Origin of the sequence: Amycolatopsis azurea DSM 43854, assembly GCF_001995215.1 — a bacterium.
Classification (GTDB): domain Bacteria; phylum Actinomycetota; class Actinomycetes; order Mycobacteriales; family Pseudonocardiaceae; genus Amycolatopsis; species Amycolatopsis azurea.
The window spans coordinates 57391-113273 of sequence record NZ_MUXN01000022.1; the positions used below are offsets into that span (position 1 = coordinate 57391).

Genomic DNA, 55883 nt, shown 5'->3' on the forward strand with positions numbered 1-55883 from the left:
CGGCCCGCGCGGCCATCGGCGCCACCACCAGGCTGATCGGGACGGCGATGAGCGAGATCAGCCCGAGCAGCAGCCCGGAGTCACCCTTGCTCACCCCCGCGTCGATCATCACCTCCGGCAGCCAGCCCATCACGACGTAGGCCAAAAAGGCCTGAGTGCCGAAGAAAAGCGTGACCATCCACGCAAGGGGGCTACGCAGGAGCGATCGCCCGCTACCCTGCTTGCCTGCCTCCGCGACGGGCGCACGCCCCGCACCGCGGGCTGCGAGAATCCAGACGAGGAGTGCGAGCACCGCCAGTACCGACCAGGCGCCGAGACTTTGGCGCCAGCCGCCGAACGCGTTCTCCAAGGGAGGGGTGAGCGCGGATCCCAGGGCGCCTCCGCCCTGCAAGGCGGCGGTGTACACGCCGGTCATCATGCCGACACGCGCCGGGAAGGAGTCCTTGATGACGACCGGGATCAGTACGTTCGCCAGGGCGATGCCCGCCGTGGCCACCAGGGTTCCCCCGAGCACGACGTACGGTCCGTCGATCACCCGCAGCACCAGGCCGACGGCCAGTACCGACAGCGCGGACGCGATCGCCGCGCCGACGCCGAACCGGCGGGCCAGCAGCGGGGCGGCGAGTCCGGCGGCGGCGAAACAGAGACCGGGGAGCGTGGTGAGCACGCCCGCCCAGGTCGCCGTGGCGCCGAGGTCGTCACGCATCTCGCCGAGCATCGGGCCGACGCTGGTGATCGCCGGCCGCAGGTTGAGGGCCACCAGGACCACCGCGACGCCGAGCAGGACGCCGCCGGTGATCACCCCCGGCCGCCATTCCGTTTCGATCGAGCCTTCGAGTTCAAGACGGTCATCGAACGGGGAAACGGGTTCTCGGGAGTCGACACGCACGTCGGCTAGTATCACATACATAGGATGATTGGATGAAGGGACAACGCTGTGCCATTGGCCACCACGCGCCGTGCCGGCCTGGTCGATCAGGTCATCGAGCAGCTGCGTGACGCCGTCACGCAGGGAGAATGGCCCATCGGTCAGCGGATTCCGACCGAACCGGAGCTGGCAGGGCAGCTCGGCGTCGGGCGCAACACCGTCCGCGAGGCCGTTCGCGCCCTCGCGCACACGGGGCTGCTCGAGGTCCGTCAGGGCGACGGGACCTACGTGCGGGCGACTAGCGAGGTCTCGGGCGCCATCCGGCGGTTGTGCGGTTCGGAGCTGCGCGAGGTGCTGCAGGTGCGGCGCATCCTCGAGGTCGAAGGCGCCCGGCTCGCGGCGGCGTCGCGGACCGAGGAGGAAGTGACCGAGCTCCGCTCGCTGCTCGAACGGCGGAACGCCGAACTGCGGGAGGGCCATTGGGAGGACTTCGCCCGGCTCGACGCGGAATTCCATTTCGCCGTCGTCCAAAGTGGACATAACACCCTGTTGACCGAGATGTACCGCGGGCTCACCGAGGTGATCACGGCCAGCGTGGCCGCGACGTCGAACGTGACGCCGGGGCACGAGTACCTGCCGGAGATAGGGCACGAGGGGCTCGCCGAGGCCATCGCCGACGGCGACGCCGACCGGGCCGCCAGCGAGGCGTGCGGTTTCCTGGACGAACTCCTGGCTCGCGTCGAACAAGACGAGAGCTGAAGGGGACTTTCCCCGCATAGGACGCAGCAAAGGGGCCCTTCACCGCATCGCATGCGGTGAAGGGCCCCTTCAGCCCACCTACGGCAGGGTGAGGATTTCCGCGCCGGTCTCGGTCACCACGAGGGTGTGCTCGAACTGGGCCGTCCACTTCTTGTCCTTGGTGGTGACGGTCCAGTCGTCGGCCCAGATGTCGTAGTCGATGGTGCCGAGGGTGATCATCGGCTCGATCGTGAAGGTCATGCCCTGCTCGATGACCGTGTCGACCGACGGCTCCTCGTAGTGCAGGACGGTCGGCGCGGTGTGGAACGCCGGGCCGACGCCGTGACCGGTGAAGTCGCGCACGACGCCGTAGTCGAACCGCTTCGCGTACGCCTCGATGACGCGGCCGATCACGTTGAGCTGCCTGCCGGGGCGGACGGCCTTGATCGCGCGCAGGGTCGCCTCGCGCGTGCGCTCGACCAGCAGCCGCGCCTCCTCGGAGACGTCACCCGCGAGGAACGTCGCGTTGGTGTCGCCGTGGACGCCGCCGATGAACGCGGTGACGTCGATGTTGCAGATGTCGCCGTCCTCGATCACCGTCGAGTCCGGGATGCCGTGGCAGATCACCTCGTTGAGCGAGGTGCAGCACGACTTCGGGAACGCGCGGTAGCCGAGGGTGGACGGGTACGCGTGGTTGTCCAGCAGGAACTCGTGGATCACCTTGTCGATGTCGTCGGTGGTCGCGCCGGGTTTGACGGCCTTGCCGCCCTCCTCGAGCGCCTGTGCCGCGATCCGGCCCGCGACCCGCATCGCCTCGATCACCTCGGGCGTGCGGACCCCGTTGCCCGTGTCGCGTTTCGGCGCCGGGCGGTCGACGTACTCGGGGCGGGCGATGCTGGCGGGGACGACTCGCCTGGGCGTCTGGACGCCGGGCTTCAAGGGGGAACGAACGGACATGAGTCCAGCCTACGACCTGGCGGCTAACCGAGCCCCGCCAGGAAGCGCTGGGCGGCCTCGACCGCCGGTCGGGACGTCCCCGCGTCGGTGGTCAGCACCGCGAAGGCGAGGTCTCCGGTGTAGCCGGCGAACCAGCCGTGCGAATGCGTGCCGTCGCCGAACTGGGCCGTCCCGGTCTTGCCCCGAACGTCGGGCAGGGGTTCGAGCAGGGTCGCCGTGCCGTCGGTGACGACCTCGCGCATCATCCCGCGGAGCGCGTCGAGCACCTCGGGCCGGATCGGTTTCCCGAGCCCGGACGACTTCGCGGCCATCCCCCGCACCAGCGTCGGCACCGGGATCTTCCCCGACTGGACGGTGGCGGTGGCGACCGCCAGCCCGAACGGGCTCGTCACGACGGTCCCCTGGCCGAATCCGTTCTCCGCCCGCTGCGCGACGGTGTTCGCCGGCGGCACCGAGCCGGTGATCGTGGTCAGGCCGGGGATCACGAAGTCGGCGCCGACGCCGAGGTCGCGCGCGGCGTCGGTCAGCGCTGCGGGCGGCAGATCGGTCGAGAGCTTCGCGAAGGTCGTGTTGCAGGACTTGGCGAACGCCGTCGACAACGGGACGACACCGAGCGCGAACTTGCCCTCGTTCGGCACCGTCCGGTTCTCGAAGGTGGCCGTACCGGGGCAGTCGACGGGGCTGTCCGCCCGCACCGATCCCGCGGACAACGCGGCGACGGCGGTGGCGATCTTCATCGTGGAGCCCGGCGGGAACCGGCCGGTGAGCGCGATCGCGCCCTGGGCGTCGGCCGGGGCGTTCTGCGCCACGGCCAGGATCTCGCCCGTCGACGGCTGGATCGCGACCAGCGCGGCGGCCGTCGGGACCGGGGCGAGCGCCCGCTCCGCCGAACCCTGCGCCTTCACACTGAGCGTGCTGACGACCGCGGGGGCCGGTTTGGGGTGCTCGTTGTGCAGGTCGACGATCTCGCCGCCCGCCGTGTCGAGCGTGACGACGCGCCAGCCCGCCGAGCCCTCCACCTGGTCCTCGACGAGCGTGCGGACGGACGGCACCACCTGCTTGCCGAAGTTCTTGTCGTCGGGGAGCAGCCTGTCCTGCTGACTGAACCGGACGCCGGGCAGGTCGTAGATCTCGGGTTTCACCTCTTGGTAGCTGCTCGCCCGCAGGCTCACCACCGGATAGCCGTTCCCGGGCTTGACCGCCTTCACACCGTCGCGGATCGACTGGCCGGTCACCGACGGCTCGAACCGGTTGAGGGCCGCGCCGAGTTTGTCGGACACCGCGACCAGATCGCCCGCCTTGGCCGGGTCGAGCACCACGCTGACGACGTTCTGCGGGCGCAGCAACGGCATCCCGTCGCGGTCCAGCACCGGCGCGAGGTCCGGTGGCTCGGATTTCAGCGCGATGCTCTGCTGCGCGGCCAGTTGCGGGTGGAGCGCGGTCGGCAGCCAGCGCACCTTCCAGCCGTCCTGAGTGGAATAGACCTGCGCGTCGGCCTTGTAGGTCCACACGCGGCCGCGCGGGAGGTTCCAGGTGAGCTCGTAGGTCGCCGTCCCGTTGTCCGAGCCCGAAGGGCGCTGGACCTTTTGGGCGGCGACCTTGATCGACTCGGGGGAAAGCGCCTTCCGCGCCATCTCCAGGGAAGAGCGCGCGGCGTCCGGGGAGTCGGTGAAGAAGGCCGCGGCGGCGACGTCACCGGAAGAGAGTCCGTCGAGGAAACCCGTGATCGCGTCTTCAGGACCGGAATCGGCGAAGAGACCGCATCCGGCGGCCGAGAGGCCCACCACCCCCGCGAGCACGACGACGGCGAAACGACGACCTGCTGGCATACCCGGGATCCTGCCAGGCCGGACACTTTCCGACCGGATGCAACGCCGTCCGCTAAAAGAGAACCGTCGCGTACTGCCCGACCTGCTGGAAGCCGATCTTGCGATAGGCGGCGAGCGCCGGGCTGTTGTAGGCGTTGACGTACAGGCTCGCGGTGCGGCCCATCCCGCGGACGAGCCTGGTCACCACGGACGCCGTCCCGGCGGTGCCGAGGCCGCCGCCGCGGCGTTCCGGATGCACCCAGACCCCCTGGATCTGGCCGACCGTGGAGGACATCGCGCCGATCTCGGCCTTGAAGACGACCTCGCCGTCCTCGAACCGCGCGAACGCCCGGCCGCCGGCGATCAGCTCCGCGACGCGGGCGCGGTACCCGGCGCCGCCGTCGCCGTTGCGGGGATCGACGCCGACCTCTTCGATGAACATCGCTATCGCGGCCGGGAGGTACCTGTCGAGTTCTTCCGGGCGCACCGCGCGGACCGCCGGATCGGCGGCGACGGACGGGATCCCGTCGAGCGCCATCAACGGCTGGTCGTGCCGGACTTCGCGGGCCGGGCCCCATTCCGACTCGAGTTCGTCCCACAGGCCCAGTACCTGCTCGGCCGGGCCGACCAGGGACGAGCAGCTCCGCTGACGGCGCAGGGCGCGATCGGCGAAGGAGCGCAAAGCGGAGGCGTTGCCGCGCAACGGGATCAGATTCGGCCCGGAGAAGCACAGCCCCTGGAGCCTGCCCGCGCGCACCGGGCGGGAATCGGCGGCCCAGAGCTCACCACCGAGCCGCCAGGGGTCGAGACCCGCGGTCTCCACCCTGGCACTGACCATGCAGCTGCCGACCGGGTCTGTGGCGAGCGCGGCACGGACCGCGGGATAGTCCCGATCATCGAGCAGCCGTGCACCTGCAAGCCGCAACACCACTCCAGGGTGCCAGATGAGCGGCGTAAACGGAACGCAAGCTTGACGACACGCTGAGAGAACCTCAGCAGGTCGGGCCCCTCAAGCGCGGGAAAGGCCCCTTCATCGCGGATTTGCGACGAAGGGGCCTTTCCCGGCACAGGTCTCGACCACTCAGCCGACGGTGACGGTGGGCTCCCCTTCACCGATCGTCTGACCGGATTCCTCGGCGATCCGCATGGCCTCTTCGATCAGCGTCTCGACGATCGCGTGCTCGGGCACGGTCTTGATGACCTCGCCCTTGACGAAGATCTGGCCCTTGCCGTTGCCGGACGCGACGCCGAGGTCGGCCTCGCGCGCCTCACCCGGGCCGTTGACGACGCAGCCCATGACCGCGACGCGCAGCGGGACCTCCATGCCCTCGAGCCCGGCGGTGACCTGCTCGGCGAGCGTGTAGACGTCCACCTGCGCACGGCCGCACGAGGGGCAGGAGACGATCTCGAGCTTGCGCTCCTTGAGGTTCAGGGACTGCAGGATCTGGATCCCGACCTTGACCTCTTCCACCGGCGGCGCCGACAGCGACACGCGGATGGTGTCGCCGATGCCCTGGCGCAGTAGCGCGCCGAAGGCCACGGCCGACTTGATGGTGCCCTGGAACGCCGGGCCCGCCTCGGTGACACCGAGGTGTAGTGGGTAGTCGCACTGCTCGGCGAGGATCTCGTACGCGCGCACCATGACCACCGGGTCGTTGTGCTTCACGGAGATCTTGACGTCGTAGAAGTCGTGCTCGGCGAAAAGCGAGGCCTCCCACAGCGCGGACTCGGCCAGCGCCTCCGGGGTCGCCTTGCCGTACTTGTCCATGATCCGCTTGTCCAGCGAACCCGCGTTGACGCCGATCCGGATCGGGGTGCCGTGGTCCTTCGCGGCCTTCGCGATCTCCTTGACCTGGTCGTCGAACTTGCGGATGTTGCCCGGGTTCACCCGGACCGCCGCGCAGCCCGCCTCGATCGCGGCGAAGACGTACTTCGGCTGGAAGTGGATGTCGGCGATCACCGGGATCTGCGACTTCCTCGCGATCGCGGGCAGCGCCTCGGCGTCGTCCGCCGACGGGCACGCGACGCGCACGATGTCACAGCCCGCAGCGGTCAGCTCGGCGATCTGCTGCAAGGTCGCGTTGACGTCGGAGGTGAGCGTGGTGGTCATCGACTGCACCGAGATCGGGTGCTCGCTGCCGACGCCGACCGGCCCGACCTGCAGCTGTCGGGTCTTGCGACGCTCGGAGAGGACGGGAGGAGGAAGCGCTGGCATACCTAGAGCGACAGTCACGCCGTCAAGCGTACCTACCCCGATCGGCGGACATCCACGACGTCAGCCGTCACGGTGAGCAGCATTACCTGGGCAGCCCAACGGCGCTGACAGCGCGCTCCGTAACCGCGCTTCCCCGTCACTGGAACAGCTTGACCGGATTCACGATGTCGGCGGTGACGGTGAGGAGAGTGACCGCGCCACCGATGAAGACGAGCACCATGGTCACCGCGGACAGCTTCGTGTAGTCGACCGGACCGCCCGCCGCCTTGCCGCGCAGTTTCCGGACCCAGTCCCGGACCCGCTCGTACCAGACGACCGCGATGTGCCCGCCGTCGAGCGGGAGCAGCGGCAGCAGGTTGAACACGCCGATGAAGAAGTTCAGGCTCGCCAGCAGGAGGACGAAGATCTCCCAGAGCCCGCGCTCGGCGGCCTCGCCACCGATCCGGCTGGCGCCGACGACGCTGACCGGGGTATTCGGGTCACGCTCGCCGCCGAAGATGGAATCCACCACCGCGGGGATCCGCGACGGGAACTCGATCAGCCGCTTGGCGGTCTCGGAGAACATCGTGCCGGTGAAGGAGACCGTCGCCCCGACCGCGTCGACCGGACCGTAGGTCGTCACCAGCGACTTGGGCACCGGCGAGGCGCCGATCATGCCGACGTCCTTGACCGTGGTCTTCTTGTCACCGTCGGCGACCAGCCGCTGCACGCGCGGCACGTCGACGGTCAGGTTGAGCCGCTGTCCGTTGCGCTCGACCACGAACGGCGTCGGGCCGCTGGCGACCTGGACGGCGGCGAGCATGTCGGTCCAGGCCGGCGTCGGCTTGCCGGCGACCGACAGGATCCTGTCGCCCGCCTGGATACCGGCGGTCTTCGCCGGCGTCGGGGCGCCCGGCGGGCAGGCGGTGTCGTTGAGCTGCTCCACGGTGGTGGCCGCGCGGGCGCACGACGTGGCACTGATCACGGGCTCGGTGGGGGCGGCCTGCGCCGCCGGGTTCGGCAGGCCCATGGTGACGGCCATCACGTAGAGGATGACGAAACCGAGGATGAAGTGCGTCACCGAGCCCGCCGACATGACGACGGTGCGCTTCCAGGTCTTGAAGCGCCACATCGCGCGCTTCGACTCCTCCGGGGTGACCTCGTCGAGCGCCGTCATGCCCGCGATGTCGCAGAACCCGCCGAGCGGGATCCACTTGACGCCGTACTCGGTCTCACCGCGGCGGAAGGAGAAGATCGTCGGCCCGTAGCCGATGAAGTAGCGCCGGACCTTCATGCCGAAGGCCTTCGCCGTCCACATGTGGCCGGCTTCGTGCAGTGCGACGGACAGACAGATGCCCAGCGCGAACAGCACGATCCCGAGAATGAAGACCACGCGCTACTTCCCCTTACCGATCAGCGCACCGGCACGCGCGCGAGCCCAGCGCTCGGCAGCCAGTACGTCATCCACGTCGCGAGGTTCACGACGCCATTCGTCGGCGGCTTCCACCACCTGGGCAATAGTGTCCACAATCGAGGTGAAGCCGGTGTTCTGTGCCAGGAAGGCGGCCACCAGCTCCTCGTTCGCGGCGTTGTAGACCGCCGGGATGCAGCCGCCGACGGTCCCGGCGTGCCTCGCCAGCTCGACGGCGGGGAACGCCTCGTTGTCCAGCGGCTCGAAAGTCCAGCTCGCGGGCTTGTCCCAGACGCACGCGGCCGCGGCGCCGGGCACGCGGTCCGGCCAGTGCAGGGCCAGCGCGATCGGCAGCCGCATGTCGGGCGGGCTGGCCTGGGCGATCGTCGAGCCGTCCACAAAGGTCACCATCGAGTGAATGATCGACTGCGGGTGGACGACCACGTCGATGCGATCGGTCTCGATGTCGAACAGGAGCTTCGCCTCGATCAGCTCCAGCCCCTTGTTGACCAGGGTGGACGAGTTGATCGTGATGAGCGGCCCCATCGACCAGGTCGGATGCGCCATCGCCTGCTCGACGGTGACGTCCGCCAGTTCTTCGCGTTTGCGGCCGCGGAACGGGCCGCCCGAAGCGGTGAGCACGAGCCTGGCGACCTCGGCTTCGCGTCCGGCGCGCAGGGCCTGGGCGATCGCGGAGTGCTCGGAGTCGACCGGGACCAGCTGGCCGGGTTTGGCCGCGGCCAGCACGAGCGGTCCGCCCGCGATCAGCGACTCCTTGTTGGCCAGCGCGAGCGTGGCGCCGGTGGCGAGCGCGCGCAGGGTCGGCGGGAGGCCCTGGGAGCCGGGGAGCGCGTTGAGCACGACGTCGACCGGGGTGGCGTCGATCATCTCGACGACCGCGTCGGCCCCGGCGAAGATGCGCGGGAGCTTGAAGTCGCCGCTGGAGTAGCCGCGCTTCTGCGCCTCGGCGTACAGCGCGAGCTGCAGGTCTTCCACGGCCGTCGGCCTGCTGATGGCGACGACGTCGACCTGGTGCGCCAGGGCCTGCGCGGCCAGCGCGGCGGGGTCGGAGCCGCCCGCGGCGATCCCGGCGACCCGGAACAGGTCCGGGTTGCGGGCCGCGACGTCGAGGGCCTGGGCGCCGACCGAACCGGTCGAACCGAGCACGAGCACACTTCGCGAGGTAGTCATCGGGTGTCATTGTCGCGCGGGGCCCGTCGGGCGCGTGCAGCCAGGTGTGGGATCATTCGCGGGCAAGCGGACCATCGGGTTTTGAGGAGTTGATCGTGGCGAGCAAAGCGGTCGAAAAGCGCGGCCGGGTGGGCGTCGACACCGTCGACCCCCGCGACGAGCCGTCGGCCGAGTGGGGCTGGCACGGTTCCTTCCCGAAGGCGACGCGGATCGCGGGCTGGCTCTGCGCGATCATCCTGCTGGTGATGCTGTACGGCAACCACCACGGCTGGACCGAGAACCTGTGGCTGATCGGGCTGTCCCTGCTGATGATGTTCGGGCTGGTGCTCGACATGCGCAAGCAGCGCACGGCCTGGCGCAAGTAGTCCCGTCACGGCTCAATGGCCCCTGTCCACTCCGGTGGGCAGGGGCCATTCGCCGTTCTGGGCCCAGAGTTCGCCGACGATCTTGACCGCGTCGTCCGCCTCGACCCCGTAGCGGTGCCGGTACTTGGCCGCCGGCCGCTGGATCGCCGCGGCGACGTCCCCGATGGCGACGTCGTTCCACGCGTTGTCGGGAAAGAACTGCCGCATCACGGCGAGGAACCGGGCGGTCGCCCAGACCGGGTCGGTCCGCTGCTCGAAACTCCCCCAGCTCGCGCGCTGCTGGAAGAGCCCGACCGAGTCGCCGAGGCCGCCGTCGAGGTTGGCGATACTCGACTCGACGATCACCGTCGCGATCGCGATCGCCGCCGCGCGCTCGTTGAACCCCGATCTCCGGACGGTCTCGACGACCGCTCTGGCGCAGGACGTGTTGTACGAGTTCATGTAGCCGCGCATCTTGGTGGCGAGTTGCTGGTTGAGGCTTTGGGCGACGTCGGTGTCGTCGGCGGAGGCACCCGCCTGGGCGCAGGGCAGGGCGATGTGTTCGACCTGGTCAGGCCGGATCTCGGTCGGCGGGATCTCCGTGGGCGGCAGGACGAGCGAGACGGCGAGGAAGGCTGCGGTGAGTGAGCTCAGCATGTGCGGTGACCGTTCGGTGCGGGTGGTCGTGAGTGGCGATTCGTGTTCTAACCCGAATCGCCACTCACGACCACCTGGACCGACGTCTCACCGCCGCCCTCACCCACCTGAAGTACATGAAGGCCCCCTTCCTTGCGCCTGGCGTAGGGAAGGGGGCCTTCGTGTACTTGGGTCGCCGCGAAGGGCGAGTTTCCTCGGCTGAGCCGAGGGAAGGGGTCCTTCACGCGCCGCGGCCGTGACTGCTGATGCACCTGGGGTGGGTGTGGCGATCGCCGAGTCCGTGAAGCGCTACCCGACGACCACCCTTTTGGGTTAGGTTCCCCCTCATGAAGCTGCGCTGGGGTGTCACCGCCGTCGTCTCCGCTCTCGCCGCCGTCCTGCTGCCCGGGGTGGCCTCGGCCGCGCCCGCCGCCTCCGCGGGTTCACTTCCGATCGTGCGCTGCGAGTTCACGCCGACCCCGGAGAACCCGGCGGCCCGGCCGGTCCTGCGGCCACTGCCCTTCGCGCTGACCCGCGGCACGATCGACGTCACGTTCCGCTTCAACTACGGCCCGGTGACCGTGCGCCTGAACCGCGCGGGCGCCGCCCCGTGCGCCGCGCACAACCTGGCGAGCCTCGCTCTCCAGCGCTTCTACGACCACAGCCAGTGCTGGCGCCTGACGAACTCCTCACGCCTCGGCGTCCTCCAGTGCGGCGACATCTACGAGGCCGAGAAGGGCGGGCCGGGCTACAAGTTCCCGGACGAGGTCGACGGCACCGAGACCTACGAACGCGGCACCATCGCCATGGGCAACCAGGGCCCCGGCACCAACGGCAGCGAGTTCTTCATCGTGCACTCGTTCGCGAACATCCCGAAGAACTACTCGGTGATGGGCAAGGTCGTGCGGGGCATGGACGTGCTGGACCGGATCGTGGCCGCCGGGATCATCCCGACGGACCCGAACGGGCCGCAGGACGGGCTGCCCGCGAAGCCGGTGAAGATCCAGAAGGCGTCCTTGGGTTTCTGATTCCGATCGCGAATCAGGGCTCCTTCCTGTGCCCGCGCGCGATATCCGAAGGCCACGCACACCTCGGTAACCGCGGACACAGTTTCGACCCCTCGCAAGAAAACGAATAACCGGCAATGGCGACCATTCGTTGCCAGTTGACGGAACACGTCGTAGGCATCCTCGCTACACACAGAAAACACACAGCCCCCTCACAGGAACCGGCGTTTCACCCTTTAGAGTGACGCATCCTCATCGGCTTGGCTTCCGGTGACGCTCCCGGGGGTTCCAAAGCATGATGACGCACGAGCAGTACCTGTCCACGAAGAGATTCCCGGCCCTAGACGGGCTGCGCGCGATCGCCGCGCTCCTCGTGGTGGTGTTCCACTACGGAGGACCGTCGTGGGCCATGGCCAACGGGTGGATCGGCGTCCACCTGTTCTTCGTTCTTTCCGGATTCCTGATCACCACACTGGCCCTGCGCGAAGAGGACCGGAACGGCCGGATCTCCCTCGCCAATTTCTACATCCGTCGAGCGTTCCGCATTCTCCCGGTGTATTTCGCGGTATTGGGCATCGTCGTGGTGTTCACGTATCTGCGTGGCGAGTACACCTCCAGCGGGCTGTCCGGAGCGATGCCGTACTTCCTGACCTTCACCAACGAGTTCGCCCACAACGGACCCTTCGGCCAGTCGTGGACCCTGGGTGTCGAGCAGAAGTTCTATCTCGTCTGGCCCTTCCTGGCCTTCGGCATCGCGGCGCTGAGCTTCCCCAAGCGACTGGGCCTGGCGATCGGCCTGATCGCGCTCATGATCGCCCTGATCCCGGTGATGCCGTACGCCGGCGCCTACTCGCCCATCATCATCGGCTGCGCGCTCGCGATCGGCCTCCACTACCGCAAGGGCTTCGCGATCCTCCGCGTCTTCACCCATCCCGCGGCCAGCATCGTCCTGCTCGTGGCTCTCGTGGTCCTCCAGACCCACGTGACCGACATCGAAGCCTTCTTCCAGGACGGCGGCACTGTCGGCGGCACCACCTATGCCGTGCTGGTCGCGCTGTTCATCACCTCGCTGATCCCGCGCGGTCCGATCGCCTGGCTCTTCTCCACCGCGCCGATGCGGTTCATCGGCGAGCGGTCGTACTCGGTGTACCTCCTGCAAGGCGTGGCGGCGACCGTGGTCGCCCTGTCGATTCCCCAGCTGGGTGCACATCGGACGCTGACCGCTCTCGCCGTGACCGTCGTCGCCCTCCTCATTTCCGACGTCCTCTACCGCTGGGTCGAGGTGCCGATGATCGACGTCGGCCGCAAAGTGGTCGCCCGGCGCAGGCCCGCACCGCCGCGTCCCACGATCCGGGAAGCCGAACCCGCGCTGGCCAGCGGCTGAGCACTTCGGACCGAACGCCCTTGTGCCGGTCCGGTAGTCTGGTCGCCAAGGTCGAGAGGCGCTGCAACGGACCATGGGGTCCGCCACGCTCGGCCCGGACTTCACCGCAAGGGCGCCTCCCACGACATGGGAGGAGCGCTGGATGGAAACGACCGCCCTGCGAAAGCTGCTGGATGAGCGCATAGTCGTGCTCGACGGCGCCTGGGGGTCGATGCTCCAGAACGCCGGCCTCAAACCCGAGGACTACCGCACCGAGCGGTTCCAGGATCACCCCCGTGACATCACCGGCGACCCCGACCTGCTGAACATCACCAGACCGGACGTCGTCCTCGACATCCATCGCCAGTATCTGGACGCCGGCGCGGACATCACGACGACGAACACGTTCACCGCCACCACCATCGGCCAGGCGGATTACGGGCTCGAGCATCTCGCGTACGAGATGAACCTCCGCGGCGCCCAGATCGCGCGCGAGGCGGCGGACGCGGCCGGCGGGAAGTTCGTCGCCGGGTCGGTCGGGCCGCTGAACGTCACGTTGTCGCTGTCGCCCAAGGTCGAGGACCCGGCGTTCCGCGCGGTGACCTTCGACGAGGTGTACGCGTCGTACGCCGACCAGATCAAGGCACTCGCCGAAGGCGGCGTGGACCTGCTGCTGATCGAGACGATCTTCGACACCCTCAACTGCAAGGCCGCGATCTCCGCCGCCCGCGACGTCGCGCCGCATCTGCCGTTGTGGATCTCGGTGACGATCGTCGACCTGAGCGGCCGGACGCTGTCCGGACAGACCGTCGAGGCGTTCTGGAGCTCCATCGAGCACGCCGATCCCCTGCTCGTCGGCGTCAACTGCTCGCTGGGCGCCGAGGAGATGCGACCGCATATCGCCGAACTGTCCCACCTTGCGGGCACTTACACGGCCTGCCACCCCAACGCCGGTCTGCCGAACGCGTTCGGCGGGTACGACCAGACGCCCGACGAGACCGGCGCGCTGCTCGGCGACTTCGCCACGGCCGGGATGGTCAACGTCGTCGGCGGCTGCTGCGGCACGACCCCCGCGCACATCAAGGGCATCGCCGACGCCGTCCGCGGGATGGCGCCGCGCGTCCTCCCGAAGGCCGAGCCGCACACCCGGTTCAGCGGGCTCGAGCCGTTCGAGATCGGCAAGGACACCGGGTTCGTCATGATCGGCGAGCGGACCAACGTCACCGGGTCCGCCAAGTTCCGCAAGCTGATCGAGGCCGACGACCACCAGGCAGCCGTCGATGTCGCGCTGGAGCAGGTCCGCGGCGGGGCGAACCTGCTGGACGTCAACATGGACGCCGACCTGCTCGACAGCGAAAAAGCGATGACCACGTTCCTCAACCTCATCGCCACCGAACCCGAGGTCGCCCGGCTGCCGATCATGATCGACAGCTCGCGCTGGACGGTCCTCGAAGCCGGACTGAAATGCGTGCAGGGCAAGGGAGTCGTCAACTCCATCAGCCTCAAGGAGGGCGAGGAGCAGTTCCTCCAGCAGGCCCGGCGCATCCGCGACTACGGCGCGGGCGTGGTCGTGATGGCCTTCGACGAGCAGGGCCAGGCCGACACCGCCGACCGGAAGGTCGAGATCTGCGGCCGTGCCTACGATCTCCTTACCCAGCAGGCAGGTTTCGTCGCCGAGGACATCATCTTCGACCCGAACGTGCTCGCGGTCGCGACCGGCATCTCCGAGCACAACGGGTACGCCAAGGCGTTCATCGACGCGCTGCCTCGGATCAAGGAACGCTGTCCGGGCGTGCACATCAGCGGCGGTATCTCGAACCTGTCGTTCTCCTTCCGCGGCAACAACGTCGTGCGCGAGGCGATGCACTCCGCCTTCCTGCTGCACGCGGTGCGCGCGGGGCTGGACATGGGCATCGTCAACGCCGGGCAGCTCGCGGTCTACGAGGACATCCCCAAGGATCTGCTGGAACTGGTCGAGGACGTGCTCTTCGACCGCCGCGAGGACGCCACCGACAGGCTGGTCACGTTCGCGGAAACGGTCAGCGGCAAGGGAACCAAGCGCACCGTCGACCTCTCCTGGCGGGAGAACCCGGTCGAGGCGCGCCTCAGCCACGCGCTGGTGCACGGCATCGTCGACTACATCGAAGAGGACACCGAGGAAGCGCGGCAGAAGCTGCCGAGGCCGCTCGAGGTCATCGAAGGTCCGCTGATGGACGGCATGAAGATCGTCGGCGACCTGTTCGGGTCCGGCAAGATGTTCCTGCCGCAGGTCGTCAAGAGCGCGCGCGTGATGAAACGGTCCGTGGCCTACCTCGAACCGTTCATGGAGGCCGAAAAGGAGAAGGCCCGCCTCGAAGGCCGCGTCGAAACCCGCCAGGGCAACGGGAAGATCGTCCTGGCGACGGTCAAGGGCGACGTGCACGACATCGGCAAGAACATCGTCGGAGTCGTCCTCGGCTGCAACAACTACGAGGTGATCGACCTCGGCGTGATGGTCCCGGCTTCGGTCATCCTGGACACCGCGGTCTCCGAGGGTGCCGACGCCATCGGGCTTTCCGGCCTGATCACACCGTCGCTCGACGAAATGGTCAACGTCGCCGGCGAAATGGAGCGGCGCGGGCTGAAACTGCCGCTGCTGATCGGCGGCGCGACCACGTCACGCCAGCACACCGCGGTCCGCATCGCGCCCGCGTACGAGAACACGACCGTCCACGTCCTCGACGCCTCCCGCGTCGTCGGCGTCGTCGGCGACCTGCTCGACCCGGACCGCGCCGAGATCCTCGACAAGAAGAACCGCGAGGACCAGGAAGAGCTGCGCGTCCAGCACGCGAACAAGCAGCGGACCCCGTTGCTGACGGTCGAGCAGGCCAGGGCCAACCCGGAGAAGGTCTCCTTCGACGAGGTCCCGACGCCCGCGTTCACGGGTGTCCGGTACGTCTCGCCGTCGCTCACCGAGCTGCGCGAGATGGTCGACTGGACCTTCCTGTTCCTGGCGTGGGAGTTGAAGGGCAAGTACCCGGCGATCCTGGACAACCCCGTCGCGCGGGAGCTGTTCGACGACGCGAACACCCTGATGGACCAGATCATCGCCGAGGAGCGGTTCCAGGCGAAGGGCGCGTACGCGTTCTGGCCGGCGCACTCCGAGGGTGACGACATCATCCTGGAATCGGGCGTCAAGTTCCCGATGCTGCGCCAGCAGACCAAGAAGCCGCTGGACCGGCCGAACCGGTGCCTGTCCGACTACATCGCCCCGGCGGGCGCGGGCGATCACCTCGGCGGGTTCGCGGTCACCATCCTCGGCGCCGAGGATTTCGCCGCCGAGTTCGAGGCGAAGCAGGACGACTACCGCGCCATCATGGTCAAGGCGCTCGCGGACCGGCTCGCCGAGGCATTCGCCGAGTACATCCACCTCAAGGCACGGCGGGAATGGTTCGAGCCGGACGCCGATCCGAAGCTGGAAGACCTGCACGCCGAGAGGTTCCGCGGGATCCGTCCCGCGCTCGGCTACCCGGCCAGCCCGGACCACAGCGAGAAGCAGGAGCTGTTCGACCTGCTCGACTCCGACAAGCTCGGGATGACGCTGACGGAGTCGTTCGCGATGAGCCCGGCGGCGAGCGTCAGCGGGCTGATCTTCGCCCACCCCGCGTCGCGGTACTTCACCGTCGGACGGCTGGGCAAGGACCAGGTCGAGGACTACGCTGCCCGCCGCGGCCTCGAACTGTCCACTATGGAGCAGTGGCTGCGGCCGAACCTCGCCTACGAACCCGAATGACACAATGATCGGGTGACTGCCGAGGGCTCGGACTTCCTGCAGCTGGACATCGGGGACGCACCGCCGGGGCGCCGGTCGGACTGGCTGGCGTCGCGGTTGCGGCACGCCATCTCCGACGGCCGCCTGCCGGTCGGCAGCAGGCTGCCCGCGACCAGGGCGCTGGCCGCGGACCTGCGGGTTTCCCGCGGCGTCGTCACCGAGGCCTACCAGCGGCTGGTCGAGGACGGCCACGTCGCCGGACGGGGCCGTGCGGGCACGGTGGTCGTCGCGGCGCCCGCGAGGACGAAGGAACAAACGACGTCCGGTCCCCCGTCTGCGGGCACGATCTTCCAGCCCGCCCCGGGGATCGGCGTCTTCGACTCACTGCGGTCGACCCCGGCGCGGATCGACCTGTCCCCCGGCGTCCCGGATCTGACCGCTTTCCCGAGGACGGCCTGGCTCCGCGCCGAACGCACCGTGCTCAACGACCTTTCGGCGGCGTCCTTCGGTTACGGCGACCCGCGGGGCGCGCCCGCGTTGCGGCTGGCCATCGCGCACTGGATCGCCCGCACCCGCGGCATCACCGCCGACGCCGACGACGTCCTGATCGTCGCCGGTGTCGCGCAGGGCCTCGGGTTGCTGGCCCAGGTGCTGTGCGACAACGGGATCTCGGAGATCGCCGTCGAGGACCCGAGTTCGCTGGGCGCGCGGCAGCATCTGCACGACCGGCGGCTGGCGACGCCGCCGATCCGCGTCGACGAGGACGGGATCGACGTCGCCGAACTCGTCCGCAGCGGTGCGCCCGCCGTGCTGCTCACGCCCGCGCACCAGTTCCCGACCGGTGTCGTGCTCGGCGGGGAACGCCGCCGCGAGCTCATGCGCTGGGCCGCGGACGGCGGGCTGATCATCGAGGACGACTACGACGCCGAACACCGCTACGACCGTCCACCGGTCCCCGCGTTGCGCTCGATGCTCGCCGAACAGGTGTGTTACGCGGGCAGCGTGTCGAAGTGGCTCGCGCCCGCGCTCCGGGTGGGCTGGATGCTGGTGCCGACGCGCTACCGGGACGAGGTGGTAGCGGCCAAACGGTTCGCCGACCTGGGCAACGCCGTCCTCCCGCAGCTGGTGCTCGCGCATCTCATGGAGTCCGGCGAGATGGAGCGGCAGCTGCGGTTCGTGCGCAAACGCCATCGCCGCCGGCGGGACGCGATGATCGACGCGCTCCGGACGCATCTCCCGGACGCCGTCGTGCACGGCGCGGCGGCCGGGCTGCACCTGACGATCACCTTCGACGCCGAGTTCTCCGACCTCGACTTCGCCGCGGCCGCGCTCGAACAGGGCGTGAAGGTCCAGCCGCTGTCGTGGCACTGTCAGCGGCCGATGAGTCCGGGCCTCGTCCTCGGCTACGGGTCCAGCCCGGCGAGCGACATCGCCGAGGGCATCGCCACTCTCGGCCGCCTCCGGCGCTAGCCCGCGAACTGCGCGAGAAAGGCCAGGAGTACCGCCGGGTCTTCGACGTGGGCGTTGTGCCCCAGCCCGGGGAGTTCGGCCGAAGCGGGGCTGAGGGCGCGAAGCTGGTCGATGCGGCTCATGGGGTCGTGCTCACCGGCGGCGAGGGCGACGGGGCAGCGCGCGGCGCCGAGCAGGCCGGACATGTCGGGCGCGCCGACGGCGAACGCGCGGGGGTCCAGCGCCAGCCGCCAGCCGCCCTCGGTTTCGACGACGCCGTCGGGGTCCGCTTCGGACAGCCCGGTCAGGCCGGCGATCTTGAGGAACGCCCGTTCGGCGTCCTCCCTGGTCAGGAACACCCTGGGCGGTTTCGCCGCCATGTCGGCGGCCTTGGCCAGGTCGGACTCGCTCCATTCGACCTTGACGCCGACCGCGAGCAGCCCATCGACGTGAAGCCCGAACCACCCGCTGGCCAGGGCCAGTCCGACCACCCCGCCGAGGGAGTGGCCGATCACCAGCAGCGGACCGCGTTCCGGGAGGGCGTCGGCGACCGCCCCGGCGAGGCTTCCGAAGGAGTAGTGCGCCAGGTGCGGCGACGCCCCGTGCCCGGGGAGGTCGGGGGCCAGCCAGCGGTAGCCGGGCTGCAGCATCAGGCCGTCCCACACCGCGCCCGTCGCGCCGAGGCCGTGCAGCAGGAGCACGGCGGGTCCGTCGGTTCCGGCGGTGCGCATCTTCAGTGGTTCCACCGGACGGATCTTTCCGCAGTCCCCCGTCGCCGGGCTAGTCTTCGAAGCCGTGATCACCGATCCGGACACCTACACCCGCGGTGTGCCGTACGAGCACCTCGCGGCGCTGCGCCGGGAGTCGCCGGTCGTGCGGGTGGACGATTTCTGGGCCGTGCTGCGGCATTCGGACGTCAAGCACGTGCTGAAGAACCCGCGGCTGTTCTCGTCGAGCCTGGGCGGGACGCAGATCCGGGACCCGGCGACCGAACAGGACCTCGGGTACGTCCGGCGGATGATGCTCAACATGGATCCGCCCGAGCACGCCCGGCTGCGTGGCCTGCTCACCAAGGCGTTCACGCCGCGCGCGGTCGGCAGGCTGACCGAACGGATCCACGGCTGGGCGAGAGAGCTGATCACCTCCGTCGCGGCGGACGGCCACTGCGATTTCGCCGCCGTCGCCGCCGATCTCCCGCTGCTGACGCTGGCCGAGGTGTTCGGGATCCCCGAACAGGACCGGCGGCTGATGTACGACTGGAGCAATCGCGTGATCGGCTACCAGGACGCCGACTACGCGGTGAGCGCGACCGTCGAGGCGGGCGAGGTCACCGATCTCGCGCGGGCGGCGCTGGCCGTGCGGCCGGTTCCTGGACCGGACGGCGCGATGCCCGATCCGCGCACCCGCGCCGGGATGCCGGATCTCTACGCGTACGCCACCGCGCTCGGCGAGCACAAACGCCGGAACCCGGGCGATGACGTGATGAGCAACCTGATGAGTCACGTCGAAGACGGCGGGCGGGTGTCGATCGCGGAGTTCGAGAACCTGTTCTGGCTGTTTTCCGTGGCGGGCAACGAAACGCTGCGTAACGGCATCCCCGGCGGGATGCTGGCGCTGCTGTCACATCCGGATCAGTACCGGCGGCTCCTGGCCGACCGTTCACTGCTTCCCGATGCGGTGGAAGAGATGTTGCGCTGGTGGTGTCCGGTCATGCACTTCCGCCGGACCGCGACCGAGGACATCGTTCTGTCCGATGTGGACATCCGGGCGGGCGACAAGGTCGTCGTCTGGTTCTCCGCCGCGAATCGCGACGAGTCGGTCTTCGAGGACCCGGACCGCTTCGACATCGGCCGCGCTCCCAACGATCACCTGACCTTCGGGCACGGTCCGCATTTCTGTCTCGGCGCCCAGCTCGCCAGGGTGCAGCTGCGCGCGATGTTCGAAGCGGTACTGGACCTGCTCGGCGAGGCCGAACTCGCCGGTGACCCGGTGCGGTTGCGGTCGAACTTCCAGAACGGGCTGAAGTCCCTGCCGATCCGCTGGTAGCCGAAAGGGCCCTTCCCGCCCCCGAGCGCGGGAAGGGCCCTTTCACCCCCTTGTCAGTGCGGCCACTGTCATTCGGCCGCGGCGAACTCCGGTTCGGCGACGGGCGTGCGGGCTTCGGCCCTGCGCAGGCCGACGACCCCGGACAGCGCCACCAGGACACTGATCACGGCGATGCCGGTGACGACGGTCAGCGCGGGCGCCAGGCCGTTCAGCAGCGCGGCCGGGCCGGTGGCGCCTCCCGCGTTGCCGGTCAGGACCGCGGTCACCAGGGCGAGACCGATCGCGCCGCCGACCTGGATCGAGGTGTTCAGCAGACCGCCGGCGAGTCCCTGCTCGTCGTCGGAGATCCCGTTGGTCGCCTGGATGTTCAGCGAGGAGAACGCCAGCATGAAGCCGATGCCCAGCAGGATCATGCTCGGCAGCACCGAACCGGCGTAGCTGGAACTCTCGTCGATCCGCAGGAACAGCGCGTACCCGATGACGTGGGCGACGACGCCCGCGAGGATCGTGCGCGGGGTGCCGAGCCGGTCGATCAGCGGCTCGATCCTGGGCGAACCGAAGGCCACGATCAGCGCGGCGGGCAGGAACCCGAGCGCGGTCTGCAGCGCGGACCAGCCCAGCACGGTCTGCAGGTACAGCATCACGACGAACTGGAAACCGATGTAGGCGCCGAAGAACGTCGCGCCGCCGAGGTTGGCGCGGGCCAGCGGGCCGGAGCGCAGGATGCCGAGCCGGAGCAGCGGGTGCTTGCTGCGCTTCTCGATGAACACGAAGGTGACGAGCAGGGCGAGCGCGAGGGCGAACGAGATCAGCGTCCGCGGTGCGGCCCAGCCGATCTCCGGCGCCTCGACCACGGCGAAGACCAGCAGGAGCGAACCGGCGGCACCGGTGATCGCGCCCGGGAAGTCATAGCCGCCACCCGTCTGCGGCTGGTAGGAGGGGATCAGCTTGACGGCGGCGGCCAGCGCGGCGAGCGCGATCGGCACCGGCAGCAGGAACGTCCAGCGCCAGCCCACCTCGGTCAGCAGGCCGGAGAAGACGAGGCCCGCGGAGTAACCGCTGGCACCGAAGACGGCGAAGATGCTGATCGCCCGGTTGCGGGCGGGACCTTCGTGGAAGGTCGTGGTGATGATGGACAACGCGGCCGGCGCGGTGAACGCGGCGGCGAGTCCCTTGATGAAGCGGGTGGCGATCAGCAGCGCGCCGTCGTCGACGAGGCCGCCGAGCAGGGAAGCGAGCGCGAAGACCGCGACGGCGACGAGGAAGACCCGGCGCCTGCCGAGCAGGTCGGCGGTGCGACCGCCGAGGAGCAGCAGGCCGCCGTAGCCGAGCACGTAGGCGCTGATGATCCATTGCAGGGCACCGGTGGAGAGGCCGAGTTCGGCCTGGATGGACGGGAGGGCGACGGCGACCATCGACACGTCGAGCGCGTCGAGGCCCACGACGACGGACACAGTGAGCAGGACACCCCAGAGGCGCGCGTCCCACCTTGTCGAGCTGGTGGACAGCTGCACGGAAGAACTCATGATCGGTACATTACATGCACACGCATCTAATGCAAGTGCATTTAATGACTTTGCATAAAATTCACGTGCATGCTATCTTGGGCCGCGTGAGCGACGTCGCCGAACAAGACCTGCTGCGGGAATGGCATGACCTGTCCGCCCGGCACGCGGCGGTCTTCGGCCGCCTCGAGTGCCGGCTGCAGGAGCGTCACGGCCTGGGTGTCACCGAGTTCGAGGCCCTCGAACGCCTGGTCACCTGCGTCGTGGGCAAGTGCCGCGCGGCCGATCTGACCGAGGTCGTCCACCTGAGCCAGAGCGCCACCTCACGACTCGTCGCCCGCCTGGAGCGCGAGGGGCTCGTCCAGCGCGCGCTCTGCGAATCGGACCGGCGCGGGATCTTCGTCGTCGTGACCGATGAGGGCCGCCGTCGCTACGAAGAGGCGAAGCCGACGCACCGGGCGGCCCTCGAAGAGACCCTCACCGTCGAGGCTTGAACCCGGCTCCGAAGTACATGGAGGCCATCGCCCGGACCGCCTCGACGTCCTGCCGAGGATCACGCCCAGTGCCGCATAGGCATCCAGCCGGTCGGCGAGGTACGGCCGTCCAAGTCAAGGATCTTTGACACCGAGTCTGGAATTCTTTACTTTGGATGCCGTGGCTTTGGAAGAGAAGAGAGCGTGGATCACGGCGGTGATCACGGTTTGCGCCTACGTGGCCTACCTGATCGTCATCCTCGGCCGGGCGGTCCCCGGCAGGTTCGCCGAAGTCCCTTACGTGGCGGCACTGCTGTGGACGATCGGGGCGGCCATCGTGGCCTCGATCGTGCTGCACATCGCGGTGTCGCTCGCCTCTCCGCGGGACGACGGCCGCAAAGACCAGCGAGACCGCGAGATCGGCCGGTTCGGTGAGCACATCGGGCAGTCGTTCGTCGTGATCGGCGGGGTCGCCGCGCTCGTCATGGCGATGGCGGAAGTGGACCACTTCTGGATCGCGAACACCGTGTACCTCGCCTTCGTCCTGTCCTCCCTGCTCGAATCGATCGCGAAGATCGCCGCCTACCGCCGGGGATTCCAGGCATGGTGAAACCGACCAAGGTCACGAACTCCATCCGCGCCCTGCGGTTCGCCGAGGGCGAGATGACCCAAGCGGAACTCGCGGACCGGGTCGGCGTCACGCGCCAGACGGTCATCGCGATCGAGCAGGGCCGCTATTCACCGTCCCTGGAGATGGCCTTCCAGATCGCCAGGGTGTTCGGCGTCGGGCTCGACGACGTCTTCCAGTATCCGGACTAGGAAACGGGGCCGCCATGAAGGCGATCGTCCAGAACGAGTACGGCACCACCGACGTCTTGAACCTGACCGATCTGCCCGAGCCCGAAGCAGGACCGGACAGTGTGGTCGTGCGGATCCGGGCGGCGGCCGTCGACCCCGGCGTCTGGCACCTCATGGAAGGCACGCCGTATCTGGTGCGGTTGATGGGTTTCGGGGTGCGGAGACCGAAAGCCCGCGTCCGCGGCATGGACTTCGCCGGTGTCGTGCACGCGGTCGGTGAGAACGTCACGCGGTGCAGTGTCGGCGACGAGGTTTTCGGTACCTGTCAGGGTTCTTTCGCCGAGTACGCACTGACCACAGTGGACAAGATCGCGCGGAAACCCGAAAACCTCGGCTTCGAGGAAGCGGCGGCCGTTCCCATCTCCGCGTTCACCGCGCTCCAGGCGCTTCGCGACCGAGGGCGGGTCGCGCCCCGGCAGAAGGTCCTGGTCATCGGCGCGGGCGGTGGCGTGGGGACGTTCGCGGTACAGATCGCCAAGGCGTTCGGTGCCGAGGTGGACGGCGTGTGCGGCCCCGGCAAGGTGGACCTCGTCCGTTCGCTCGGCGCGGGCACGGTGTTCGACTACACGCGCGAAGAGTTCGGCGGCGGCTACGACCTCATCGTCGACACCGCGGGCAACCGATCGCTGACGTTGCTGCGGAAGTCCCTTACGGCGCAAGGCACTCTCGTGATCGTCGGCGCCGAGGGCAAGGGGAAGTGGATCGGCCCGGTCGCCCGCACCCTGCGGGCACTGCTCCTCGGGCCGTTCGTGAAGCAGAACCTCCGCGGCCTGCTCTCCACGGAGAACCAGGACGATCTCCAGACGCTGCGCGCGCTCGTCGAGGCGGGGAAGGTGAAGCCGGTCATCGACCGCGCCTACCCGCTGGCCGAGGTGCCCGAGGCCATCCGCTACGCGAACGAGGGGCACGCGCGCGGCAAGGTCGTCATCACCGTCTGATGTTCGTCCTCGCGTTCATCTCCGGCCATCTCGGCGGTGTTCGGTGTCGGAGAGCGATCCGCCGAACCGAGGAGACCACCGATGTCCGTCAACCGCCAGGACCTGTTGCGAGGCGCCGCCACCGCCGGTGCGCTGGGGCTGGCCTGGCCGTTGAGCTCACGGATGACGGTCGCGCAGGCAGAGGAGGCCGCGGCGGCGCTGGGCGCGACCTGGGACGAGGCGCCGTTCACGCTCGGTGTCGCGTCCGGCGACCCGGTGCCGTACGGCGTCGCCCTCTGGACCAGGCTCGCACCGAAACCGATGGAGTTCGAGCAGCCGCTGGACGACACCGTCGAGGTCGCCTGGGAGGTCGCCACCGATCGCGGGTTCCGCCGCCGCGTGGCCCGCGGGACGACAGCGGCCACCGCCGGACTCGGGCACAGCGTGCACGTCCCGGTGTCCGGGCTGGAGCCGGGCTCCCAGTACTACTACCGCTTCCAGGCGCTCGGCAAGGTCAGCCGGGTCGGCCGCACCCGCACGGCGCCGGTCGGGCCGGTCCGGCGGGTGCGGTTCGCCTCGGCGAACTGCCAGGCGTTCCACGACGGTTTCTACGCGGCGCACGCCGGGATCGCGCGCGAGGACCTCGATTTCGTCGTCCACCTCGGTGACTACGTCTACGAGCACGGCCAGGTCGGCGGGAACCCGCTGCGCGACCACGAAGGTCCCGAGGTGCTGACGCTGCCGGCGTACCGGCGGCGGCACGCGCTCTACAAGTCCGACCCCTCGCTCCGGGACGCCCACGCGGCCCACCCCTGGTTCATCACCTGGGACGATCACGAGGTCGTCAACGACTACAGCGGGACCACCCCGTCGCTGCGGGCGCGGCGGTCGGCGGCGTACCAGGCGTGGTTCGAGCACATGCCGGTCCGGCCGGACCACCCCTCGACGCCGCGGATCCACCGGCAGCGCCGCTGGGGCGATCTGCTGGACCTGTCCATTTTGGATCTGCGGCAGTACCGGTCGGCGCAGAACCTGCCCGACGGGACGATCCTCGGCGCGGACCAGAAGGGGTGGCTCAAGGACCAGGTGACCGGTGCGGGCGAGGCATGGCACTGCTGGGTGAACTCGATCATGCTGAGCCAGCTGGCGAAGCCGGGCGGCGGTGGCTACATGTTCACGGACCAGTGGGACGGCTTCCTCGCCGAGCGCAAAGAGGTGCTGACCCACGTGGCCCAGAGCGGCCTCGAAGACCTCGTGGTGATCACCGGCGACTGGCACTCCGCGTTCGTCGACGACATCCTCCCGGACTTCGCTGATCCGTCCACCCCGGTGATCGGCACGGAGTTCACCGCGCATTCGGTCACCTCCGGCGCCTACTCCCCCGAGTGGAACGCCACGAACGGGCCGAAGATGGGCGCGGCGAACCCGCACCTGAAGTACTTCGAAGGCGACCGGTACGGCTACGACGTCTACGAGGTCACGCCCCGCCGCTGGAGCACGCACATGCGGGTGATCGGCGATCGGCGCGACCCGCGTTCGCCGGTGAGCACCCTGACGACGTTCCATGTCGACCGCGGGAAGCCGGGATCCTACGAGGACCGGGCCACGATCACGTCTCCCGCGCAGTACCGGCGGCGCTAGGCCGAAAGAGGAGCGACGAGACTCAGAAGAGGGGCGGGGGACGCTCTTTCGGAGCAGCGCGGCTCACCGCCCGCGTTCTCGTTTCACCTGCCCGATGAATTCACGACAATTCTTCCGTGCGGTTAATCTGAGCTTTCCATTGGGAACGATCCGCGGGAGAAAGCAATGAAGAAGAAAATCGCCGCTTTAGTCATGGCCGCCTTTTCGGCGGCCGGATTCCTGGCCGCTTCACCGGCCTCCGCGGCGACCGAAGGCCAGTTCCCGCCCTACGGATGCGACAGCAACCGCTACGGAATCGTCTTCGGTGAGGCGATTTCCCTGACCTGCTTCTCCTTGCCGAGACACTCGGAAACCTATCGGGTGGTCGCGCACTGCACCTCGGGATCGTCCCTGTGGTTCACCGTCGGACATTGGGTTCCGGTCGGCTTCGGCACGTCGACGGCGGAATGTCGTGGCGGCCTGCTCGCGAATGCCTACGTCGCCGGATATCACGTAGACGACTTCTAATATCCGAATGAAACGATGTTGATCTTGCGCCGGGCGTTCAGCGTCCGCTCCCGGCGGGTCCCCACCGGCCCACTTCCGCGGTGAGCCACCGATGCAGGGAAAAGGCCAGTTCGACCGGCGCGTCGAACTGGATGAGGTGCCCGGCGTCCGGGATGACGTCGAGAAGGGCGCCGGGAATCGCGTTCGCGAGCTGCTCCGCCCGGTCCACCGGGATCCACGTGTCGTCCGCTCCCCAGATCACCTTCACCGGCAAGTCGAGTTCCGGATAGCGGTCCTGGATCTCGTCGGTGTAGCGGACGTCCGCCTCGGCGATCTGCCGGTAGAAGGCGCGTTGCCCTTCCGTGTCCAGCCACGGCCCGGTCAGCGTGTCCAGTTGCGCGCGGGTGAGACCACGATGGGAGGCCGTCCCGATGTAGGACTCCAGGGCGCCCTTGTGCACCGTCGGGGGCTGCGCCTGGAAGACGTCGGCGTTCTCCGCGACGAGCCGGAAGAACTCCGATCCCCACGGCCGCAACGCGACGACGTCCACCAGGGCGAGCGAGGCGTATTCGGCACCGTGCAGCAACTTCGCGCGCAGGGAAACAGCCCCGCCGTAGTCGTGGGCGATCACGTGCGGGGCCGTCAGCCCCCAATACCCGAGGAGGTCCGCGAAGAGCTCGCCCTGCGTCCCAAGATCGACGGCGTGACCAGGTTCCTTCGACGAGCGGCCGTAGCCCGGCATGTCCCAGACGTGGACGGTGAACTCCTCGCTGAGCGCTCGCGCGAAAGGCGCCCACAGCTGCGCCGACCAAGGTGTCCCATGGCACAGCACCACCGGGGCGCCTTCGCCGAGGCGTTCCCACGCCACCGAACGGCCACGCCACTCATACGTCCGCGACAACTCGAGCTCACCGAAAGCCATGATCGCGATCGTAGTGGTGACGGCCTGGTCAGTCGGGCAATTCCAGTTCCGCATGCCGCTTGGACAGCATCTCCGCCAGTTCCCGGAGTTTGATGTTCATGTTCTGCGACGTGTGCCGCAGCACCTCGAACGCCTCCGCCGCGTCGATCCCGCGCCGCGCCATCAGGATCCCCTTGGCCTGCCCGATCGCGTCCCTGCTGTCCAGCGCCTGCTGGAGCTGCTCCTCCTGGAGCTGACCGCGGGTGACCGCGTGCGTGGTCGCCAGCGCCAGCGACGCGTGCGTCGCCAGGAGCAACAGCACGTCGCGGTCGGGCCTCGCGATGCCGTGCGGACGTCGCGAGTACACGTTCAGCGCCCCGGAAAGGTCCGAACTCGACGCGTCCGGCAGCAGGGCCGTCGAAACCAGCGAGTGGAAACCCAGCGACGCGGCGGCCGGGCCGAAACGCGGCCAGCGGGCGTCTTCGGCGAGGTTGTCGCTGAAGGCCGCCGCCGGTCCCGAAACCCGCGCCGCTTCGACACAGGCACCCTCGCCGTACTGGTACTGCAACTGGTCCAGCTCACCGGCGATCTCGTCGGTCCTCACCGGTGTGTGGAACCCGCCGTCGGGATCGAGCAGGGTGACGCTCACCAGATCGGCGCCCGGTACCAGGTCCCGCGTCGCGAAAACCACCCGTTCGAGTACCGCGGCGACCGAGCCGGAATCCAGCAACGCCCTGGTCAGGGATACGAACTGCTTAACCAGTGGCCCGGCGATGAGCCGAGCGCCGTTTTCGGAGATCACCGGCAGGTCGCCGTCGCCGACATCCTCGACGAATCGGTTCTTGTCCTGCTGCCAGTCGACTTCATCGGCCAAAGCCCGCCTCTCCCACTTCTGCACATCGGCGTGATGCACCACGGGAGTCACCGGCGGGAACCGGCGCCGAGCGCGCACCATCAACCGCCGCAACCAACCCGGTTACCGGCGGATCGGCGCTAACTTCTCAACGCTCAGAACCGCTTTCGGAAGCCGACCTTAGCCGAGTGCGATCACCTCGCCTACCGCGACCCACGTTCGGCCCGTCCCGGATCGGCTCGCCCGGTCGCGTCGTCGACGAACCGCTCCGCCACCTGGCGTAATTCGACGTTCTCCCGCTGGGACCGGACCACCGACAACGCTCATGTTTCACACCGGGCATCGGTTGGTACCCGGTTCTCACGTTGCCGAGAACCCGGGGGTGATCACCGTGGCCTCGCTCCAGGCAGAGGAGCAACGCCGGATCGTCGCGGCCTGTTTCGCGCGGACCGGGCTCACCCTGGAACAGCTGTGGCTGAGGTACTTCGCGCTGGGTGGCGACGTCAGCGAGCTCGAACTGGAGGCGTTCCTGCAAGGGCTGGTCCCCCTGCCCAGGATCCAGCGCGACATGGTGGCTCACGCGGTCAACGAGCGGCTCGAAGAGGTCTCCGGCGTCCGCCAAGCGCCATATAGCCGCGCGGCGGCCGGCGAGAAGACTCGCCCTCGTGGTCCCTTGGCGGCGCTGGTGGGACTTCTCGACGGTGCCCACCGGGCCCCGCCGGAGCGCTTGCCCGAGATCATCGCCGCGGCGGGCCGGGCGCTGGACCTCGAGATCACCGTTTACCTCGTCGACCACGACCAACGGCAGCTCATCCCGCTCCCCGGCGGGCCGGCACCGGACCGGGTGCCGCTGGACATCGAGGCCGGCACGGCGGGCCGGGCGTACCGGCACGCCGACACCATGCCCGCCGAGGAGCCGGGAGGGCCGCGGTTGTGGACCGTGCTGCTGGACGGCGACGAACGCCTGGGCGTGCTCGAAGTCGAAGCCGACGCGGACACCGACCTCCACGACCCCGCCCTGCGAACCCAGTGCCGGTGGCTCGCGTCGCTGTCCGGCCACCTTCTCGCCGGCGCGAGGAGGCACGGCGACGGCCTCGACACACTGCTGCGCCGACGACCGTCCAGCCCCACCGCGGACCTGCTCCGGCAGAACCTGCCTCCGTCGACCGCGGCGACACGCGACGTCGTGGTGGCGGGCGGTGTCGAGCCCGTCCGCGACGTTCGCGGCACCGCCTTCGACTATGCCCTTTCCGAGACGACGGCGTGGCTGGCGATCTTCGACGCCGGCCGCGACGCCGCGCGCGCGGGCCTGGTGGTCTCCGCCGCGCTCGTGGCTTGCCGATCCGCTCGCCGCGAGGGTCGCGGGCTGCGCGATCAGGAGGCCGCCGTCGACAGAGCGCTGTCGACGCAGTTCGGTGACGGCGCCTTGGTCCGCGGCACGCTGGCCGAACTGAACCTGGCCGACGGCACCCTGCGTTGTCTCCAGGCGGGCGGTGAACCACCGCTCGTCCTCGGCGCCGACCGTGAACTGGCCACAGTGGACAGTGTGCGGCGCCCGTCGTTCGGCGCCGGGCCGCTCGGCCGGATCACGACCACCCGGTTGCGCCCCGGAGACCTCTTGGCCCTGCACACCGAAGGGCTCTCGGGTGCGCGTGCCGCCGACGGCGCGCGGTTCGCGCTCGCCGGATGCCTGGACGCCCACGCCAGGCAGGTACCGCCCGAAACCGTCCGGCGCGTGCTTCAGGCGGCGAAGCACCACTGCCACAACGGTTTCACCGGCGACGCCGGTCTGCTGATCGCTCGCTGGTCAAGCCGCTCTTGAGGCGGTTCAGCCGCTGAATTCGACGTCTTCGGTCTTGACCGTCCCTCCCTTCCGGCCCGGCGCCGCCTGGTAACGCCAGTACAGGTTCGTGTGCGCGATGACCTGCTCCGGCGTCGGCGCTCCCCATTCCGTCTTGTCCACCGTCGTGTGCGCGTCGCCGACCAGCGTCGCGTCGTAGCCGCGGACCAGGGCGCCGTGCAACGTCGAGCGGATGCAGGCGTCGGTCTCCGCCCCGACGACCACGAGGCGCCCGACGCCGCGTTCGGCCAGCACCTTCTCCAGATCGGTGTCCTCGAAGGAGTCTCCGTAGGACTTTTCGACGCGGGGCTCGGCCGCCTCGGGAACCAGTTCGGGGACGATGCGCCATTCTTCGCTGCCGTGCACGAGCCCCTCGTCGGAATGCCGCACCCAGACGACCGGGACTTCTTCCTTCCGTGCCTTGCCGACGAGAACGCCGATGTTCGCGACCACGGCGTCGCGTTCGTGGCCTTCGTCGACGACGGCGTTCTGGACGTCGACGACCAGGAGCGCGGTGTTCGGCCGGTTGTCGAGAGTGGTCATGACGGGTATCCCTCCAGGTCAGGCTGCTGCGCCAGACCCTAACCCGGACCACCGACAAAACCGTCGATCAAGCTCCCGGGACGGCCGAGGCCTTCGCGTTGCGCTGGACGTCGGACCACGCGCCGTCACGGCACAACCCGCAGGAAGGGCCGAAGAACTCCGCCCGGGCCCGCTCGTCTCCGGAAAGCCAGAACCGGAACCACGCGGTGATCGCGCCGCGGAACCCGCCACCGTCACCGACGGGCGTGAAGTGGGTCGCCCCGGCGAGTTCGCCGTAGATCGCGGGCACCTGGTCCGCGAGGCGATACCGCGGGATGACGAGCAGCCCGGGAACGACGATGATGTCGAACTGGCCCCCGAGGAAGAACGCGGGTCCCTTCAACGCGGTGGCGGAGCCCTGCGGGCCCGGCTCGATCGGGATCGTGGCGGTGACGCGCGGGTCCGCGCCGGCGGCGATCGCCCCGCCACCGCCCTGGGAGTGACCGGTGGCGCCGATGTGCGCGGTGTCGATCTTCCCCTGATAGCGGCTGCCGGGCCGGGAGTTCTCGGCGATCAACGTCGTGGCACCGGCCAGCATCTCGGCACCGGAACCCGCGTTCGGCGTGTCGGCCGCCGCCACCACGAACCCGTGCGAGGCCAGATGGCGCAACAGGCCGTCGTAGGTCTTCGGACTCGCACCGGTTCCGTTGCCCCACAAGATCACTGGGTGCTTCTCCAGCCGCGAAGGCCGGTACACGGTGTGCGTGCTGTCGAGGGCCTCGACGGTCACCGCGAAGGGGCCCGGCTCGCTCCACTGGTCCGCGATCCCGGTCGCGGCCGTCGCGGCGGGCGTGATGCCCACGGTCGCGAGCGCGACCATCCCGGCGATCAAAGTCCGTGCGCGCAGTCTCCCCATGATGGTCACCGTCCCGTTCCGCCCGGGCCCCGTTGCCCGCGACAATCCCTTCCCAGGGTGTCGGTCCGGTCACCGTGAGTCCATGGGACCGATCACAAGATCGGGCGGGAGACCTTGTGATCGAGGGGAAGGCAGCGTGTCGGGTGCCAGGTCCGCTCAAGCCTCTGCGGGGGAGCAAGGGACCTTTGCTCACGTTAGTTAGCGTGCTGATCAACGTGAGCAAAGGTCCCTTGCTATCACTTGGGCTCGCTCTCGGGCCAGCTCGGCTGGACGTAAGTCCGTGAAGGCCTCCTTACCTACCCTGAAGGTGAAGGAGGCCTTCACGGACCCTGGGTCCCTCAAGGGGCCTTCACGGAGCTAGGCGCAAGCAAGGGAGCCTTCACAACGCGCGATCAAGGAAGGACAGCAGCGGCCTCGACACCACATTCGAGTTGCACTCGACTGTCCACTGTGGTCACCCGAACGTCGACAACCCGTCCAGCAGCCTGTCGACGTCCTCCGCGCTGGTGTACGGTGCCAGCCCGACCCGGAGTGCCGGGTCCTCCAGCTTCAAGGCCGCGAAGACTTCGTAGGCGTAGAAAGACCCCGCAGGGGCGACGATCTTCCGTTCGGCGAGACGCCGTTGCGCCTCGCGCTCGCGGCCCCCGAGACCCAGCAGGATGGTCGGGGTCCGGTCGGCCGCCTTGCAGTGGACGGTGATCGCGCCCCCCAGCCCCTCCTCCAGTTTCGTACGCAGCGTGATTTCGTTGTCGTGCAAGGACTTCAGCGAGTTGGTCAGCCGCTCTCGCCGTGCTCCGCCCGCTCCCGGGTCCATGGCGGCGAGGAAGTCCACCGCGGCCGTCGCACCCGCGAGGAGTTCATAGGGCAGGGTGCCGAATTCGAAGCGTTCGGGCACGGTGTCCGGCGACGGCATGAGCTTGTCCGGCTCGACCGTTTCGAGCAGGGCCGGAGCCGCGCCGAGCACCCCGCAGTGCGGGCCGAGGAACTTGTACGGCGAGCAGACGAAGAAGTCCGCCCCCAGCGCGGGAACGTCCACCAGATCGTGGGCGGCGTAGTGCACTCCGTCCACGAACACCAGCGCCCCGGCGTCGTGCGCGAGGTCGGCGATCCGGCGGATCGGCGGTTTGGTGCCGAGGACGTTCGAGGCCGCCGTGACCGCGACCAGCCTGGTCCGCTCGGTGAGGACGAGCGAATCGAGGTCGAGTTCGGTGGTTTCGGGGTCGATGTCGAGCCAGCGGACGGTCATCCCGGCCCGTTCGGCGGCCTGGACCCAGGGCCGGACGTTGGCGTCGTGATCGAGACGGCTGACGACGATCTCGTCGCCCTCCCGCCAGTTCTTGGCCAGGTGGCGGGAAAAGTCATACGTCAGCTGAGTGGCGCTGCGGCCGTGGACGACGCCTTCGGCCGGAACGTTCAGGAAGTCGGCGTACGCGGCGCGGAAGCCGGTGATGGCGTTCTCCGCGTTGAGTTCGGACGGGTTGACCGTGCCCCTGTTCGACAGTGGAGCGGTCAGGGTCCCGGCGATGGCGTCGGCGACGGGCCGGGGTGTCTGGGTACCCGCGGGCCCGTCGAAGAAGGCGGTTCCGTCGGCGAGGGAAGGGAAGTGGAGCCGGAGGGCGGCGACGTCGATGGCCATGACCTCGACTCTGACACCCGGGGAGGGGCCGGGTAAACGCTTCGTGGCCGGAAGTTTCTCCGGCCACGAAGCGCCTCGGACTCAGTACAGCGTCAGCCGGTACGCGCCGGACTGCGCGGTGCCCGCGAACAGGTACCGGCCATCGGCACTGATCGCCAGCGAGAGCACCCTGGGGTCGGGGAGCGCGCCGGGCATCGGCGACCAGGTGCGGCCGAAGTCCGTGCTGCGCAGTACCCCTCCCCCGGTCGCGCTGGTCGCGAACCACACCCGGAAGTCGAACGGATGCGGCAGGATCCGGCTGATCTCACGGGGGTCGCCGCCGTCGAGGACCCGCCGGAACGTCCGGCCGTTGTCCTCGCTGAGCTGGATGCCCGCGCCACCGACGAGGACGCGTCCGCCACCCCATCGGCTGACCGAGATCGAACTGACCGGTTCGTCGGAGACGTGGGTCCAGGTCTTGCCGCCGTCGTCCGACCGGTTCAGGCCGCCGGAGTCGCCGCCCCAGACCCGGTTCGCGTTCCACGGGTCACCGGCGAACGCGATGAACCCGATGTCGGTGGTGAGCTTCTCCCAGGACTTCCCGGCGTTGTCACTGCGGTAGAGCACGTAGCCGCTGGGCGCGAAGGCCGAGACGAGGAGCCTGTCCGGGTCGGCCGGATGCGCGAAGATCGTCCTGGGAAGGCCTTCCTTCGCCTTCGCCGCGAACTGCCAGGTGCGGCCGCCGTCCCCGCTGCGGAGCACGTCGAGCGCGAACCCGTTCCGGGTGACCTGCCAGACGACGTCCGGGCGGCTCGGCGAGACGGACAGGCGCGCGTCCTCGTGCAGCCGGTCGGTGGGGTGCGACTGCCAGGCCCGGTCCGCCGCGGCGACCTTGCCGCGCGGGAGCGGGGTGTTGTAGATCTCCTGCACACCGGCCGCGACGACGCTTTCCCGCAGCAGGTTTCCGCTGGTCACGAGGTCGCGAATGGACTCGCCGGGGACACCGATCTGCCGGTAGCCGCTCTTGCCGCCGTCCTCGTACACCCCGCGGTACAGCGCGGAGATCAGCATGGTGGCGGGTTTGCCCGGCGCCGCGGGGAGCTCGATCATGTCGCTGACGCCTTCGCCCGCGGCGGGCACCGGTTTGCGGGTCCAGGTGCGGCCGAAGTCCGTGCTGACGTCTATGTCGTTATACGTCGAGACGTACAGACGCCCGCCGACGAAGCGCGGTTCACGCAGGGGTTGCCCATCCGGTTCGCGGCGCAGCACCGTCCAGGTCTTGCCGCCGTCGGTGGAACCGTGCAGCTCGGGGCCGACCGTGACCACGAACCGCTTGCCGTCCGAAGCGACCTGGTTGACCTCGCCGTCGGTCCGGTAGACGAGCTCGGCCCGCGGCTCCTTGGTGCTGACCCCGCGGACCACCCACAGCGAGTACTCCGGGTAGACCGTCGTGAAGTAGGCGTCGTCGCCGACCATCGTGAGCTTGAGCGCGCCGACCGGCGCGGCGATCCCCTCGCGCGGCCAGGTCCTCGGCACGTCGTTCCAGTTCACGCCGCCGTCGATGCTGACGCTCAGCGTGTCGAGGTTCTGCACCACGACGACCCGGCCGGTGGGATCCGTCGCCATGCCGAACGCGCCGTCGGGGTACCACTCGCGAAGCGTCTCCCACGTCTGGCCACGGTCCATCGTGCGAAGCATCAGGCCTCGCCACTCGCCGACCTGGTACCCGGGCTTGTTGCCCACCGCGAGCATGCGGTCGGGATTCACCGGATCGGCGAAGAATCCCTGGATGGAGGTGTCTTCCGGCAGACCCCGGCGCGCACTCCAGGAGGCGCCGCGATCGCTGGAGAGCCACAAGGCCGGCGGGCCGGGCTGCATCATCGCGAGCCCGGCGGGCGAGACGGCCAGCAGCCCGCCGATGCTGTTCGGGCCGACCGGTTCCCAGCCGCCCCGCGGCAACCCGGTCGCGTTGACGTCCGCGGGCGGCTGCTGGGGTTCGGCGGTGGCCACCGACGTCGCCCCGGTGGTCCCGAGAACCGTCAGCAGCCCGAGAACGAACATGCGTTTGGTGATCGATCTCAGTTTCATGCCGGAGATCTTGGCGGAAGATCCGCCAAAGGTATAGAGATTCATCGGATCTTTACCGGACAACCCGCCGTGTCATCTTGCTGTCACCACTTGTCAAGACTTGACTTCCGACAGACTCATCGGATCACTGACGGACGACGACCGCGATGAGCGCGGCGGCGAGCAGGGCGAGGTACGCGATCGCGTGGACGCGGTCCGGGATCCGGCCGACCACCCGGCGCGTCACCGCGATGGTCGGCAGCGACCCGCACAGCAGCGCGCCCGCGGCGACCAGGTCGATGTAGCCGAGATGAGCGTCGCCCGGAGACGTCCCCGTCGCCGCGAAGGCGTAGACGGCGGTACCGATCACCGCCACCGGCAGGCTCAAGGGGTTCGCCAACGCGGTCGCGTCGGCCATCGGCAGGCCTTTGCGCCGCATGAGCGGGACGGTCAGCACGCTGCCGCCGACCCCGAGAAAGCTCGCCACGGCACCGATCCCGGTGCCGCCCGCGGTGGTCGTGAACCCGCCGAGGGCGCGAGGCTCGGCGTCTTCCCGTCTGTTCACGAATCCCTTCCGGACCACGCTGTCGACGATGGTCAGCGCGAGGTAGGCGACGAAGAGCCAGCGCAGGACGCTTTCGCCGGCCGCGGTGGCGGCGAAGGAACCGAGCAGGGCGCCCAGACCGATGAACGCGATGAGCGGCCACAGGTACTCGCGGCGAAGCCGTCCGGTCCGCAGCTGGGCGAGGGTCGCGCTCCCGGCGTTGACCACCATCACCGCGGTCGACGTCGCCACCGCCACGTGCATCGCGCCCAGCGCGTGTCCCGGCCCGGCGAGCGCGAAGGCGTAGACGACGGGCACGGTGATGAATCCGCCGCCGAATCCGAAAAGGACAGTGGTGACGCCGCTCAGGCAGCCGAACCCGAGGAGCACCGCGATCTCGATCAACACCCACCCGACGTTAGGCGTCGCCGGCACGGCGGGCATTCGAAAGGACGCCACTTTCTTTCGCGCATCGGACACCCGGGGTAGCCTGGGTGACGTGCGCGACATCCCCATCGACGAGGTCGACCACCTCGACCGCGCGGTGGTGGCGATCCGCACCGATTACCCACCGGGGCACCGGATTCCCCCGCACCGGCACCGGCGGGCGCAGTTCCTCTACAGCGCGACGGGCTCGATGCGGGTCGAAACGGCCGACGGCACCTGGACCATCCCGACGCGGCGCGCGGTGCTCGTCCCGCCCGAGACCGGTCACCAGGTCTTCACGACGACCGTGAGCACCAGAAGCCTGTACATCGAGCCGAAGGCGGTGCCGTGGTTCCCACGGCGCTGCCAGGTCGTCGAGGTCTCCGCGCTGCTCCGGGAACTGCTGAACGAGGCCGTCGACGTGCCAGAGCTGTACTCGCCGCGCGGACGGGACGCCGCGGTCGTCGGCCTGATCCTGCACGAGATCCGCCGTTCCGCCCCGGTCCGGCTCGACCTCCCCCTGCCGGCGCACGAACGGCTGCGCGCGCTGTGCGAGTCCTTTTTGGACAGACCCGACATCCACGATCCTTTGAGCGCATGGGCGTCCCGGCTGCACGTGAGCGAGCGGACGGTGAACCGGATCTTCACCACCGAGACCGGGATGGGTTTCGCGCGCTGGCGGCAACGGGCCTGCGTCCTGCATTCCCTGTCGCTGCTGTCGGACGGCCTCCCCATCGCGGGGATCGCCGCCTCGCTCGGGTACGAGAGCCCGGCCGCTTTCTCCACGATGTTCACCCGGCTGATCGGCACTTCGCCGAAGGACTATCGCGCGGCGTCCGCGCTCTGAACGCCGATTTCTCGACGCTCGGGTACCGTCGGGACCGCCATTGGGGACCTCATCGAAAGGAAAGCAGGACGATCATGATCTTCATCACGGCGAAGTTCCGGGTCCGTCCCGAACACGCGGACCGGTGGCCGGAAATCGCGCGCGATTTCACCGAAGCGACCCGTGCCGAGCCCGGTTGCCTTTGGTACGACTGGTCTCGCAGCCTCGACGACCCGAACGAGTACGTTCTCGTGGAGGCGTTCCAGGACGACGACGCCGGTGCGGCCCACGTCGGTTCCGAACATTTCCGCGCGGCACAACGTGATCTGCCGCAGTACCTGGCCGAGACGCCGCGGATCGTCAACGCGAAGGTCGATCAGGACGGCTGGTCGGAACTGGGCGAACTCGCCGTCGAGTAGGTTCCGCTTCCCGCCTCGGTCCGCGCCGGACCGGGGCGGGCGCTCAGCCGCGCTGTGCGCGTGCCGCCCCGACGCAGTAGGCGCCGAACGCGGCGACCCCGGCGGCCACCACGATGAGCAGCACCGTGCCGAACGGCTGGGCGGCGAGGGTGCGCAGGGCGGCGTCGAGCCCGCCGGAGCGGGACGGATCGTGCTCCAGCGCGGCGAATCCGAGGAGCACGGCGACCACGCCGAACACCACACCCCGGGCCGCGTAACCGATCCTCCCGAGCCGCTCGACCCACCGCTGGGTGCCTGAAGGCAGCTTCGAGAGGTCGAGGTCCTCCATGAAGGTGCGGCGTACGCCCTTGACCACCGAAGCGACAGCGACGCCGAACACGATGACGGCCACCACGATCACCAGGAACGGGCCGGCGGGCAACTCGAGCAGCTTCGCGGTGTACTCCTGCTGTTTCTGATCACCGCTGCCCTGGTCACCCGCGCCCACGGCGAGCCGGGCCGCGTAGAACCCCAGCGAGATCCCCACCAGACAGCGCACGCCGGACGTCACCCGCTTGACGGTGCGCTTCCTCTCCTTGTCGATCCAGGTGTATCCGACAGCGGCGAGCAGCGCCTGCCACAGGCCGTACGCCACGAGTCCCGCCGCCAGCACCCACAACAGCACGCCGCCCACCGGGGTCGAGCCGACCTCGGCGACAGCGCCGCGTCCGTCGGCTTCCTGGCCTCCACCGCCGATCGCGATCCGCACGGCGAGGTACCCGATGAGCAGGTACACCAGCCCGTAGCAGCCCATCCCGATCCGTCCGAACATCTGGACGGCTTTGTTGTGGCGTACCTGTCTCGCCTTGGTCGCGGGCATCCGGTTCACCCTCCTCTTCCTGTCTTTCCCCGAGTCTCGCCGCCTGCGCCCAAGACCGCCGCGTGACTGGTCCATCCGGCCCAGCGACACGACCCACACTTTTTCCGCGGTGATGTCGGATGGCCCCGAGTCCGTTCGTAGAGGAGGTGAAAGCAAGCCCGCACTCACCGAAGGAGCCATCATGACCGCGACCTACACCTTCGACGTCTTCTCCAGCCTCGACGGCTACGGCTCCCACACGGGCGACTGGGGCGGCTACTGGGGCAAGCAGGGACCCGAGTTCCTGGAGCGCCGCCTCGCCTTGTACAGCGAGAAGCAGCGGATGGTCTTCGGCGCCACGACGTACCGGGAGAACGTGGAGATGCTTTCGGGCATCGTCGAGATCGAGGCTCTCGACCCGTGGATCACCCGGCTGAAGAACCTGCCCGCGACGGTGGTGTCGACGACGCTGCGGGAACCGCTCGACTGGCCGGACTCGACGATCGTGCACGGCGACGCCATCGACGTCGTCGCCAAGCTCAAGGAAGAGTCCGAGGTGCCGCTGCGCTCGCACGGCAGCCTGGCGATGAACCGGGCGCTGATGGCCGCCGGTCTGGTCGACCGGGTCCAGGTGACGGTCTTTCCGGTGATCACCGGCGAGACCGGGGCGGCACGGATCTTCCAGGGCGCGGCCGACTTCGACCTCGAACTGATCGAGAGCCGGACCCTCGACGGGCACACCCAGGAACTCGTCTACCGGCCCACCCGGCATCACGCGCGCTGATCGTCCATAACGGACTCTTCGGTGATCTTGCCGAGCGCGTCGACGATCAAGGCGCGCAGCCAGCGATGCGCGGCGTCCCGGTCGTGGCGGGCATGCCAGGCGAGGACGGCGGGGATCGGCGGAGTGGGCCCGGGCATCGGATACGCGCGCAGCGAGGGCGGGAGCGCGTGCCGGGTGAGCAGCCGGGGAGCGACAGTCACCAGGTCGTGCGTGTCCACGATCCGGAGCGCCAGCGCCAGTGTCGGCACGGTGAAGGCGACGGTCCTGCGGAGTTCGCGAGCCTTCAGGAGATCGTCGACGCGGTTGTGACGTCCGCCTTCGCGGGAGATCACCACATGCGACAGCGCGGCGAGCGCGTCCCACGTCGACGGCGGCCGCGGCAGGTCACGGCGGCCGATCACGGCCAGTTCGTCGGTGAGCACCGTGGTCGAACGGGCCTCGGTATGCGTCGGGACCTGGTTGGTGATCTGGAGATCGGCGCGGCCTCGCCGCAGGTCGTCGGCGGCGGTGCCCGGGGCATCGCTGAGAACGCGCAGGCAGACCCCGGGCGCCATCCGGGCGAGGTCGGCGGCGAGGTACGCGACGAGCGCGTCGATGACGACGTCGTTGCACTGCACGGTGAAGGTGCGCTCCAGGGTGGCCGGATCCACCTCCGCCGCCGGGCTCAGCACCGCCTGGGCGCGGGTGACCAGCTGGCGCACCTCGTCACGGATCTGCTCGGCGTAGGGCGTGGGCAGCATCGTCCTGCCGGACCGGACGAGGATCTGGTCGCCGGTGGCCCGCCGGATCCGCGCGAGGGCGCGGCTCATGGCCGGCTGCGTGAGATAAAGCCGGTCGGCCGCCCCGGTGACGCTGCACTCGTCGAGCAGCGCGTCCAGGGTGACCAGCAGGTTCAGATCCAGATGCACCCAGGTAATGCTAGCCAGACCAGCTATGCATTTGAAGTTATCCGTGTTCCCTATTGGCTGGTCATATGCGCACTGTGATCGTGGGAGCGGGACTGGTCGGACTCACCACCGCCGCGTCGTTGCGGCTGATCGGGCACGACGTCATCGTGCTGGAGCACGCGCCGGAGGTGCGGGCCGTGGGCGCCGGGATCGGCCTGTGGCCCAACGCGTTGCGGGAGTTCGACAAGCTCGGCATCGGCGACGACGTCCGGCGCATGGGGGACATCGTCGACGCCTGGTTCTTCGACGCCGCCGGGAACCCGGAACGCGCGGACGGCTACGACCCGTCCCGCTACCGGTTCCTGATGGTGCCGCGGCCGGGCCTGAACACCTTGCTGGCCGAGACCGCCGGTCTGGACCGGATCCGCCTGGACGCCCATGTCACCGGCTTCACCGAACACGACGCGGACGTGGAGGTGCACCTCGCCGACGGCTCGTCCCTGCGCGCGGATCTCCTGATCGGCGCGGACGGGGTCTACTCCGACGTCCGCGCCGCGCTGGTGCCGGGCAGCTCCGCGGTCGAGCACAAGGGCAACCGCGTTTGGCGAGCACTGGTTCCTTCCGGCGACGAGCGCCCGCAGGGCACGGCGCTCACCATCGGCTCGAACCGGACCCGAGGCGGGTACACCCGGGTCGCCGGGGGACGGACGATGTGGTGGGTCAACCGGTTCGACGCCGGGGAATCGTCCGGCGGCAAAAGGGAACAAGCGCTGCGGCAGGCCCGAAACCTGGCGGAAGACGGCTGGCACGACGAGCTGCTGGCGATGATCGCCGCGACGCCGGAGGAGTCCATCCTGGAGAACCAGATCATGCTCGTCCCCGAGCTGTCACGCTGGACCACCGCCAGGGTCGCCTTGATCGGGGACGCCGCGCACGGCCTCTCCCCGCATCTCGCGGTGGGCGGCACCCTGGGCATCGAAGACGCCGGGGTCCTGCGCTCCGAATTGGCGGGCGAATCGGACCCGGCCGAGGCCCTCGCCCGATATGAAAGCGCCCGTCGCGCACGTTTGGACAAGGTGCGTGAGCACTCCGTCGCGATCGAGTACGCCGATGGGGCCGCCGAGAGCGCCGAGCGTTTCGCCGCCTTCAGCGATTGGATGCTCAGCACCGCACCCGCAACCTGAGTCAGCGAGTGAGCCAGGGCGCCAGCAGCGCTTCGAGGTCGGCGTCCGACAACGCGTACGGCCCGCCGTGGAACTCGTGCCACCGCGAAGCGTCCCGCGCCGCCGTGTACTCCACCTCGAACGCCCGCATCAGGACGTACATGAAGGTCACCGAGCTGAACCGCTCACCCAGCAGCGTCCGGGCCTCGCGCGCGACACCCGTCGCGCCATGGCCGATCACGTCCGCGAGCTTCAGCTCCTCCGCAGCCGGATCCAACAGGCTGGGGGCATACATCACGTCAAAATCTCCATCGCTGAAAGGAAAACTCAGTTCTCGGCGGCGAGCTGACCGCAGGCCGCCGCGATCTCCTGACCACGCGTGTCACGCACCGTGCACGCCACTCCGCCCGCGTTCACCAGCCGGACGAACTCCCGCTCCACCGGCTTCGGCGACGCGTCCCACTTGCTGCCCGGGGTCGGGTTCAGCGGGATCACGTTCACGTGCACCAGCTGTCCCAGGTGCTGACGAAGACGCTTCGCCAGCAGCTCGGCCCGCCACGGCTGATCGTTGATGTCCCGGATCAACGCGTACTCGATCGACACCCGCCGTCCCGACGTGTCGGCGTAGTACCGGGCCGCGGACAGGACCTCGTCCACCGACCAGCGCTCGTTCACCGGCACCAGCGTGTCGCGCAGCTCGTCGTCCGGCGTGTGCAGCGAAACCGCCAGCCGCACCTGCATCTTCTCGTCCGCCAGCTTGCGGATGGCCGGCGCGAGACCCACCGTCGACACGGTCACCGAACGCTGACCGATCCCCAGGCCCTCCGGCGAGGGATCCGTGATCCGCCGGACCGCCGCGACCACCCGCTTGTAGTTCGCGAGCGGCTCGCCCATCCCCATGAAGACGATGTTCGACAGGCGGCCGGGGCCGCCGGGCATCAGGCCGTCGCGCATCACGGCGGCGGCGGAGCGGACCTGGTCGACGATCTCCGCCGTCGAAAGGTTCCGGTCGAGGCCGCCTTGCCCGGTCGCGCAGAACGGGCACGCCATGCCACAGCCGGCCTGGCTCGAGATGCAGAGGGTCGCGCGGTCCGGGTAGCGCATGAGCACGCTCTCCAGCAACGTCCCGTCGTGCGCGCGCCACAGGGTCTTGCGGGTGGCGCCGTCATCGGCGGCGAGCGCCTTGATCTCGGTGAGCAGTGTCGGCATCAGATCGCCGACGAGCTTCTCCCGCGACGCCGCCGGGATGTCGGTCATCTCCTCCGGGTCCACCGTGAGCCGCGAGAAGTAGTGGTTCGACAGCTGCTTCGCGCGGAACGGCTTCTCCCCCAGCTCGGCGACGGCCTCGGCCCGCTCGGCGGCGGTGAGGTCGGCGAGGTGGCGCGGCGGGAGGCCGCGCTTGGGCGCGTCGAAGACGAGAGGGAGGGCAGTCATAGCTCACTCAGTGTCCCATGTCCACCTCTGCCGCCCCCGGTCCGCCCCGGATCGGTGTTCCCCAGGTCACGCGCTCACAAGCCACTGAGACCCGACTCACAGGGAAAGGGTTGCCGTACGACTGTTTCCGATATATCGTGAACGAGTCGGAACATTACGTAGAGAGGATTCACATCATGCGACGACGACCTTTCGCTCAAGAACACGGCCGACCCGCCTTCGGGCCCTGGGCTCGCGGCGGCTTCGGCGACTTCCCCCCGGGTCCGGGCGGGCCCGGCCACCGGCATCGGCACGGCCGTCGCGGTGGCCCCGGCGGACGGCGCGGCAAGCGTGGTGACGTCCGCGCCGCGATCCTCGCGCTGCTTGCCGAGCAGCCGAGGCACGGTTACGAGATCATCCGCGAGATCGGCGAGCGCAGCGGCGGCTTCTGGAAGCCGAGCCCCGGCTCGGTCTACCCGACCCTGCAGCTGCTGGCCGACGAAGGCCTGGTGATCAGCAAGGACGAGAGCGGCAAGAAGCTGTTCGAACTCACCGAATCCGGCCGCGCGGCGGCCGAACAGCAGGACGCCGTCCCGCCGTGGGAGCAGATCGCCCACGACGTCGACCCGGTCGAGGTGAACCTGCGCAAGGCGGGGGCGACCCTGGCCGCGGCTGTCGCGCAGGTCATGCATGCCGGCAGCGAGGGCCAGCAGGCCCGCACCGTCGACGTCCTCAACGAGGCACGCCGGACGATCTACGGCATCCTCGGCGAGGCCGAGGAACCCACTCCGGACGAGGCGTCCGCCGAGGACACGGAGTGACCTGGCACGACGAGGCCGGTGGGCTTGGTGCGCGTATGCACGCGATAGCCCACCGGCAGCGTCACCTGCTTCGCGCCGGTGCCTGACGAAACCTCGTTCAGGCGCCGGACCTCCGCGATCGCCTTCGCCGCGACCGGAGCGCTGAACTCGATCTTCAGCACCGCCTCCATCGCGGCGGCGTCCTCGAACAGCCACCGCGTCATCACCTTGCGGCAGTCGAATCCCTGACGGGCGAAGAACTTCTCGACTCCCGGCGGGTCGTAATGCGGCAGATCCAGCCGCATCCAGCGGCCGTAGGGCTCACTCGTCACATCGAGATCCACGATCAGCAGCGTCCCGCCCGGCCGCAACACCCGCTCCGCCTCGCGAAGACCGGGTTCACAGCCGGGTCCGAAGAAGTACGCGGTCCGCGCGTGGACGACGTCGAAAGCCGCGTCCGGCACCGGAAGCCGCTGCGCACGGCCCTGCCGCACCTCGACGTTCGGCAGCTCCCCCACGCGGCGCTTCGCGTCCCGGACGAGCGGCTCATGGGGCTCGATCCCGAGCACCGACCGCGCGGTCCCGGCGAACCGGGGCAGGTGAAACCCGTCACCACAGCCGATGTCGAGCACGTCCGCACCGGCCCAGTCACGAGCACCGGCCAGCACCCGCCAGATCTCGTCGTCGACGTCCTGTGCGCGGTTCTCGACCTCGTACACCGTTTGGTAGTACCAGATGTTCGGGCTCGGCAGCACCTCGTCACCGCCGCGGCGGAACGAGGAGACAGCTCGGGGAAACCAGCGCACGGAAGCTCCAACGAGGGGACGCCTGGCCGGGTTCCGGGCCATCCAGGTCGAAATCTTTGACGGAAACAATGCGGATAGCGACTAGACTTTACTCCCCCACCGGTAAGGGAGAACCGCATGTCGCTTGGCTCGGCCGCCCATACTTCCGTCATCCCTTCAGGAATCCCGTGCTGGATCGAACTCGCGTGCAGAGACGAAGCGGCCGTACAAGCCTTCTACAGCGGACTTTTCGACTGGGAGTTCACCGTCCAACGTGATCCCGCGACGCCGACGGGCCGCTACTCGATCGCCGCCCTGAACGGCGTCCCGACCGGCGGCCTGTACCGCGCGGGCGCGGAAGGGCCGTTCGGCTGGAGCGTCCACATCTCGGTGCCCCAGGCGGCCGCGGCCGCCGAGTGGGTGGACAGTCTCGGTGGCCGGGTCACGCTCGGGCCGGTGGCGATTCCCCATCGCGGCAACATCATCCACGCCATCGACGCGTGCGGCGCGCACGTCGTCTTCTGGGAGCCGCCCGCGACCTGGGAGTTCGCGACCGGCGTGCCCAACACCTTCAGTGGCGCGGACCTGAACACCCACGACGGCGCGGCGGCGGATCACTTCTACTGCCGTCTCTTCGACTACACCAGCCATCAGATCGGCGACGGCACTTCGCTCGACTATGCCGAATGGCTCATCGAGCACGAACCGGTGCTGTACCGGTACGTGATGGGCTCGGAGTACCGGCCGGACACCCCGCCGCACTGGATGGTCTACCTCGAACTCGACCCGGCCCGCGGGGCGGACGCCACGGCGGGCCAGGCCCTGATGCTCGGCGGCGCCGTCGTGGTCCAGCCCTACGACACCCCATACGGCCGGATGGCGATCCTCGCCGATCCGGACGGTTCGGTGTTCGCCGTGATCGACCACTCCCGGGCCGTCGAAGGCTGGGGCAGCGCCGAAGTCGACGATCCTTACGACGACTGAGCGAAGGGCCGGGTATCGCTTAGACGGGGACGAACGCCGAGAGCAGCAACCAGGAGACGACGGCCGAAGGCAGCAACGAGTCGAGGCGGTCCATCAGCCCGCCGTGCCCCGGCAGCATGTTCCCCATGTCCTTGACGCCGAGGTCGCGTTTGATCAGCGACTCGACGAGGTCGCCCAGCGTCGCGGTGCAGACGATCGCCGCGCCGAACAGGACACCCTGCCAGGCGTGGCCGTCGAGCAGCAGGCTCAGGGTCAGCGCGCCGGCGACCACACCGGCCACGAGCGACCCGGCGAAGCCCTCCCAGGTCTTCTTGGGGCTGATGCTGGGCGCCATCGGACGCTTGCCGCCCAGCACACCGGCGATGTAGCCACCGGTGTCCGAGGCGACGACGCCGATCATGAAGGCCAGGACCCGGCCGACACCGTCCTCCGGCGGGACGAGCATGGCGGCGAAAGCGCCGAAGAGCGGGATGTACGCGGCGGCGAAGACCGACGCGCTGATGTCGCGCAGATAGCCGTCCGCCCCGCCGGGCAAGCGCCACAGCAAGCAGACGAGCACTGTCAGCACGAACGCCGTCAGCGCGCCCTCACGACCGTACGGCCAGGCCAGCCAGATCATCGCCTGACCGCCGACGAGCACCGGGACCAGTGCGATCCGGATACCCGCCGCGCGCTTCAGTGCCCCGGCCAGCTCGATCGTGCCGACCGCGATCGCGATCGCGATGATGCCGATGAACAGGAAGCGCACGGTGAGCAAGGACGTGACGATCGCCGCCCCCAGCAGCAACCCGACCCCGATCGCGGCGGGCAGGTTGCGGCCGGCGCGGGAAACCTTCCGCGCCGGTTCCGGCACGGTTTCGGGCTCCGGCATCGCCGCCGGAGCCGGTTCCGGGGCGTCCACCCGGTCCTCGCGTTCCTCGCTCACCTGGCTCATCAGACCTCGAGTAGCTCGGCTTCCTTGTGTTTCACCAGCTCGTCGACCTTGTGCGTGTACGAGTCGGTGAGGTTCTGCAGTTCCTTCTCGGCGTGGACGACCTCGTCCTCGCCTGCCTCGCCGTCCTTCTTGATCCGGTCCAGCTCTTCCTTGGCCTTGCGGCGGACGCTGCGGATCGAGACGCGGGCGTCCTCGCCCTTGGACTTGGCGACCTTCACCATCTCCTTGCGGCGCTCTTCGGTGAGCTGCGGGATGACGATGCGGATCACGTTGCCGTCGTTGCTCGGGTTGACGCCGAGGTCCGACTCGCGGATCGCCTTCTCGATGGCGTTGAGCGAGGTCTGGTCGTAAGGCTTGATCAACGCCATCCGGGCTTCGGGGATGTTGACGCCCGCCAGCTGGTTCAGCGGGGTCGGCGCGCCGTAGTAGTCGACGACAACGCGCGAGAACATCCCGGGATGGGCCCGGCCGGTGCGTACCGACGACAGGTCCTCCTTGGCGACGGACACCGCTTTTTCCATCTTCTCCTCGGCGTCGAGGAGGGTCTCGTCGATCACGGCAACTCCCGTTGTTGTGTATGCGTACCGATTACGGAGATCAGAGCAGGACTACGCGGGCACCCCGTCGGCGGGGGTGTCGACCAGGGTGCCGATCCTCTCACCACTGACCGCGCGAGCGATGTTCCCCTCGGTGAGCAGATTGAACACGATGATCGGCATGTTGTTGTCCATGCACAGGCTGAACGCGGTGGCGTCGGCGACCTTGAGGTCCCGTTCCAGCACCTCGCGATGGCTGATCTCGTGGAACATCTCGGCGGTCGGGTCGCTCTTCGGGTCCGCGGTGTAGACGCCGTCGACGGCCTTCGCCATCAAGACGGCTTCGCAGCCGAGTTCGAGCGCGCGCTGCGCGGCGGCGGTGTCGGTCGAGAAGTACGGCATGCCGACTCCGGCGCCGAAGATGACGACGCGGCCCTTCTCCAGGTGACGCTCGGCGCGGCGCGGGATGTACGGCTCGGCGACCTGCCCCATGGTGATGGCGGTCTGCACGCGGGTGGGCAGGCCCTCCTTCTCCAGGAAGTCCTGCAACGCCAGGCAGTTCATGACGGTGCCGAGCATCGCCATGTAGTCGGCGCGGTCACGGTCCATGCCGCGTTGCGACAGTTCCGCGCCGCGGAAGTAGTTGCCGCCGCCGATCACGACGGCGATCTGCACGCCCGTGCGCGCGACGTCGGCGATCTGCTGGGCGACCGAGTGGACCACATCCGGATCAACCCCGATGGAACCGCCGCCGAACATCTCGCCGCCCAGCTTCAGCAGCACCCGCCGGTATCCGCCTTCGACCCGGACACCCATGTCGCCCTCCCTAATGCTCTGAAACCCGACTGTGCCCCGTCCCCGATGGACGGAGACGGGGCACAGTGGTGGTTCTTTGTGTTCCGCGCCTGGATCAGGCCTGGCCGACCTCGAACCGGGCGAACCGGCTCACGGCCACGCCGGCCTCGTCGAGCAGGGCCTTGACGGTCTTCTTGTTGTCCTTGACCGACGGCTGCTCGAGCAGGACGTTGTCCTTGTAGTAGGCGTTGACCTTGCCCTCGATGATCTTGGGCATGGCCTGCTCCGGCTTGCCCTCTTCGCGGGCGGTCGCCTCGGCGACACGGCGCTCGTTCTCGACGATCTCGGCCGGGACCTCTTCACGGGTGAGGTACTTGGCCTTGAGCGCGGCGACCTGCATGGCGGCGCCACGAGCGGCCTCGGCGGCGGCCTCGCCCTCACCGGTGTACTCGATCAGCACGCCGACGGCGGGGGGAAGGTCCGCACCGCGACGGTGCAGGTACGTGGTGGTGGTGCCCTCGTAAGCGGCGACACGGCGCAGCTCGAGCTTCTCGCCGATGCGGGCGGCCAGCTCCTGGACCTGCTCGTCGACGGTCTTGCCGTCGAGCGAGGCGGCCTTCAGCTTCTCGACATCGCCGGTCTTCTCGGCCTTCGCGACCTCGACGATCTTCGCGGCGAGAGCCTGGAAGTCCTCGTTCTTCGCGACGAAGTCGGTCTCGGAGTCGAGCTCGATCAGCACGCCGCCGTCACCGGCGACGAGGCCCTCGGCGGTGGCGCGCTCGGCGCGCTTGCCGACGTCCTTGGCGCCCTTGATGCGCAGGAACTCGACGGCCTTGTCGAAGTCGCCGTCGTTCTCCTCGAGCGCCTTCTTGCAGTTCATCATGCCGGAGCCGGTCAGCTCCCGGAGACGCTTCACGTCTGCGGCGGTGTAGTTCGCCATCGTGGGTGTGTCCGTCCTTTTTCAGGTACGAGAAGTCTTTTTGGGGAAGTCACCCGTGGGGCCGCCCGGAGGCGGCCCCACGAGCGGGGTGGATCAGGAGGAGGCGGTGGCCTGCTCGGCCGGGGCCTCGGCGCCGGTCGCGGCAGCGGCTTCCTTGGCGTCCGCGGCGGCGGTCTCGGAGCCGGCGAGCAGCTCCTTCTCCCACTCGGCCAGCGGCTCGTCCGTGGCGACGCCGGCCTCGGGCTTGGCGTCGGCGTTCGAGGAACCGTTGCGGCTGGAGCGGGCCATCAGACCGGCGGCGGCGGCCTCGGCCACGACCTTGGTCAGCAGCGCGGCCGAACGGATCGCGTCGTCGTTACCCGGGATCGGGTAGTCGACCTCGTCCGGGTCGCAGTTGGTGTCCAGGATCGCGACGACCGGGATGTTCAGCTTGCGAGCCTCGCCGACGGCGATGTGCTCCTTCTTCGTGTCGACGATCCACACGATGCTCGGCACCTTGGCCATGTCGCGGATACCGCCGAGGGTCTTCTCGAGCTTGTCCTTCTCACGGGTGAGCGTGAGGATTTCGCGCTTGGTCAGGCCGGCGAAGCCGCCGGTCTGCTCCTGCGACTCGAGCTCCTTCAGGCGGAGAAGACGCTTGTGCACCGTCTGGAAGTTGGTCAGCATCCCGCCGAGCCAGCGCTGGTTCACGTAGGGCATGCCCACGCGCGAGGCCTCGGAGGCGATGGCTTCCTGAGCCTGCTTCTTCGTGCCGACGAACATGATGGTGCCGCCGTGCGCGACGGTTTCCTTGATGAACTCGAACGCACGGTCGATGTACGTCAGCGTCTGCTGCAGGTCGATGATGTAGATGCCGTTGCGCTCGGTGAAGATGTAGCGCTTCATCTTCGGGTTCCACCGACGGGTCTGGTGCCCGAAGTGCACGCCGCTGTCGAGCAGCTGCTTCATGGTGACGACGGCCATTGCCGGAATCAACCTCTTCTGTGTCGTGCGCGCCCGGCCTGGCCGGAACGCGCTTGCTCGGTTCGTCGCTCTCGGCCGGGTGGCCGATCGCCCTGGTGCAGATGCTCGGGCCCGGACCCGGGAGTGAAGTGACCCCAAGGACCGCCGGACCGTTTGCCCCCGCCTGTCCTGACCCTCCGTGAGGAGATCGGCCATCGGGAGCGCGCACGTGCACGCGAAGTCAGCCCGCTGCCGCGGACCGCGCAAAAGAGTCTACTCCCTGTCGCCACCGGGCACCGCACCGGCAGCCCCTGATGAGAGGGGTTGTCCACAACCGGCTCGGTTATCCACAGATTCCTTCGGCGCGCCCCGCACGCCACGCCGTGCACCCAGGCTGGAACACATGACGATGACGACCTGTTCCCGCCCTGTCACCAGGCATTCCTTCGCGATCGACCGCACCGGCGGCAGGCACCGCCGCCCGGGGCGTCCTCGACGCCTTCCCCGCCTCACGATCCTCGCGACGGTGCTCGCGCTCCTGACCGCTTCGGCGACGCCGGGAACGGCCAGAGGCGCGCCTTCTCCGCAAGGGCGCCTCTCCTGGCCGCTCTCGCCGACACCCAGTGTCACCAGGTACTTCGAGCCGCCGTCGACGCCGTACGGTCCCGGCCATCGGGGCATCGACCTCGCCGCGGCGCCGGGCGCGAACGTGCTCGCGGCGGCCGAAGGAGTGGTGATGTTCGCCGGGCAGGTGGCGGGCCGCGGGGTGGTTTCGATCGATCACGACGGAGGCCTGCGCACCACCTACCAGCCACTCGCTCCGACGGTCACCGCGGGTGATCAGGTCCACCGGGGCCAGGTGCTCGGCACGCTCGTCGCCGGCCATCCGGGCTGCCCCGAACCGGCCTGCCTGCATTTCGGCGTCCGGCGGGGCGAGGAGTACGTCGATCCGCTCGCGCTGATCGGCGAACCGTCCGAAATCCGCCTCAAACCCTGGGAAGGAGACTGAGCAAGGAAACTGAGCACTGACCCGTGCGCGTCCGGCTGGAGTGCCGTCCGTCTGATCACTCGTGTCGTCCGTCTGATCACGCGAGTCGTCCGCCCAGACACACGAGTCCCGCCCTCAATCACGCGAGTCGCGCCCCTGATCACGCGAGTCCCGCCTCCAAGCACGCGAGTCCCGCGTCTGGTCACGGCTGGGAGCGTCTCTTGCCGGAGGGTGCCGATGCTGTGTTCCGTGGTCGCGTCGGCGCGGTGGTCGCCGACGGAGGTCACGCGTGATCAGACGGACGACACGTGTGCGTGGACGGACGACACGTCCGGCCGGGGACCGTGGGCGTCAGGTCTGCTCGACCAGTTTCGCGCGCAGCCGCATGACGGCGCGGGTGTGCAGCTGGCTGACCCGTGACTCGGTGACGCCGAGGACCTTGCCGATCTCGGCGAGCGTCAGGCTCTCGAAGTAGTAGAGACCGACCACGATCCGGTCGCGTTCGGTGAGCTGGGCGATCGCCTGCGCCAGCTGGCGGCGGTTGTCCTGGTCGACCAGGACGGCCACCGGGTCGACGGCCCCGTCGTCGGGCAGGGTGTCGACCAGCGAGCCGCTGTCCTTGCCGGCGGCGACGAGGTCTTCGAGCGCGATGACGCTGGTCAGCTGCAGCTGGCCGTAGAACTCGCGCAGGTCGTCGACGCTGATTTCGAGCTCGGCCGCCAGTTCGGCGTCGGTCGGCGTGCGGTTCAGCCGGGCGCCGAGGCGTTCCAGCGCGCGCTCGGCCTCGCGGGCCTTGCTGCGCACCGCCCTGGGCACCCAGTCCTGGGACCGGAGATCGTCGAGGATCGCGCCCCGGATGCGCTGCATGGCGTAGGTCTCGAACCGCAGGCCCCTGGCGGGTTCGAACTTCTCGATCGCGTCGACCAGGCCGAAGATCCCGGACTGGATCAGGTCGCCCACGTCGACATGGGTCGGCAGACCGGTACCGACCCGGCCCGCGACGTATTTGACGAGCGGGGCGTAGTGCAGCACGAGCCTGTCGCGCACCATCTGGTCCGGCGACTCGGTGAACTCCCGCCACAACGCCTGGATCCCGGCGTCCACCTCGTAGGCCGTCCGCGCTCCGGGCGCGACGACAGGACCGCCTCCGCCGGGACGGTGTTTCCCGGCGGCTTCGGTGACATGTGGGTCGGCGGTCATCGGGCCGCCGTTCTCAGCATGCGACTCAGCGTGTTCTCCGTGCTCGTGCGGATGCGCGTGCGCCGCCGGTCCGGTCCGCCGGGTCACCTGCCGAGTTCTCCCCGGCATCATCGGGCCCGGGGGTGCGCGCGGTCGTGGATCGCCTTCAGCCGATCGACGGTCACATGAGTGTAGAGCTGCGTTGTGGCCAGCGTAGCGTGACCAAGCAGTTCCTGAACGCTTCGAAGATCGGCGCCGCCTTCGAGCAGATGGGTGGCCGCCGAATGCCTCAGGCCGTGCGGGCCCATGTCGTTCGCGCCCGGAACGGAGCCGACGGCGTCGTGGACGACCCGGCGGGCCGCCCGCGGGTCGAGCCTGCCTCCTCGCGCGCCCAGGAAGAGCGCGGCTTCGGCCTGCCCCTTCGTTTCGACGGCGACCTTTTCGACGGCGAGCTTCCCCCTGCCCTCGTCGAGCCACGCCCGCAAGGCCGTTTCGGCGGGGACGCCGAACGGCACGACACGTTCCTTGCCGCCCTTGCCCAGCACAAGCACGACCCTGCGGGAGAAGTCGACGTCGCCGACGTCCAGCCCGCACAGTTCGGAGACCCGCACACCCGTCGCGTAGAGCAGTTCCACGATGGCACTGTCCCTCAAGGCCACCGGGTCCCGCTGTTCGGCACCGGCGGCTGAGGAGCGCATGACCTCGCTCGCCTGTTCCGCGCGGAGGACCCCGGGAAGCTTGCGGTGCGCACGCGGTGCCACCAGCCGCCCGCCGGGATCGGACGCGAGCGCCCCGCCTCGATGGGCCCACGCGGTGAAGGTGCGGGCCGCCGCGGCTCGCCTGGCGAGCGTCGTCCGGCCGGCACCGTCCTCGCGTTGCCGGGCCAGCCAGCCACGCAGCGTCCCGATGTCGAGGTCCTCGAACCGGCCGCCGTTCCCGTCCACGAAACCCAGCAGCGAGACCACGTCGCCGAGATAGGCACGCACCGTGTGCGCGGAAAGCCCGCGTTCCAGGGAAAGGTGCCGTTCGTAGTCGTCGATCAGCTTCCGGACAGGCTCCGGAAGCGCCGCACGGGCGGCGCGCAGATCGGGTCTGCGGGCGCGTTTTCCCGTGCCGTGGGGACCTTCGGTCGACGGCATGCCGATCACGCTGCGCGATGTACGGCAGATGGTCAAGCATCGCCGCACCCTGTTGTGGTTTCCGTGGTCGGATCGTGCCGGGATGGCGTCTCGGGTGTAGGCCAGTCAGGTCCTGGCGGGCCGTCTTCGCCACCCTGTGTCACCCCTTTCCGCGAAACCGTCGAGCTCCAGTCCGGGAAGCAGCGCGCGGACGCGATCGACCGGAACCCCTGACTCGGCCGCGATCCGTTCCTCGGGCCTCGGCGATCGTTCGGACAGCGCGTCGTGCACTCGCAGTGCCTCCGGACCGAGCCGATCGGTGTGGCGGCGCGGTTTCGCCGGATCCGTGCCCGGCTCCCCCAGCCGTCCGGCGGTCTCCAGGACCTCGTCGACCGAGGTCACCAGCGTGGCCTCGCCTTCGCGGATCAGCGCGTGGCAGCCGGCGGACATCCCCGACGACACCGGTCCCGGCATCGCCATCACGACCTTGCCCAGGACCCCCGCGGTGCCGGCCGTGTTCCGCGCGCCGCTGCGCCTGCCCGCCTCGACCACGACGGTCCCTTCCGTGAGCGCCGCGATGAGCCGGTTGCGGACGAGAAAGCGATGCCTGGCCGGCGAGGTGCCCGGCGGGTACTCGCTCACCACCGCGCCGGTTTTCCCGATGGTGCGCAACAAGGTCGTGTGCTGCGCCGGGTATCCGGCGTCGATCCCGCAGCCGAGCAGGGCGACCGTCGTGCCGTCCGCGCTCAGCGCGCCCCGGTGAGCCGCGCCGTCGATGCCGTACGCCGCCCCCGAGAACACCGGGATCCCCCGGCTCGCCAGGTGATACCCCAGCTCGGCCGCGTTGTGCTCGCCGTACTCGGTCGCCGCCCGGGCGCCGACGATCGCGATCGCCTGGTCCACCGCCTCGTCGAGCCTGACCGGACCGCGTACCCACAGCGCCAGCGGGGGCGCCGCACCGGAGACGCCCCTGCCTTGGGCGACGGCCAGCGAAAGCAGCGGCCAAGCAGGCCATTCGTCGTCCTCGGGGATGACGAGCCTGGTCTCGCCGGCGGCGGCTCGTTCCAGATCGCGTTCGGCGTAGTCGTGCGCTCGCCGGGCGGCCGTCTCGTCGCGGACCTTCGGCGGGCAGTCCGCGCGCGCCACCCGTTCCGCGGCGACGATCGGGCCGTGTTCGCCCACGAAACCGACCAAGGCGGGCGCCGGGGGCTCGGCCACGCGCAAGAGATAGGACCGCGCGATCCGTTCGGCGTCGAGTTCACTCATCCGGATGACCTCTCTCGGAAGTTCAACGCCGCCGCCACCTCGTCCGCCTCCGGCTTGTCGGCTCCCTTCAGATCGCCGAGCGTCCAAGCGATGCGGAGACAGCGGTCCGCACCGCGCGCGGTGATCGCGCCCCGCTCCAGCGCACGATCCAGCAAGGCCGTGACCTGCGAAGGCAGGGCGAACTCACGGCGCAGTACCGGACCGGGCACCTCCGCGTTCGTCGGCCAGCCGTGTTCCGCCCAGCGTTTTCCGGCTCGCTCGCGCGCCTCCAGAACCCGTTCCCGGACGGCCAGGGACGCTTCAGGCGGCTCGCTCAAATGCGCGCTGAGCGCGGAAAGCGGACGCAGCCGGACCCGTAAATCCACCCGATCGAGTAGTGGTCCGGACAGCCGGCCCAAGTACCGCCTTCGCGCGGACGCCGAGCAGGTGCAATCGGCCTCCTTCGCCGGTGCGCAAGGGCAGGGGTTGGTCGCCAGCACCAGCTGGAAACGAGCCGGGTACCGCACGGCGCCCTTCACCCTCGCGATCCGGACCTCGCCCTCTTCCAGGACCGTGCGCAGCGACTCCAGCCGTTCCGGGCCGAATTCGCAGACCTCGTCGAGGAACAGGATTCCCCGGTGCGCCCGGCTGATGGCACCGGGAACGGCCAGGCCGCTGCCACCGCCGATCAGGGCGGGCACGCTGATCGAATGGTGCGGCGCGACGAACGGCGGCACGGTGACCAGCGGTTCGGACGGGGAGAGCGAACCGTCGATCGAATGAATGGCGGTGACCTGCAACGACTCTTCGGCGGACAGCCGGGGAAGGAGACCGGGGAGACGTTTCGCGAGCATCGTCTTGCCCACCCCGGGCGGACCCGTCATGAGCAGGTGATGGCCGCCCGCCGCGGCCACTTCCAGCGCCCACCGCGCTTCCGGCTGTCCCACGACATCGGCGAGGTCGGGTACCGGCGCCGGCTCCTGGACGGCGAACGGCTCCGGCCGGACGAGTTCCCCTTCGCTCTTGAGCCAGTCCACGAAATCGCTCAACCGGGCCACGCCGCCGACTTCCATCCCGTCCACGAGGGCGGCTTCGAACAGGGACTCGGCGGGCACGACCGCTCGCCGGTACCCGGCGTTGCGCGCCGCCAGCAGTCCCGGCAGGACCCCGCGGACGGCCCGTACCCGGCCGTCGAGGGCGAGCTCGCCGAGCAGGACGGTGTGCGGCAGCTTCGTGGCCGGGACCGACCCCGTCGCGGCCATGACCGCCGCGGCGATACCCAGGTCGTAGCCGGACCCCACCTTCGGCAGGTTCGCCGGGGACAGACCGAGGATGACCCTCTCGTCCGGCCAGGTCTGACCCGAATTGCGGACGGCGGAACGGACCCTGTCCTTGGCCTCTTTCAGCCCGGTGTCGGGCAGCCCGACCATCGTCACCCTCGGCGATCCGCCGCCGATGTCGGCCTCGATCTCGATCATCCTGCCGTCGACGCCCAGGAGCGCGACGGACCAGGCTTTCGCCAGCGCCATTCAGAACGCCGCCTTGATGTGCCGCACGCGCGGCCGGGCGTCGGGCCGGGCGACGATCGCGATGATGTCGTAGCGGACCGGGCACCAGCGGAGCATGAACGTGTGCTGCCATTGGTGCGCCAGGCGGCGGATGCGGTCCGCCTTGGCCGGGTTCACCGCCTCGGCGGGAGTACCGAAGCCCAGCCCCGACCTCGTCTTCACTTCGCAGAAGACGAGGCGTTTCCGATCGGTCGCCACAAGATCCAGCTCGCCGTCACGGCAACGCCAGTTGCGGCTCAGGACGACGTAGCCCGTCTTCTCCAGATGCCGGACCGCGAGTTCCTCTCCCCACCGGCCCAGTTCGATGGGCGATGCCCCGGCTGTCGGCTGTTCGGCCGTGCTCGTCATCTCGATCCCCCTCAGCGATCGTCACAGTGCGTGTGCGATCAACGCTGCCAGGGTGAGCGGGGGTGGACCAGGCTTGATTCGCCCGCCTGTGGATAACCGGGGTGTTGTGGACAACTCGGCCGCCGCGGGAGGTCGCGGGCCGGAAATCGTCGGTGCTCGTGCTAGGGGAACGTGAAGGCCCCCTTCACCGCGACAGACGCGATGAAGGGGGCCTTCACGTACTTCCGGGGATCAGCCGGAGAACGGACCGTCCTCGGGCAGCCGAAGGTCGGGTTTGTCGAGTTCCTCGACGTTGACGTCCTTGAACGTGATGACCCGGACGTGCTTGACGAACCTGGCGGGCCGGTACATGTCCCAGACCCACGCGTCGGACATCCGGACCTCGAAGTACACCTCGCCGCCGCCGTCGCGCACCTGCACGTCGACGGCGTTGGCCAGATAGAATCGCCGCTCGGTCTCCACCACGTACGAGAACTGGCCGACTATGTCGCGGTACTCGCGGTAAAGCGAGAGCTCCATCTCGGTCTCGTACTTCTCGAGATCCTCTGCGCTCATGAAATCCGCGCCCCTCCTCGCGATTCTGCTGCTACTCCAGCGGCGGAGCGTTCATTGTTACCCACGTAAGGGCCGAGGGCACGTATCGGCACGCTCGGGTTTTCCAGTGCCGCGACGGTCAGCACGACCGGGTGAGGCGGCCGCACCCGGTGCGCGGCGGCCGCGGTGGCCACATTGGCGTACGACCAGCGATGGACCGGACTCGGACCGTGAGTGTTCAGGGCCGCGCTGTGCTCGGTGGTGCTGTACCCCTTGTGCACGTCGAAACCGTAGTGCGGGTGGACGTCGTGCAGGTCGCCCATGATCCGGTCCCGCGTGACCTTGGCCAGCACGGACGCCGCCGCCACGCACGCGACGGCCTTGTCCCCCTTGATCACCGGGACGCTCGGGGCGGGCAGCCCGGACACGCGGAACCCGTCGGTGAGGACGTAGCCCGGCGTTTCCCGCAGCGCCGAAACGGCACGCCGCATGCCTTCGAGGTTCATGACGTGGATGCCGAGCAGGTCGAC

The 55883-nt window shown here is 69.2% G+C and carries 55 protein-coding genes and 1 riboswitch (2 of these 56 only partly in view); of the genes, 21 read left to right on the plus strand and 34 right to left on the minus strand.

Annotated elements, in window-relative coordinates; translation table 11 throughout:
* On the minus strand, positions 1-889 hold the 5' portion of the coding sequence (locus B0293_RS27490) for a CynX/NimT family MFS transporter (RefSeq protein WP_005154605.1). The gene continues 359 nt to the left of window position 1, outside the view; the window shows 889 of its 1248 coding nt (coding positions 1-889); it begins with the start codon at positions 887-889; the stop codon falls past the left edge of the window.
* A gap of 48 nt (positions 890-937) precedes the next feature.
* Here B0293_RS27490 and B0293_RS27495 point away from each other — a divergent pair, with 48 nt between their 5' ends.
* Positions 938-1627, plus strand: coding sequence for a FadR/GntR family transcriptional regulator (locus B0293_RS27495; RefSeq protein ID WP_005154606.1), 690 nt, complete (start codon positions 938-940; stop codon positions 1625-1627).
* 78 nt (positions 1628-1705) lie between these two features.
* Here B0293_RS27495 and map read toward each other — a convergent pair whose 3' ends face one another.
* The 6 genes from map to dxr all read right to left on the minus strand — a co-directional run bounded on the left by map (position 1706) and on the right by dxr (position 9167).
* Positions 1706-2563: a type I methionyl aminopeptidase gene (gene map / locus B0293_RS27500; protein ID WP_005154607.1), complete on the minus strand. Its 858-nt coding sequence runs from the start codon at positions 2561-2563 to the stop codon at positions 1706-1708.
* A gap of 23 nt (positions 2564-2586) precedes the next feature.
* Entirely contained in the window at positions 2587-4392 is a 1806-nt protein-coding gene (locus tag B0293_RS27505) for a penicillin-binding transpeptidase domain-containing protein (RefSeq protein WP_005154608.1), read from the minus strand.
* Between the two features lie 52 nt (positions 4393-4444).
* Positions 4445-5299 carry a GNAT family N-acetyltransferase gene (locus B0293_RS27510; protein ID WP_039916734.1) on the minus strand — a complete coding sequence of 285 codons (855 nt, stop codon included), beginning with the start codon at positions 5297-5299 and terminating at the stop codon, positions 4445-4447.
* 153 nt (positions 5300-5452) lie between these two features.
* Positions 5453-6604 carry a flavodoxin-dependent (E)-4-hydroxy-3-methylbut-2-enyl-diphosphate synthase gene (ispG, locus tag B0293_RS27515; RefSeq protein ID WP_039916737.1) on the minus strand — a complete coding sequence of 384 codons (1152 nt, stop codon included), beginning with the start codon at positions 6602-6604 and terminating at the stop codon, positions 5453-5455.
* 118 nt (positions 6605-6722) lie between these two features.
* Entirely contained in the window at positions 6723-7958 is a 1236-nt protein-coding gene (locus tag B0293_RS27520) for a M50 family metallopeptidase (RefSeq protein ID WP_005154611.1), read from the minus strand.
* A 3-nt stretch (positions 7959-7961) separates the two neighbouring features.
* A complete protein-coding gene (dxr, locus tag B0293_RS27525; protein WP_005154612.1) occupies positions 7962-9167 on the minus strand; it encodes a 1-deoxy-D-xylulose-5-phosphate reductoisomerase in 1206 nt (401 codons plus the stop codon).
* Positions 9168-9262: 95 nt separating this feature from the next.
* Here dxr and B0293_RS27530 point away from each other — a divergent pair, with 95 nt between their 5' ends.
* Complete coding sequence (locus B0293_RS27530; protein WP_005154613.1) at positions 9263-9532, plus strand: DUF2631 domain-containing protein; 270 nt, start codon at positions 9263-9265, stop codon at positions 9530-9532.
* A gap of 12 nt (positions 9533-9544) precedes the next feature.
* Here B0293_RS27530 and B0293_RS27535 read toward each other — a convergent pair whose 3' ends face one another.
* Positions 9545-10168: a hypothetical protein gene (locus B0293_RS27535; RefSeq protein WP_005154614.1), complete on the minus strand. Its 624-nt coding sequence runs from the start codon at positions 10166-10168 to the stop codon at positions 9545-9547.
* Between the two features lie 326 nt (positions 10169-10494).
* Here B0293_RS27535 and B0293_RS27540 point away from each other — a divergent pair, with 326 nt between their 5' ends.
* The 4 genes from B0293_RS27540 to pdxR all read left to right on the plus strand — a co-directional run bounded on the left by B0293_RS27540 (position 10495) and on the right by pdxR (position 17738).
* Positions 10495-11175, plus strand: a complete 681-nt coding sequence (locus B0293_RS27540) for a peptidylprolyl isomerase (protein ID WP_005154615.1) — start codon at positions 10495-10497, stop codon at positions 11173-11175.
* 274 nt (positions 11176-11449) lie between these two features.
* Positions 11450-12538 (plus strand): acyltransferase family protein, encoded by a 1089-nt coding sequence (locus tag B0293_RS27545; RefSeq protein ID WP_005154616.1) that lies wholly within the window; start codon positions 11450-11452, stop codon positions 12536-12538.
* 47 nt (positions 12539-12585) lie between these two features.
* Positions 12586-12663, plus strand: a riboswitch (S-adenosyl-L-homocysteine riboswitch).
* A gap of 17 nt (positions 12664-12680) precedes the next feature.
* Positions 12681-16289: a methionine synthase gene (gene metH, locus B0293_RS27550; RefSeq protein WP_005154617.1), complete on the plus strand. Its 3609-nt coding sequence runs from the start codon at positions 12681-12683 to the stop codon at positions 16287-16289.
* A gap of 12 nt (positions 16290-16301) precedes the next feature.
* Entirely contained in the window at positions 16302-17738 is a 1437-nt protein-coding gene (gene pdxR / locus B0293_RS27555; protein WP_005154620.1) for a MocR-like pyridoxine biosynthesis transcription factor PdxR, read from the plus strand.
* Here the strand turns inward: pdxR and B0293_RS27560 are convergent.
* On the minus strand, positions 17735-18463 hold the full coding sequence (locus tag B0293_RS27560) for an alpha/beta fold hydrolase (protein ID WP_039916742.1): 729 nt from the start codon (positions 18461-18463) through the stop codon (positions 17735-17737). The two genes, pdxR and B0293_RS27560, sit on opposite strands and share 4 nt — an antisense overlap.
* Positions 18464-18512: 49 nt before the next feature.
* Here B0293_RS27560 and B0293_RS27565 point away from each other — a divergent pair, with 49 nt between their 5' ends.
* A complete protein-coding gene (locus B0293_RS27565; protein WP_039916745.1) occupies positions 18513-19763 on the plus strand; it encodes a cytochrome P450 in 1251 nt (416 codons plus the stop codon).
* A gap of 68 nt (positions 19764-19831) precedes the next feature.
* Here the strand turns inward: B0293_RS27565 and B0293_RS27570 are convergent, their stop codons facing one another.
* Positions 19832-21289 (minus strand): MFS transporter, encoded by a 1458-nt coding sequence (locus B0293_RS27570; protein WP_039916748.1) that lies wholly within the window; start codon positions 21287-21289, stop codon positions 19832-19834.
* 86 nt (positions 21290-21375) lie between these two features.
* Here B0293_RS27570 and B0293_RS27575 point away from each other — a divergent pair, with 86 nt between their 5' ends.
* The 6 genes from B0293_RS27575 to B0293_RS27600 all read left to right on the plus strand — a co-directional run bounded on the left by B0293_RS27575 (position 21376) and on the right by B0293_RS27600 (position 25664).
* Complete coding sequence (locus B0293_RS27575; RefSeq protein WP_039916750.1) at positions 21376-21762, plus strand: MarR family winged helix-turn-helix transcriptional regulator; 387 nt, start codon at positions 21376-21378, stop codon at positions 21760-21762.
* Positions 21763-21922: 160 nt separating this feature from the next.
* Entirely contained in the window at positions 21923-22351 is a 429-nt protein-coding gene (locus B0293_RS27580) for a hypothetical protein (RefSeq protein ID WP_005154627.1), read from the plus strand.
* On the plus strand, positions 22345-22560 hold the full coding sequence (locus tag B0293_RS27585) for a helix-turn-helix transcriptional regulator (protein WP_005154629.1): 216 nt from the start codon (positions 22345-22347) through the stop codon (positions 22558-22560). Before B0293_RS27580 ends, B0293_RS27585 begins: the two co-directional genes overlap by 7 nt.
* Before the next feature lie 14 nt (positions 22561-22574).
* Positions 22575-23537 (plus strand): NAD(P)-dependent alcohol dehydrogenase, encoded by a 963-nt coding sequence (locus B0293_RS27590; RefSeq protein ID WP_005154631.1) that lies wholly within the window; start codon positions 22575-22577, stop codon positions 23535-23537.
* Between the two features lie 81 nt (positions 23538-23618).
* Positions 23619-25157 carry an alkaline phosphatase D family protein gene (locus B0293_RS27595; protein WP_005154632.1) on the plus strand — a complete coding sequence of 513 codons (1539 nt, stop codon included), beginning with the start codon at positions 23619-23621 and terminating at the stop codon, positions 25155-25157.
* A 165-nt stretch (positions 25158-25322) separates the two neighbouring features.
* Entirely contained in the window at positions 25323-25664 is a 342-nt protein-coding gene (locus B0293_RS27600; RefSeq protein WP_005154633.1) for a hypothetical protein, read from the plus strand.
* Positions 25665-25701: 37 nt separating this feature from the next.
* On the opposite strand, the gene B0293_RS27605 is transcribed toward B0293_RS27600, so the two are convergent.
* Both B0293_RS27605 and B0293_RS27610 read right to left on the minus strand, forming a co-directional pair.
* Positions 25702-26565, minus strand: coding sequence for an alpha/beta fold hydrolase (locus B0293_RS27605; protein ID WP_005154634.1), 864 nt, complete (start codon positions 26563-26565; stop codon positions 25702-25704).
* A 28-nt stretch (positions 26566-26593) separates the two neighbouring features.
* A complete protein-coding gene (locus B0293_RS27610; RefSeq protein WP_407640107.1) occupies positions 26594-27418 on the minus strand; it encodes an ANTAR domain-containing protein in 825 nt (274 codons plus the stop codon).
* A gap of 361 nt (positions 27419-27779) precedes the next feature.
* Here B0293_RS27610 and B0293_RS27615 point away from each other — a divergent pair, with 361 nt between their 5' ends.
* Positions 27780-29219, plus strand: coding sequence for a PP2C family protein-serine/threonine phosphatase (locus tag B0293_RS27615; RefSeq protein ID WP_005154637.1), 1440 nt, complete (start codon positions 27780-27782; stop codon positions 29217-29219).
* Positions 29220-29225: 6 nt separating this feature from the next.
* On the opposite strand, the gene B0293_RS27620 is transcribed toward B0293_RS27615, so the two are convergent.
* The 5 genes from B0293_RS27620 to B0293_RS27640 form a co-directional block, all read right to left on the minus strand.
* Positions 29226-29780, minus strand: coding sequence for an isochorismatase family protein (locus B0293_RS27620; protein WP_005154638.1), 555 nt, complete (start codon positions 29778-29780; stop codon positions 29226-29228).
* A 67-nt stretch (positions 29781-29847) separates the two neighbouring features.
* Positions 29848-30675 (minus strand): poly(ethylene terephthalate) hydrolase family protein, encoded by an 828-nt coding sequence (locus tag B0293_RS27625; protein ID WP_039916837.1) that lies wholly within the window; start codon positions 30673-30675, stop codon positions 29848-29850.
* A gap of 454 nt (positions 30676-31129) precedes the next feature.
* Entirely contained in the window at positions 31130-32311 is a 1182-nt protein-coding gene (locus B0293_RS27630; protein ID WP_005154642.1) for a cysteine desulfurase-like protein, read from the minus strand.
* A gap of 81 nt (positions 32312-32392) precedes the next feature.
* Positions 32393-34378 carry a beta propeller repeat protein gene (locus B0293_RS27635; protein ID WP_039916763.1) on the minus strand — a complete coding sequence of 662 codons (1986 nt, stop codon included), beginning with the start codon at positions 34376-34378 and terminating at the stop codon, positions 32393-32395.
* A gap of 124 nt (positions 34379-34502) precedes the next feature.
* Positions 34503-35309, minus strand: a complete 807-nt coding sequence (locus tag B0293_RS27640) for a sulfite exporter TauE/SafE family protein (RefSeq protein WP_005154648.1) — start codon at positions 35307-35309, stop codon at positions 34503-34505.
* A gap of 91 nt (positions 35310-35400) precedes the next feature.
* Here B0293_RS27640 and B0293_RS27645 point away from each other — a divergent pair, with 91 nt between their 5' ends.
* Positions 35401-36174, plus strand: a complete 774-nt coding sequence (locus B0293_RS27645; RefSeq protein WP_005154650.1) for an AraC family transcriptional regulator — start codon at positions 35401-35403, stop codon at positions 36172-36174.
* 74 nt (positions 36175-36248) lie between these two features.
* Positions 36249-36572 (plus strand): putative quinol monooxygenase, encoded by a 324-nt coding sequence (locus B0293_RS27650; protein WP_005154651.1) that lies wholly within the window; start codon positions 36249-36251, stop codon positions 36570-36572.
* A gap of 43 nt (positions 36573-36615) precedes the next feature.
* On the opposite strand, the gene B0293_RS27655 is transcribed toward B0293_RS27650, so the two are convergent.
* The gene (locus B0293_RS27655) at positions 36616-37431 is read right to left on the minus strand and encodes a DUF1206 domain-containing protein (RefSeq protein ID WP_005154652.1); all 816 of its coding nucleotides are present in this window, start codon (positions 37429-37431) and stop codon (positions 36616-36618) included.
* A gap of 181 nt (positions 37432-37612) precedes the next feature.
* On the opposite strand from B0293_RS27655, the gene B0293_RS27660 reads away from it, so the two are divergent.
* Complete coding sequence (locus B0293_RS27660) at positions 37613-38194, plus strand: dihydrofolate reductase family protein (RefSeq protein WP_005154654.1); 582 nt, start codon at positions 37613-37615, stop codon at positions 38192-38194.
* On the opposite strand, the gene B0293_RS27665 is transcribed toward B0293_RS27660, so the two are convergent.
* Positions 38182-39102: a LysR family transcriptional regulator gene (locus tag B0293_RS27665; protein ID WP_005154656.1), complete on the minus strand. Its 921-nt coding sequence runs from the start codon at positions 39100-39102 to the stop codon at positions 38182-38184. The two genes, B0293_RS27660 and B0293_RS27665, sit on opposite strands and share 13 nt — an antisense overlap.
* A gap of 65 nt (positions 39103-39167) precedes the next feature.
* Between B0293_RS27665 and B0293_RS27670 the strand changes: the two genes are divergently transcribed.
* Complete coding sequence (locus B0293_RS27670) at positions 39168-40265, plus strand: FAD-dependent monooxygenase (RefSeq protein ID WP_039916770.1); 1098 nt, start codon at positions 39168-39170, stop codon at positions 40263-40265.
* Position 40266: 1 nt separating this feature from the next.
* Here the strand turns inward: B0293_RS27670 and B0293_RS27675 are convergent, their stop codons facing one another.
* Together B0293_RS27675 and rlmN are read right to left on the minus strand one after the other, a co-directional pair.
* Positions 40267-40539, minus strand: coding sequence for a hypothetical protein (locus B0293_RS27675; protein ID WP_052014376.1), 273 nt, complete (start codon positions 40537-40539; stop codon positions 40267-40269).
* 32 nt (positions 40540-40571) lie between these two features.
* Positions 40572-41678, minus strand: a complete 1107-nt coding sequence (gene rlmN / locus B0293_RS27680) for a 23S rRNA (adenine(2503)-C(2))-methyltransferase RlmN (RefSeq protein WP_005154664.1) — start codon at positions 41676-41678, stop codon at positions 40572-40574.
* 176 nt (positions 41679-41854) lie between these two features.
* On the opposite strand from rlmN, the gene B0293_RS27685 reads away from it, so the two are divergent.
* Complete coding sequence (locus B0293_RS27685) at positions 41855-42478, plus strand: PadR family transcriptional regulator (protein ID WP_039916772.1); 624 nt, start codon at positions 41855-41857, stop codon at positions 42476-42478.
* Here B0293_RS27685 and B0293_RS27690 read toward each other — a convergent pair.
* Positions 42412-43263: a class I SAM-dependent methyltransferase gene (locus tag B0293_RS27690; protein ID WP_005154665.1), complete on the minus strand. Its 852-nt coding sequence runs from the start codon at positions 43261-43263 to the stop codon at positions 42412-42414. The two genes, B0293_RS27685 and B0293_RS27690, sit on opposite strands and share 67 nt — an antisense overlap.
* 117 nt (positions 43264-43380) lie before the next feature.
* Here B0293_RS27690 and B0293_RS27695 point away from each other — a divergent pair, with 117 nt between their 5' ends.
* Complete coding sequence (locus B0293_RS27695) at positions 43381-44226, plus strand: VOC family protein (RefSeq protein WP_005154666.1); 846 nt, start codon at positions 43381-43383, stop codon at positions 44224-44226.
* A 19-nt stretch (positions 44227-44245) separates the two neighbouring features.
* On the opposite strand, the gene B0293_RS27700 is transcribed toward B0293_RS27695, so the two are convergent.
* The 5 genes from B0293_RS27700 to rpsB form a co-directional block, all read right to left on the minus strand.
* The gene (locus B0293_RS27700) at positions 44246-45160 is read right to left on the minus strand and encodes a phosphatidate cytidylyltransferase (protein WP_039916775.1); all 915 of its coding nucleotides are present in this window, start codon (positions 45158-45160) and stop codon (positions 44246-44248) included.
* Positions 45160-45717: a ribosome recycling factor gene (gene frr / locus B0293_RS27705; RefSeq protein WP_005154668.1), complete on the minus strand. Its 558-nt coding sequence runs from the start codon at positions 45715-45717 to the stop codon at positions 45160-45162. Before frr ends, B0293_RS27700 begins: the two co-directional genes overlap by 1 nt.
* Before the next feature lie 51 nt (positions 45718-45768).
* Positions 45769-46512: a UMP kinase gene (pyrH, locus tag B0293_RS27710; protein WP_005154669.1), complete on the minus strand. Its 744-nt coding sequence runs from the start codon at positions 46510-46512 to the stop codon at positions 45769-45771.
* A gap of 94 nt (positions 46513-46606) precedes the next feature.
* Positions 46607-47431 carry a translation elongation factor Ts gene (gene tsf, locus B0293_RS27715; protein ID WP_005154671.1) on the minus strand — a complete coding sequence of 275 codons (825 nt, stop codon included), beginning with the start codon at positions 47429-47431 and terminating at the stop codon, positions 46607-46609.
* 93 nt (positions 47432-47524) lie between these two features.
* A complete protein-coding gene (gene rpsB, locus B0293_RS27720) occupies positions 47525-48394 on the minus strand; it encodes a 30S ribosomal protein S2 (RefSeq protein ID WP_005154681.1) in 870 nt (289 codons plus the stop codon).
* Between the two features lie 382 nt (positions 48395-48776).
* Here rpsB and B0293_RS27725 point away from each other — a divergent pair, with 382 nt between their 5' ends.
* Positions 48777-49382 (plus strand): murein hydrolase activator EnvC family protein, encoded by a 606-nt coding sequence (locus B0293_RS27725; protein WP_005154682.1) that lies wholly within the window; start codon positions 48777-48779, stop codon positions 49380-49382.
* 330 nt (positions 49383-49712) lie between these two features.
* Here B0293_RS27725 and B0293_RS27730 read toward each other — a convergent pair whose 3' ends face one another.
* From B0293_RS27730 to B0293_RS27760, 7 genes are all read right to left on the minus strand, one after another.
* Positions 49713-50648, minus strand: a complete 936-nt coding sequence (locus B0293_RS27730) for a FliA/WhiG family RNA polymerase sigma factor (protein WP_005154683.1) — start codon at positions 50646-50648, stop codon at positions 49713-49715.
* Between the two features lie 20 nt (positions 50649-50668).
* Positions 50669-51679, minus strand: a complete 1011-nt coding sequence (locus B0293_RS27735; protein ID WP_005154684.1) for a tyrosine recombinase XerC — start codon at positions 51677-51679, stop codon at positions 50669-50671.
* A 105-nt stretch (positions 51680-51784) separates the two neighbouring features.
* Positions 51785-52924, minus strand: a complete 1140-nt coding sequence (dprA, locus tag B0293_RS27740) for a DNA-processing protein DprA (protein ID WP_005154686.1) — start codon at positions 52922-52924, stop codon at positions 51785-51787.
* Complete coding sequence (locus B0293_RS27745; protein WP_005154687.1) at positions 52921-54432, minus strand: YifB family Mg chelatase-like AAA ATPase; 1512 nt, start codon at positions 54430-54432, stop codon at positions 52921-52923. Before B0293_RS27745 ends, dprA begins: the two co-directional genes overlap by 4 nt.
* Positions 54433-54819 carry a YraN family protein gene (locus tag B0293_RS27750; RefSeq protein ID WP_005154692.1) on the minus strand — a complete coding sequence of 129 codons (387 nt, stop codon included), beginning with the start codon at positions 54817-54819 and terminating at the stop codon, positions 54433-54435.
* 231 nt (positions 54820-55050) lie between these two features.
* The gene (locus B0293_RS27755; RefSeq protein WP_003096226.1) at positions 55051-55374 is read right to left on the minus strand and encodes a DUF2469 domain-containing protein; all 324 of its coding nucleotides are present in this window, start codon (positions 55372-55374) and stop codon (positions 55051-55053) included.
* Positions 55371-55883, minus strand: partial view of a ribonuclease HII gene (locus tag B0293_RS27760; RefSeq protein ID WP_005154703.1) — the 3' portion only. Its footprint extends 267 nt past the window's final position; only the last 513 of its 780 coding nucleotides appear in the window; the start codon falls outside the window, past its right edge — the gene reads right to left on this strand; its stop codon occupies positions 55371-55373. The genes B0293_RS27755 and B0293_RS27760 overlap by 4 nt, the downstream gene beginning before the upstream one ends.

What these genes read in the sequence shown, in the direction of transcription:
- map (WP_005154607.1), bottom strand. Translation starts at nt 2,563, where the DNA reads ATGTCCGTTCGTTCCCCCTTGAAGCCCGGCGTCCAGACGCCCAGGCGA.
- B0293_RS27505 (WP_005154608.1), bottom strand. Translation starts at nt 4,392, where the DNA reads ATGCCAGCAGGTCGTCGTTTCGCCGTCGTCGTGCTCGCGGGGGTGGTG.
- dxr (WP_005154612.1), bottom strand. Translation starts at nt 9,167, where the DNA reads ATGACTACCTCGCGAAGTGTGCTCGTGCTCGGTTCGACCGGTTCGGTC.
- B0293_RS27535 (WP_005154614.1), bottom strand. Translation starts at nt 10,168, where the DNA reads ATGCTGAGCTCACTCACCGCAGCCTTCCTCGCCGTCTCGCTCGTCCTG.
- B0293_RS27540 (WP_005154615.1), top strand. Translation starts at nt 10,495, where the DNA reads ATGAAGCTGCGCTGGGGTGTCACCGCCGTCGTCTCCGCTCTCGCCGCC.
- B0293_RS27545 (WP_005154616.1), top strand. Translation starts at nt 11,450, where the DNA reads ATGATGACGCACGAGCAGTACCTGTCCACGAAGAGATTCCCGGCCCTA.
- metH (WP_005154617.1), top strand. Translation starts at nt 12,681, where the DNA reads ATGGAAACGACCGCCCTGCGAAAGCTGCTGGATGAGCGCATAGTCGTG.
- B0293_RS27570 (WP_039916748.1), bottom strand. Translation starts at nt 21,289, where the DNA reads ATGAGTTCTTCCGTGCAGCTGTCCACCAGCTCGACAAGGTGGGACGCG.
- B0293_RS27585 (WP_005154629.1), top strand. Translation starts at nt 22,345, where the DNA reads ATGGTGAAACCGACCAAGGTCACGAACTCCATCCGCGCCCTGCGGTTC.
- B0293_RS27590 (WP_005154631.1), top strand. Translation starts at nt 22,575, where the DNA reads ATGAAGGCGATCGTCCAGAACGAGTACGGCACCACCGACGTCTTGAAC.
- B0293_RS27595 (WP_005154632.1), top strand. Translation starts at nt 23,619, where the DNA reads ATGTCCGTCAACCGCCAGGACCTGTTGCGAGGCGCCGCCACCGCCGGT.
- B0293_RS27600 (WP_005154633.1), top strand. Translation starts at nt 25,323, where the DNA reads ATGAAGAAGAAAATCGCCGCTTTAGTCATGGCCGCCTTTTCGGCGGCC.
- B0293_RS27605 (WP_005154634.1), bottom strand. Translation starts at nt 26,565, where the DNA reads ATGGCTTTCGGTGAGCTCGAGTTGTCGCGGACGTATGAGTGGCGTGGC.
- B0293_RS27620 (WP_005154638.1), bottom strand. Translation starts at nt 29,780, where the DNA reads ATGACCACTCTCGACAACCGGCCGAACACCGCGCTCCTGGTCGTCGAC.
- B0293_RS27625 (WP_039916837.1), bottom strand. Translation starts at nt 30,675, where the DNA reads ATGGGGAGACTGCGCGCACGGACTTTGATCGCCGGGATGGTCGCGCTC.
- B0293_RS27630 (WP_005154642.1), bottom strand. Translation starts at nt 32,311, where the DNA reads ATGGCCATCGACGTCGCCGCCCTCCGGCTCCACTTCCCTTCCCTCGCC.
- B0293_RS27635 (WP_039916763.1), bottom strand. Translation starts at nt 34,378, where the DNA reads ATGAAACTGAGATCGATCACCAAACGCATGTTCGTTCTCGGGCTGCTG.
- B0293_RS27650 (WP_005154651.1), top strand. Translation starts at nt 36,249, where the DNA reads ATGATCTTCATCACGGCGAAGTTCCGGGTCCGTCCCGAACACGCGGAC.
- B0293_RS27655 (WP_005154652.1), bottom strand. Translation starts at nt 37,431, where the DNA reads ATGCCCGCGACCAAGGCGAGACAGGTACGCCACAACAAAGCCGTCCAG.
- B0293_RS27660 (WP_005154654.1), top strand. Translation starts at nt 37,613, where the DNA reads ATGACCGCGACCTACACCTTCGACGTCTTCTCCAGCCTCGACGGCTAC.
- B0293_RS27670 (WP_039916770.1), top strand. Translation starts at nt 39,168, where the DNA reads ATGCGCACTGTGATCGTGGGAGCGGGACTGGTCGGACTCACCACCGCC.
- B0293_RS27675 (WP_052014376.1), bottom strand. Translation starts at nt 40,539, where the DNA reads ATGTATGCCCCCAGCCTGTTGGATCCGGCTGCGGAGGAGCTGAAGCTC.
- rlmN (WP_005154664.1), bottom strand. Translation starts at nt 41,678, where the DNA reads ATGACTGCCCTCCCTCTCGTCTTCGACGCGCCCAAGCGCGGCCTCCCG.
- B0293_RS27685 (WP_039916772.1), top strand. Translation starts at nt 41,855, where the DNA reads ATGCGACGACGACCTTTCGCTCAAGAACACGGCCGACCCGCCTTCGGG.
- B0293_RS27695 (WP_005154666.1), top strand. Translation starts at nt 43,381, where the DNA reads ATGTCGCTTGGCTCGGCCGCCCATACTTCCGTCATCCCTTCAGGAATC.
- B0293_RS27700 (WP_039916775.1), bottom strand. Translation starts at nt 45,160, where the DNA reads ATGAGCCAGGTGAGCGAGGAACGCGAGGACCGGGTGGACGCCCCGGAA.
- pyrH (WP_005154669.1), bottom strand. Translation starts at nt 46,512, where the DNA reads ATGGGTGTCCGGGTCGAAGGCGGATACCGGCGGGTGCTGCTGAAGCTG.
- tsf (WP_005154671.1), bottom strand. Translation starts at nt 47,431, where the DNA reads ATGGCGAACTACACCGCCGCAGACGTGAAGCGTCTCCGGGAGCTGACC.
- rpsB (WP_005154681.1), bottom strand. Translation starts at nt 48,394, where the DNA reads ATGGCCGTCGTCACCATGAAGCAGCTGCTCGACAGCGGCGTGCACTTC.
- B0293_RS27725 (WP_005154682.1), top strand. Translation starts at nt 48,777, where the DNA reads ATGACGATGACGACCTGTTCCCGCCCTGTCACCAGGCATTCCTTCGCG.
- B0293_RS27735 (WP_005154684.1), bottom strand. Translation starts at nt 51,679, where the DNA reads ATGCCGTCGACCGAAGGTCCCCACGGCACGGGAAAACGCGCCCGCAGA.
- dprA (WP_005154686.1), bottom strand. Translation starts at nt 52,924, where the DNA reads ATGAGTGAACTCGACGCCGAACGGATCGCGCGGTCCTATCTCTTGCGC.
- B0293_RS27745 (WP_005154687.1), bottom strand. Translation starts at nt 54,432, where the DNA reads ATGGCGCTGGCGAAAGCCTGGTCCGTCGCGCTCCTGGGCGTCGACGGC.
- B0293_RS27750 (WP_005154692.1), bottom strand. Translation starts at nt 54,819, where the DNA reads ATGACGAGCACGGCCGAACAGCCGACAGCCGGGGCATCGCCCATCGAA.
- B0293_RS27755 (WP_003096226.1), bottom strand. Translation starts at nt 55,374, where the DNA reads ATGAGCGCAGAGGATCTCGAGAAGTACGAGACCGAGATGGAGCTCTCG.